This window comes from Paraburkholderia sp. (assembly GCF_004298475.1).
Classification (GTDB): domain Bacteria; phylum Pseudomonadota; class Gammaproteobacteria; order Burkholderiales; family Burkholderiaceae; genus Paraburkholderia; species Paraburkholderia denitrificans.
In genome coordinates this window covers 1-56413 of record NZ_SCRP01000018.1, presented here as the reverse complement: position 1 = coordinate 56413, position 56413 = coordinate 1, and the positions used below count along the sequence as shown (strand labels likewise).

At 64.5% G+C, this 56413-nt stretch carries 51 protein-coding genes and 3 pseudogenes (1 of these 54 cut by a window edge); 38 read left to right on the top strand and 16 right to left on the bottom strand.

Annotation, left to right across the window (positions count from 1 at the left end):
• Positions 1 to 177, bottom strand: partial view of a DUF899 domain-containing protein gene (locus tag EPN59_RS10665; RefSeq protein WP_293033313.1) — the start only. 591 nt of this gene lie to the left of the window's left edge; 177 of the gene's 768 nt are visible here — the first part of the coding sequence; it begins with the start codon at positions 175 to 177; its stop codon lies off the left edge, out of view.
• Positions 178 to 303: 126 nt separating this feature from the next.
• On the opposite strand from EPN59_RS10665, the gene EPN59_RS10660 reads away from it, so the two are divergent.
• Together EPN59_RS10660 and EPN59_RS10655 are read left to right on the top strand one after the other, a co-directional pair.
• A complete protein-coding gene (locus EPN59_RS10660; RefSeq protein WP_293033315.1) occupies positions 304 to 1536 on the top strand; it encodes a helix-turn-helix domain-containing protein in 1233 nt (410 codons plus the stop codon).
• Entirely contained in the window at positions 1533 to 2204 is a 672-nt protein-coding gene (locus EPN59_RS10655) for a glutamine cyclotransferase (protein WP_293033317.1), read from the top strand. Before EPN59_RS10660 ends, EPN59_RS10655 begins: the two co-directional genes overlap by 4 nt.
• 217 nt (positions 2205 to 2421) lie before the next feature.
• On the opposite strand, the gene EPN59_RS10650 is transcribed toward EPN59_RS10655, so the two are convergent.
• Positions 2422 to 2889 carry a universal stress protein gene (locus EPN59_RS10650; RefSeq protein WP_293033319.1) on the bottom strand — a complete coding sequence of 156 codons (468 nt, stop codon included), beginning with the start codon at positions 2887 to 2889 and terminating at the stop codon, positions 2422 to 2424.
• 286 nt (positions 2890 to 3175) lie between these two features.
• Entirely contained in the window at positions 3176 to 4072 is an 897-nt protein-coding gene (locus EPN59_RS10645; protein WP_293033329.1) for a LysR family transcriptional regulator, read from the bottom strand.
• 166 nt (positions 4073 to 4238) lie between these two features.
• Between EPN59_RS10645 and EPN59_RS10640 the strand changes: the two genes are divergently transcribed.
• Positions 4239 to 5252, top strand: a complete 1014-nt coding sequence (locus EPN59_RS10640) for an NAD-dependent epimerase/dehydratase family protein (protein WP_293033321.1) — start codon at positions 4239 to 4241, stop codon at positions 5250 to 5252.
• A gap of 99 nt (positions 5253 to 5351) precedes the next feature.
• On the opposite strand, the gene EPN59_RS10635 is transcribed toward EPN59_RS10640, so the two are convergent.
• Positions 5352 to 6440: a diguanylate cyclase gene (locus tag EPN59_RS10635; protein WP_293046007.1), complete on the bottom strand. Its 1089-nt coding sequence runs from the start codon at positions 6438 to 6440 to the stop codon at positions 5352 to 5354.
• A gap of 292 nt (positions 6441 to 6732) precedes the next feature.
• Between EPN59_RS10635 and dbpA the strand changes: the two genes are divergently transcribed.
• Together dbpA and EPN59_RS10625 are read left to right on the top strand one after the other, a co-directional pair.
• Positions 6733 to 8130 carry an ATP-dependent RNA helicase DbpA gene (gene dbpA, locus EPN59_RS10630; protein WP_293037887.1) on the top strand — a complete coding sequence of 466 codons (1398 nt, stop codon included), beginning with the start codon at positions 6733 to 6735 and terminating at the stop codon, positions 8128 to 8130.
• 213 nt (positions 8131 to 8343) lie between these two features.
• Positions 8344 to 8655: a high-potential iron-sulfur protein gene (locus tag EPN59_RS10625; RefSeq protein WP_293037890.1), complete on the top strand. Its 312-nt coding sequence runs from the start codon at positions 8344 to 8346 to the stop codon at positions 8653 to 8655.
• A gap of 247 nt (positions 8656 to 8902) precedes the next feature.
• Here EPN59_RS10625 and EPN59_RS10620 read toward each other — a convergent pair whose 3' ends face one another.
• Positions 8903 to 9064 carry a hypothetical protein gene (locus EPN59_RS10620; RefSeq protein WP_293046004.1) on the bottom strand — a complete coding sequence of 54 codons (162 nt, stop codon included), beginning with the start codon at positions 9062 to 9064 and terminating at the stop codon, positions 8903 to 8905.
• A gap of 54 nt (positions 9065 to 9118) precedes the next feature.
• Between EPN59_RS10620 and EPN59_RS10615 the strand changes: the two genes are divergently transcribed.
• The 3 genes from EPN59_RS10615 to EPN59_RS10605 are packed head-to-tail and all read left to right on the top strand — an operon-like array spanning position 9119 to position 14447.
• Complete coding sequence (locus EPN59_RS10615; protein WP_293037895.1) at positions 9119 to 9730, top strand: DUF2760 domain-containing protein; 612 nt, start codon at positions 9119 to 9121, stop codon at positions 9728 to 9730.
• Positions 9727 to 11577: an Hsp70 family protein gene (locus tag EPN59_RS10610; protein ID WP_293037898.1), complete on the top strand. Its 1851-nt coding sequence runs from the start codon at positions 9727 to 9729 to the stop codon at positions 11575 to 11577. Before EPN59_RS10615 ends, EPN59_RS10610 begins: the two co-directional genes overlap by 4 nt.
• 5 nt (positions 11578 to 11582) lie before the next feature.
• The gene (locus EPN59_RS10605; RefSeq protein ID WP_293046001.1) at positions 11583 to 14447 is read left to right on the top strand and encodes an Hsp70 family protein; all 2865 of its coding nucleotides are present in this window, start codon (positions 11583 to 11585) and stop codon (positions 14445 to 14447) included.
• Between the two features lie 92 nt (positions 14448 to 14539).
• Here the strand turns inward: EPN59_RS10605 and EPN59_RS10600 are convergent, their stop codons facing one another.
• Positions 14540 to 15250: a GNAT family protein gene (locus tag EPN59_RS10600; RefSeq protein WP_293037904.1), complete on the bottom strand. Its 711-nt coding sequence runs from the start codon at positions 15248 to 15250 to the stop codon at positions 14540 to 14542.
• 279 nt (positions 15251 to 15529) lie between these two features.
• Here EPN59_RS10600 and EPN59_RS10595 point away from each other — a divergent pair, with 279 nt between their 5' ends.
• The 4 genes from EPN59_RS10595 to EPN59_RS10580 all read left to right on the top strand — a co-directional run bounded on the left by EPN59_RS10595 (position 15530) and on the right by EPN59_RS10580 (position 18513).
• A complete protein-coding gene (locus tag EPN59_RS10595) occupies positions 15530 to 15997 on the top strand; it encodes an SET domain-containing protein-lysine N-methyltransferase (protein ID WP_293037907.1) in 468 nt (155 codons plus the stop codon).
• A 174-nt stretch (positions 15998 to 16171) separates the two neighbouring features.
• Positions 16172 to 17308 carry an alanine racemase gene (gene alr / locus EPN59_RS10590; RefSeq protein ID WP_293045998.1) on the top strand — a complete coding sequence of 379 codons (1137 nt, stop codon included), beginning with the start codon at positions 16172 to 16174 and terminating at the stop codon, positions 17306 to 17308.
• Between the two features lie 177 nt (positions 17309 to 17485).
• Positions 17486 to 17800 (top strand): antibiotic biosynthesis monooxygenase, encoded by a 315-nt coding sequence (locus EPN59_RS10585; protein ID WP_293037676.1) that lies wholly within the window; start codon positions 17486 to 17488, stop codon positions 17798 to 17800.
• 455 nt (positions 17801 to 18255) lie between these two features.
• The gene (locus tag EPN59_RS10580) at positions 18256 to 18513 is read left to right on the top strand and encodes a DUF4148 domain-containing protein (RefSeq protein ID WP_293037673.1); all 258 of its coding nucleotides are present in this window, start codon (positions 18256 to 18258) and stop codon (positions 18511 to 18513) included.
• Positions 18514 to 18760: 247 nt separating this feature from the next.
• Here EPN59_RS10580 and EPN59_RS10575 read toward each other — a convergent pair.
• Positions 18761 to 19300, bottom strand: a pseudogene (locus EPN59_RS10575) (dihydroxy-acid dehydratase); the annotation flags it as partial.
• A gap of 184 nt (positions 19301 to 19484) precedes the next feature.
• Between EPN59_RS10575 and EPN59_RS10570 the strand changes: the two are divergent.
• The 4 genes from EPN59_RS10570 to EPN59_RS10555 all read left to right on the top strand — a co-directional run bounded on the left by EPN59_RS10570 (position 19485) and on the right by EPN59_RS10555 (position 23230).
• Complete coding sequence (locus EPN59_RS10570; RefSeq protein ID WP_293037670.1) at positions 19485 to 20594, top strand: sugar ABC transporter substrate-binding protein; 1110 nt, start codon at positions 19485 to 19487, stop codon at positions 20592 to 20594.
• Positions 20594 to 21604 carry an ABC transporter permease gene (locus EPN59_RS10565; protein ID WP_293037682.1) on the top strand — a complete coding sequence of 337 codons (1011 nt, stop codon included), beginning with the start codon at positions 20594 to 20596 and terminating at the stop codon, positions 21602 to 21604. The genes EPN59_RS10570 and EPN59_RS10565 overlap by 1 nt, the downstream gene beginning before the upstream one ends.
• An 83-nt stretch (positions 21605 to 21687) precedes the next feature.
• Positions 21688 to 22440 (top strand): ATP-binding cassette domain-containing protein, encoded by a 753-nt coding sequence (locus tag EPN59_RS10560; protein WP_293037679.1) that lies wholly within the window; start codon positions 21688 to 21690, stop codon positions 22438 to 22440.
• A 46-nt stretch (positions 22441 to 22486) separates the two neighbouring features.
• Positions 22487 to 23230 (top strand): FadR/GntR family transcriptional regulator, encoded by a 744-nt coding sequence (locus EPN59_RS10555; RefSeq protein WP_293037668.1) that lies wholly within the window; start codon positions 22487 to 22489, stop codon positions 23228 to 23230.
• Positions 23231 to 23271: 41 nt separating this feature from the next.
• Here the strand turns inward: EPN59_RS10555 and EPN59_RS10550 are convergent.
• Positions 23272 to 23439 (bottom strand): annotated as a pseudogene (locus EPN59_RS10550) (gfo/Idh/MocA family oxidoreductase); the annotation flags it as partial.
• Between the two features lie 482 nt (positions 23440 to 23921).
• Here EPN59_RS10550 and EPN59_RS10545 point away from each other — a divergent pair.
• Positions 23922 to 24500, top strand: coding sequence for an acetate uptake transporter (locus EPN59_RS10545; protein WP_293037665.1), 579 nt, complete (start codon positions 23922 to 23924; stop codon positions 24498 to 24500).
• Between the two features lie 86 nt (positions 24501 to 24586).
• Positions 24587 to 26527 carry an acetate--CoA ligase gene (gene acs, locus EPN59_RS10540; RefSeq protein WP_293037662.1) on the top strand — a complete coding sequence of 647 codons (1941 nt, stop codon included), beginning with the start codon at positions 24587 to 24589 and terminating at the stop codon, positions 26525 to 26527.
• A 114-nt stretch (positions 26528 to 26641) separates the two neighbouring features.
• Here the strand turns inward: acs and EPN59_RS10535 are convergent, their stop codons facing one another.
• Positions 26642 to 27655 carry a Gfo/Idh/MocA family oxidoreductase gene (locus tag EPN59_RS10535; protein ID WP_293037659.1) on the bottom strand — a complete coding sequence of 338 codons (1014 nt, stop codon included), beginning with the start codon at positions 27653 to 27655 and terminating at the stop codon, positions 26642 to 26644.
• A 157-nt stretch (positions 27656 to 27812) separates the two neighbouring features.
• Between EPN59_RS10535 and EPN59_RS10530 the strand changes: the two genes are divergently transcribed.
• The 3 genes from EPN59_RS10530 to EPN59_RS10520 all read left to right on the top strand — a co-directional run bounded on the left by EPN59_RS10530 (position 27813) and on the right by EPN59_RS10520 (position 29226).
• A complete protein-coding gene (locus EPN59_RS10530; protein WP_293037656.1) occupies positions 27813 to 27977 on the top strand; it encodes a zinc ribbon domain-containing protein in 165 nt (54 codons plus the stop codon).
• A gap of 413 nt (positions 27978 to 28390) precedes the next feature.
• Positions 28391 to 28699: a hypothetical protein gene (locus EPN59_RS10525; RefSeq protein WP_293037653.1), complete on the top strand. Its 309-nt coding sequence runs from the start codon at positions 28391 to 28393 to the stop codon at positions 28697 to 28699.
• A gap of 350 nt (positions 28700 to 29049) precedes the next feature.
• A complete protein-coding gene (locus tag EPN59_RS10520; protein WP_293037650.1) occupies positions 29050 to 29226 on the top strand; it encodes a hypothetical protein in 177 nt (58 codons plus the stop codon).
• An 821-nt stretch (positions 29227 to 30047) separates the two neighbouring features.
• Here the strand turns inward: EPN59_RS10520 and EPN59_RS10515 are convergent.
• The 4 genes from EPN59_RS10515 to EPN59_RS10500 all read right to left on the bottom strand — a co-directional run bounded on the left by EPN59_RS10515 (position 30048) and on the right by EPN59_RS10500 (position 34712).
• Entirely contained in the window at positions 30048 to 30788 is a 741-nt protein-coding gene (locus EPN59_RS10515) for a 3-ketoacyl-ACP reductase (protein WP_293037647.1), read from the bottom strand.
• 956 nt (positions 30789 to 31744) lie between these two features.
• Positions 31745 to 31999 (bottom strand): hypothetical protein, encoded by a 255-nt coding sequence (locus tag EPN59_RS10510; protein ID WP_293037644.1) that lies wholly within the window; start codon positions 31997 to 31999, stop codon positions 31745 to 31747.
• A gap of 139 nt (positions 32000 to 32138) precedes the next feature.
• Positions 32139 to 33998, bottom strand: coding sequence for an AI-2E family transporter (locus EPN59_RS10505; protein WP_293046013.1), 1860 nt, complete (start codon positions 33996 to 33998; stop codon positions 32139 to 32141).
• A gap of 84 nt (positions 33999 to 34082) precedes the next feature.
• Positions 34083 to 34712 (bottom strand): ABC transporter substrate-binding protein, encoded by a 630-nt coding sequence (locus tag EPN59_RS10500; RefSeq protein WP_293036119.1) that lies wholly within the window; start codon positions 34710 to 34712, stop codon positions 34083 to 34085.
• Positions 34713 to 35210: 498 nt separating this feature from the next.
• Between EPN59_RS10500 and EPN59_RS10495 the strand changes: the two genes are divergently transcribed.
• The 11 genes and pseudogenes from EPN59_RS10495 to EPN59_RS10445 all read left to right on the top strand — a co-directional run bounded on the left by EPN59_RS10495 (position 35211) and on the right by EPN59_RS10445 (position 48193).
• Entirely contained in the window at positions 35211 to 35798 is a 588-nt protein-coding gene (locus EPN59_RS10495) for a hypothetical protein (RefSeq protein ID WP_293036116.1), read from the top strand.
• 307 nt (positions 35799 to 36105) lie between these two features.
• Positions 36106 to 36438 (top strand): annotated as a pseudogene (locus EPN59_RS10490) (HPP family protein); the annotation flags it as partial.
• A 171-nt stretch (positions 36439 to 36609) separates the two neighbouring features.
• Positions 36610 to 37023, top strand: coding sequence for a MarR family transcriptional regulator (locus EPN59_RS10485; protein WP_293036113.1), 414 nt, complete (start codon positions 36610 to 36612; stop codon positions 37021 to 37023).
• A gap of 5 nt (positions 37024 to 37028) precedes the next feature.
• Positions 37029 to 38816, top strand: coding sequence for a chloride channel protein (locus EPN59_RS10480; RefSeq protein WP_293036110.1), 1788 nt, complete (start codon positions 37029 to 37031; stop codon positions 38814 to 38816).
• Positions 38817 to 39065: 249 nt separating this feature from the next.
• Complete coding sequence (locus tag EPN59_RS10475) at positions 39066 to 39458, top strand: cation transporting ATPase C-terminal domain-containing protein (RefSeq protein ID WP_293036108.1); 393 nt, start codon at positions 39066 to 39068, stop codon at positions 39456 to 39458.
• Positions 39459 to 39832: 374 nt separating this feature from the next.
• The gene (locus tag EPN59_RS10470; RefSeq protein WP_293036105.1) at positions 39833 to 41035 is read left to right on the top strand and encodes a nitrate/nitrite transporter; all 1203 of its coding nucleotides are present in this window, start codon (positions 39833 to 39835) and stop codon (positions 41033 to 41035) included.
• 21 nt (positions 41036 to 41056) lie between these two features.
• Positions 41057 to 43492: a nitrite reductase large subunit NirB gene (nirB, locus tag EPN59_RS10465; RefSeq protein ID WP_293036102.1), complete on the top strand. Its 2436-nt coding sequence runs from the start codon at positions 41057 to 41059 to the stop codon at positions 43490 to 43492.
• Positions 43493 to 43502: 10 nt separating this feature from the next.
• Entirely contained in the window at positions 43503 to 43829 is a 327-nt protein-coding gene (gene nirD / locus EPN59_RS10460; RefSeq protein WP_363928555.1) for a nitrite reductase small subunit NirD, read from the top strand.
• A 5-nt stretch (positions 43830 to 43834) separates the two neighbouring features.
• A complete protein-coding gene (locus EPN59_RS10455) occupies positions 43835 to 46534 on the top strand; it encodes a nitrate reductase (protein WP_293036099.1) in 2700 nt (899 codons plus the stop codon).
• A 16-nt stretch (positions 46535 to 46550) separates the two neighbouring features.
• The gene (locus tag EPN59_RS10450; RefSeq protein WP_293036097.1) at positions 46551 to 47123 is read left to right on the top strand and encodes an ANTAR domain-containing protein; all 573 of its coding nucleotides are present in this window, start codon (positions 46551 to 46553) and stop codon (positions 47121 to 47123) included.
• 269 nt (positions 47124 to 47392) lie between these two features.
• A complete protein-coding gene (locus EPN59_RS10445; RefSeq protein WP_293036095.1) occupies positions 47393 to 48193 on the top strand; it encodes a peptidoglycan DD-metalloendopeptidase family protein in 801 nt (266 codons plus the stop codon).
• A 101-nt stretch (positions 48194 to 48294) separates the two neighbouring features.
• Here EPN59_RS10445 and EPN59_RS10440 read toward each other — a convergent pair whose 3' ends face one another.
• Positions 48295 to 48576: an antibiotic biosynthesis monooxygenase family protein gene (locus tag EPN59_RS10440; RefSeq protein ID WP_293036093.1), complete on the bottom strand. Its 282-nt coding sequence runs from the start codon at positions 48574 to 48576 to the stop codon at positions 48295 to 48297.
• A gap of 389 nt (positions 48577 to 48965) precedes the next feature.
• Between EPN59_RS10440 and EPN59_RS10435 the strand changes: the two genes are divergently transcribed.
• From EPN59_RS10435 to EPN59_RS10425, 3 genes are all read left to right on the top strand, one after another.
• The gene (locus tag EPN59_RS10435) at positions 48966 to 49343 is read left to right on the top strand and encodes a DUF2946 domain-containing protein (RefSeq protein ID WP_293036089.1); all 378 of its coding nucleotides are present in this window, start codon (positions 48966 to 48968) and stop codon (positions 49341 to 49343) included.
• Between the two features lie 151 nt (positions 49344 to 49494).
• Positions 49495 to 50415 carry a hypothetical protein gene (locus EPN59_RS10430; RefSeq protein ID WP_293036086.1) on the top strand — a complete coding sequence of 307 codons (921 nt, stop codon included), beginning with the start codon at positions 49495 to 49497 and terminating at the stop codon, positions 50413 to 50415.
• 16 nt (positions 50416 to 50431) lie between these two features.
• Positions 50432 to 50797 (top strand): copper resistance protein CopC, encoded by a 366-nt coding sequence (locus tag EPN59_RS10425; protein WP_293036083.1) that lies wholly within the window; start codon positions 50432 to 50434, stop codon positions 50795 to 50797.
• Between the two features lie 306 nt (positions 50798 to 51103).
• Here the strand turns inward: EPN59_RS10425 and EPN59_RS10420 are convergent, their stop codons facing one another.
• Positions 51104 to 51352, bottom strand: a complete 249-nt coding sequence (locus EPN59_RS10420) for a hypothetical protein (protein ID WP_293036079.1) — start codon at positions 51350 to 51352, stop codon at positions 51104 to 51106.
• Positions 51300 to 52193, bottom strand: a complete 894-nt coding sequence (locus EPN59_RS10415; RefSeq protein ID WP_293036077.1) for a hypothetical protein — start codon at positions 52191 to 52193, stop codon at positions 51300 to 51302. Before EPN59_RS10415 ends, EPN59_RS10420 begins: the two co-directional genes overlap by 53 nt.
• A gap of 79 nt (positions 52194 to 52272) precedes the next feature.
• Between EPN59_RS10415 and EPN59_RS10410 the strand changes: the two genes are divergently transcribed.
• The 3 genes from EPN59_RS10410 to rpoD all read left to right on the top strand — a co-directional run bounded on the left by EPN59_RS10410 (position 52273) and on the right by rpoD (position 56229).
• On the top strand, positions 52273 to 52614 hold the full coding sequence (locus EPN59_RS10410; RefSeq protein WP_293036074.1) for an XRE family transcriptional regulator: 342 nt from the start codon (positions 52273 to 52275) through the stop codon (positions 52612 to 52614).
• 292 nt (positions 52615 to 52906) lie between these two features.
• Positions 52907 to 53332: a GFA family protein gene (locus EPN59_RS10405; RefSeq protein ID WP_293036072.1), complete on the top strand. Its 426-nt coding sequence runs from the start codon at positions 52907 to 52909 to the stop codon at positions 53330 to 53332.
• A 920-nt stretch (positions 53333 to 54252) separates the two neighbouring features.
• Complete coding sequence (rpoD, locus tag EPN59_RS10400) at positions 54253 to 56229, top strand: RNA polymerase sigma factor RpoD (RefSeq protein ID WP_293036070.1); 1977 nt, start codon at positions 54253 to 54255, stop codon at positions 56227 to 56229.
• Positions 56230 to 56413: the final 184 nt, after the last annotated feature.

Genomic DNA, 56413 nt, shown 5'->3' with positions numbered 1-56413 from the left:
TGCTTGCCCTTCGTCCGTATCGAAGCGATATGTCTTGTCGATACGCACCCATGGCAGCGCCTGACGTTGCTGTGCAACTTCATCGCTGCGGTGCGTCAGCGCCTTTTCGGCGCTCAACAGTTCAAGGCGCGCCGCCAGCCATTCTTCGCGCGTTCCGGTTTTGTGCATCGTGCCCATGCTTGCCTCCTTGAGAGGGGTATCGTCGAGGATCCGGCTCGCGATACGGTCAAGCGCGCCGGTACTCGTGTGCTAGATTAGTTGCCGGCTTCCGACGCAGGGAGTGACAAGTGTGGCGGGATTCGAATGGATACGCTGATCGCGGCTGCCGCGCGCGCGCTCGCGGCCGGTGATCCGCTCGGCGCGCTGAACCGCGTCGCACTGCGCGACGATGCGCCTGCGCTCGCGCTGCGCGGTATCGCGATGGCGCAGCTCGGCGACTTCGAACGCGCAAGCGCGCTCGTGCGCGCAGCGGCGCGCGCATTCGGTCCCGAAGCGCCCCTGGCCCGCGCGCGATGCGTGGTCGCCGAAGCCGAAATCGCGCTCGCTTCACGCGACCTAAGCTGGCCTCAGCGCGCACTCGACGCCGCGCGCACGACGCTCGAAACCCACGGCGACCGGACGAACGCCGCGCATGCGCGGCAAGTGGAAATCCGGCGTCTCGTTCTGATCGGCCGCCTCGACGACGCCGAGGACCGGATCGCCGCGATCGAACCCTCCGATTTACCCCCCGCACTGCGCGCCGTTCACGAACTGGCCATTGCCGGTATCGCGATGCGCCGCATCCAGACCCAGGTCGCCCGCACCGCGCTCGCGCGCGCCGTGGAGGCCGCTCGCCGCGCGGGCATCCCCGCACTGGCCGCCGAGATCGACACGGCGCGCGCCGTCCTGAACGCGCCCGCAGCGCGACTGCTGGCAGGCGGCGCGCAGCGCCCGATGCGGCTCGACGAAGTCGAAGCGCTGCTGATGTCGAAGACATGTGTCGTCGATGCATGCCGCCATGCCGTGCGCGAAGCCGGCACCGTAGTCGCGCTCACGCGCCGCCCCGTGCTGTTCGTGCTCGCCCGCGCGCTGGCCGAAGCATGGCCCGCCGACGTGCCACGCGACGCGCTCATCGAGCGCGCCTTTCGCGCGAAGCACGCCGACGAATCCCACCGCGCGCGCCTGCGCGTCGAAATGGGCCGCCTGCGCACGGCGCTGTGCCCGCTCGCCGGCATTCGCGCCACCCAGCACGGATTCACGCTCGCGCCGCATACGGCGCACGAAGTCGTGGTGCTCGCGCGCCCGGTCGAAGAGCCGCATGCGGCCGTGCTCGCGCTGCTCGCCGACGGCGAGTCCTGGTCGAGTTCTTCGCTCGCCCTCGCGCTGGGCGCGAGCCAGCGCACCGTCCAGCGCACACTGGATGCGCTCGCCGCCGCGAACAAGGTGCAGTCGTTCGGCCGTGCCCGCGCGCGCCGCTGGGCCACGCCGCCCATGCCCGGATTCGCGACAGCCTTGTTACTCCCCACCGCCATCCCGACCGACCAGGAGCAAACATGAAACCGATGCCCGCCGAAATCGTCCGCGAATATGGCCCCTTCGCGGACAGCGAGAACGTTCACGGCGTCACGTACGACGGCCAGCACGTCTGGTTCGCATCCGGCGACAAGGTGAGCGCCTTCGATCCGGCCAGCGGCGAACCCGTGCGCTCGATCGCAGCGCCCTCGCACGCGGGCACGGCTTTCGACGGCCAGCATCTGTACCAGATCGACGGCGCGAGCATCCAGAAGATCGACCCGGCCAGCGGGCGCATCGTCGCGACGATTCCGTCTCCTGCGGGCGGCGACAATTCCGGGCTCGCCTGGGCGGAAGGCAGCCTGTGGGTGGGGCGTTATCACGAGCGCAAGATCCACCAGATCGATCCGCAGACCGGCGCGATCCTGCGCACGATCGAATCGAATCGTTTCGTCACGGGCGTGACGTGGGTGGACGGCGAACTCTGGCACGGCACGTGGGAGAACCACGAAAGCGAGTTGCGCCACATCGATCCGGGCACGGGCGAAGTGCTCGAACAACTCGAAATGCCCGAGGGAACCGGCGTATCGGGACTCGAATCCGATGGCGGCGAGCGTTTCTACTGCGGCGGCGGCGACAGTGGCAAGGTGCGGGCCGTGCGCCGGCCCGCGCGCCAGGCGGCGGTCGCGGATGTGGATTCCGGGTCGGATTGAGCGCGGGGACGCCTGGGAGAGCGTGGGCGAACCGCAAGACGCGCGCGGGGACCGCAGATGCCCCGGGCGAACCGGACCCCGCGTAGCGTGCGCTCGAAGCCTATTGCATGCGTGCACGCACGCTGCGCGGCAATTCAGTCGCCCGCGTTATCCGGGCGCAATCCGCTCAACGCCAGTTCGCCTGTCCTTCACAGGCTCTGTGCTGTTGATGAAAAGCCTAGTCGGGCTCAGCCTCCGGCTCCGCGCCGCGCACCAGCAGCACGGGACAACTCGCCTGTCGCACGAAACTCTCGGCCACGCTGCCGACCACGGCACGCCGCACGCCGCGGCGGCCATGCGTGCCCAGCACCGCCAGATCCGCACCATAACGCTCGGCGTCGCGCACGAGGCAACCTGCGATATCGTCGGCGAGTTCGTGCAACTCGAGCAGTTCCGTATCGCACGGAACACCCGCCGCCTCGACTTGCGAACGCGCCGCTTCGAGACGCTTCAGGGCGTCTTCGCGAAACCCCGAGATCAGCTCCGCGGGCACATACGTCATGCCGAACCCAAAGGGCGCCACGACATCGATGACAATCGACACGCGGATGCTGCCGCCGGTGAGGCGCGCGACACGCAGCGCCTCTGCCAGCGCATGCTTCGATGTGTCACTGCCGTCCACTGCCACCAGGATCTTCTGATACATCGTTTACCTCCTTTCCGGCCTTGTTGCACATTCCAGAATGGGCGAATCTCGCGCAATCCGGTGATTCGACATGCTCATCATCGAACTACCCGCGCGGGCCGCGTTGACCTGCATCAAACAAGACACACTGCGCCGCGGCGATGCGCGTCGCGACGGCCCCGACACACGAGCCAACGCGCCGCCCACCGGGCTTCGCAGCCTTTCTGCGTCGTTGCGCCGCTGGTGGCGCAAGCGTGGCGATCTCGCAGTCGATCCCGTGCGGGCGCAAGCAACACGTACGCTCTCTCTATGCGCCGGACAGATACGCGTTCAGACCCGAGACAAGCGCGGCGAATGTCACGGCGCAGCGAGCGCTGCCGCGCAAGTCTTCGTGCATGGCGATCCACGTATCCATCGTCAGTGAGAATTCGTCCTGCAGAACCCGCACGAGCCGCTCGTCTCGCGCCGCCAGCGGCGACTGACATGCGCCGATACCGAATCCGGCGCGTATCGCGCCCAGTTGCGCGAGGTCGCTATCGGCCCGAAATGCGAAACGGTCGCGTGTGAACGTCTTTAATTTTTCCTGTGCCGACCGGATAAATTCCGTTTCCTGATCGAATCCGATCACTGCGTGGCGAGACAGATCGCTCATCGACTTCGGCACGCCGTGCAGTGCCAGATAGCGTTCGTGCGCGTGCAAACCCACCTCGATTCCGCCAATGCGTCGCGCCACCAGCGCCTCCTGCACGGGCCGGAACATGCGCACGGCAATATCCGCTTCACGCCGCACCAGATCGTCCGCCCGACTCGACAGCACCAGTTCGATGATCAATTCCGGGTAGGTGTCGTGCAGCGCCGCCAGGATCGGAGGCAGAACCTCGACGCCGATCACCTCGCTCGCGGTCAGCCGCACCGTACCCCGAACCCCCGATCCGTGACTGCTGGCCACCCGGCGCAATGCGGCAGCGGTCGTGGCAAGACCGACAGCGTATGGCCTCAACTCATGAGCCGCGTCGGTCGGCGCGTAGCCGTCGAACGAGCGGGTAAAAAGCTTCAGCTCCAGCGCGGCCTCGAGGCTGTCGATGTGCCGGCCGACTGTAGGCTGCGTCAGGCCCAGCGTGCGCCCGGCCGCCGAAAGCGAACCTGTCTGCAGAACATGCAGAAAGCTCCGGTACCACTCCCAGTTCGGTTCCCTGTCGCTCATGACATCCCTTTCCCGAAGTCCCCATCGTCCCCGCCCGTGCCTGCGCGCACGTTGAGGTTCGAAGTCATACAAAAATGTATAGCCGGTCGAGCAAATTAGCCAATTTTCTCCTGGCCCGCACCCGCGCAGAATGAATCCGTCGCAATGTTCGAACCGGAGAATCCGTATGGCCCGCACTTCCTTTCCTATGACCGACAAGCAAGCGCTGATACTCGGCGCAACAGGCGGCATCGGCGGCGAAGTCGCCCGCCAGCTGCGCGAAGCGGGGTGGCGCGTGCGCGCTTTGCATCGGCGTCCCGCGAATGCGGCCACGACAGGCGACGGCATCGAATGGTGCGAGGGCGACGCCATGGACCGCGAAGCGGTCGTGCGTGCCGCGCGCGGGTGCGCAGTAATCATCCACGCCGTGAACCCGCCCGGCTACCGCCGCTGGGCGGAACTCGTGCTGCCCATGCTCGACAACACGATCGCGGCAGCCGCAGGAGCGGGCGCAACCATCGTGCTGCCCGGCACCGTCTACAACTACGGACCGGACGCGTTTCCGTTACTGCGTGAAGACGCACCGCAGCAGCCCCGCACGCGCAAGGGCGCGATTCGCGTCGAGATGGAGCGGCGCTTGCAGGCCGCCACCGCGCGCGGCGTGCGAACGATCGTTGTGCGCGCAGGCGATTTCTTCGGCGCGCGGGTGACGGGCAATAGCTGGTTCTCGCAGGGACTCGTAGAGGCGGGCAAGCCGGTGCGCAAAGTCAGCATGCCGGGCCGGCCCGGTGTCGGGCATCAGTGGGCGTATTTGCCGGACGTCGCGCGGACGATGGTCGAATTGATCGGGCGGCGTGCAACGCTGCCGCCCTTCGCGCTGTTCCACTTTGGTGGTCATTGGGATGCCGACGGCACACAGATGGCCGCAGCGATTATCCGCGTCGCGGAGCGCCACGGCCTGAAGGCGACGCAGCGCCGCTTCCCGTGGCCGCTCGTGTACGCCGCCGCGCCCTTCGTGACGACGCTGCGCGAGCTGCTCGAAATGCGCTACCTGTGGCGCGAGCCGCTCCGGCTCGATAACGCGCGGCTCGTCGCAACACTCGGCAGCGAGCCGCACACTCCGCTCGACGCGGCTGTCGAAGCGACCCTGGCTGGAATCGGCTGCCTCGGATCGCCCGCGCGCGCCGCCCTCGCGCTTTAGCTGAAATAGCCGCCGGCGCGGCAATCGGCCGGCCAGGCGACCCGCTGCGGCGCACGCAGCCGCCGACACCACAGAGGCCGCAGTGACTGTGTAGCGCGCTCAGTCGGCGTCCGCGGTCATCACCTCGGCAACCACCACGCGATCACGCCCGCCGAGTTTCGCGTCATAGAGACTCGCATCGGCCTTCTGCAGCCACGCGATGTGATCGTGCATGACGAGGTCGCACTGCGCCACGCCAACGCTGATCGTGCACGGACATCCGGCGTCCGCCCGCGACGCCAGCTCGCGCACCGTCGCCACGAGCTGTTCGGCACGCGCGCGCGCCTCGGTCAGCGTCGCGCCCGGCAGCACCACGCCGAACTCTTCGCCGCCGTAACGGCCGATCTGGTCGCACTCGCGAAAGTGCGCGCGCAACGTGGTGGCGAAAGTCTGCAATACGACATCGCCCGCCGGATGGCCGTGCGTGTCGTTCACGCGCTTGAAGTGATCGAGATCGACGAGCAGCAGCGACGACGCATAGCGGCTCGCGCGGCTGCGCGCGAATTCGCCCGCCAGAACGCCCTCCCAGCTGCGGCGATTGAGGAGTCCGGTGAGGCCGTCGGTACGGCTCAGGCGGTCGAGCGCATGGGCCTGCTCGGCAAGCTTGCGGGAAGTGCGATAAGTCGACCAGCCGAGTGCGATGGGATAAACGACGAGAAACGGCAGGCAGGCGAGGATGGTCGGCATGCGCGACACTGGCTCGAACGCGAAGCCGAGTATGAGCAGCCCTGCGGCGAGACCGGCCAGATGCCCGAGGATGCCGCGCGCGAAAAAGCCCGGGCCGCCCGCCGCAATGTTGTCCATGCTGAGCATCGTGAGAATCAGCACGCACGGCAATACGTTAAAACGCATCGCGGCGACCCAGAAGCCGCCGAACACCGCATCGATCATGAGGTTTGCGCGCTCGCCGCGATACGGCACGTTGCAGGCAAGCGCGGCGCGGCGCGCCACGTGCGGCCACAGGAAACCGTGAAAACCCAGCAGCGCCCACAGCACGAAGCCGCGTTCCTGCTGGGCCAGCACCGATGCGACGCAGAAAAAACCCAGCCCAAGACCCGCGATACGCAGGCGATAAACGCGTTCCACAAAACGCGCCCCCTTTCCGGCCATCTGCTTCGCTGCCACGCTCGATACGTCGCCTTCGCGCATGTTTTTTTGTGCCGGAGCCAGGAAGGTGGAGGACGCACCCATTGTGCCATCGGTTCGCGAAGCCGTCTCGCAGCACCAGGAGGCCGCAACGGCCGCCGGTATTTGCGTCGACGTCGCACGTATGCGCCGTCAAAGCCGCGCCCCCCTTCATGCACGCTTCGGCGGGCAGGCGCGCGCTTCCGCTAGAATCGCGGCACGCGCGATCTTCCTTCGCCGCCCGATCCACCTTTCTCCCCGACGCGACACCGGCCGACAAGCCGGGTTGCCTCCAGCCATCTGGCGCGAGACCCGTATGACGAATCCAACCACTGCCACGCCCTTCAGCGCGCTCCCGCTTGCGCCTGCCATGATCGAGAACCTCACGCGCCTCGGCTATGTCGACATGACACCCATCCAGGCCGAAAGCCTGCCTGTCACGCTGGCCGGGCACGATCTGATTGCACAGTCGAAAACCGGCAGCGGCAAAACGGCGGCGTTTTCGCTCGCACTGCTCGCGCGGCTCGACGTGCGCCGTCTCGTTGTGCAGGCCATGATCCTCTGCCCCACGCGCGAGCTGGCCGACCAGGTCACGCAGGAAATCCGCCGCCTCGCGCGCGCCGAGGAAAACATCAAGGTCCTCACGCTGTGCGGCGGCACGCCCATGCGGCCCCAGACGGCGAGCCTCGAACACGGCGCGCACATCGTCGTCGGCACGCCCGGGCGCATCATGGACCACCTGGAGCGCGCAAGCCTCGCGCTCGACGCGCTGAACACCCTCGTGCTCGACGAAGCCGACCGCATGCTCGACATGGGGTTCTTCGACGACATCGCCAAGGTGGTGAGCCAATGTCCGAAAGAGCGTCAAACGCTGCTCTTTTCGGCGACCTTGCCCGAAGGCATTACGAAATTGAGCCAGCGCTTCCTTCGCAATCCCAAGGAGCTCCGGTTCGAAGAACATCACGACGACAGCAAGATTCGCCAGCGCTTCTACGAAGTCGCCGAAGACGAACGCCTGCACGCGGTCGGCATGCTGCTGAATCACTATCGCCCGGTCAGCACGCTCGCCTTCTGCAATACCAAACAGCAGTGCCGCGATCTGCTCGACGTGCTGCGCGCACAGGGCTTTCATGCGCTCGCGCTGCACGGCGAACTCGACCAGCGCGAGCGCGACCAGGTGCTGATCCAGTTTGCCAACCGCAGTTGCTCGGTGCTCGTCGCCACCGACGTCGCCGCGCGCGGCCTCGACATCGCGCAGCTCGAAGCGGTCATCAACGTGGACGTGACGCCCGACCCCGAAACCTACGTGCACCGCATCGGCCGCACGGGCCGCGCCGATCAGGACGGCTGGGCGCTGAGCCTCGCGAGCATGGACGAAATGGGCCGTGTGGGCGGCATCGAAGCGGCCCTCAAGCGCGAAGTCGAATGGCAACCGCTCGCCTCGCTCAAGCCCGCGAGCAACGCACCCTTGCTGCCGCCGATGGAAACACTGCAGATTCTGGGTGGCCGCAAGGAGAAGATCCGCCCCGGCGACGTGCTGGGCGCGCTGACCGGCGAAGCGGGTTTCAAGGGCGAGCAGATCGGCAAAATCAACGTGACCGACTTTTCGACCTATGTGGCCGTCGAGCGCAGCATCGCCCACGACGCTTTACGCAAGCTCAATGCAGGCAAGGTGAAGGGCAAGAAGGTCAAGGCCCGCATGATGGACGAGTGACGTTGCCAGCAGTTGAAACGGCGTGCGGCGAGGTGCAGTGGAGTGCGGCAAGGTGCGGCGGCGTGCAGTTGCGCGCCGGCCAATTCGAAAACATTGCAAAATTTCTTGCGGCAGCCCACGGCAAGTTTTAGGCTCGTCACTGCAACATTCGACCCAAACACCAACTCGCGCGATCCTTTCCCCAAGGCGCGCTCCATTAGAGGGAGTCTTGTGATGCCATGCTCACGTCGTAAGTTCATTGCTATCGCCGCCACGCTCGCTTCGTCGTCGATCCTCACCGAGGAGGCGCGCGCCGACGCCCCGGCGCTCTCCGAGAGCGATCCCCAGGCCCAGGCGATGGGCTACCGGACCCATGCCGCGCAGGTGGATAAGGCAAAGTTCCCCAAGTTTCAGGCCGGCCAGTCGTGCTCGAACTGCCAGTTGTTTCAGGGTAAGGCGGGTGCAGCGAGCGGGCCATGCCCGATCTTCGGCGGCAAGCTCGTCGACAGCACCGGCTGGTGCAATGCGTATGTGAAGAAGGCGTAACGCCGGCAACGGCGTTCGACACAACGCTTTCCCGGAGATCTTCGAAGCAGGCGCGCAGGCTGCGTTCACCGCAGCCTGCGCGCCATTTTGATTCGCACTCCGTTATATATCCGGCGACCCGGAGTCCGCCAGGCGGCTTCGCCCGACTGTGGCAAGACAACGCCTGCGCGTCGGCTGGAATCGACAAAAGCGCGTCATCAACCAGGCGTCAACAACGCGGTCGCCAAATCGTCGCCAGGCGCGCAAATCACATGGAAATGGCCAACGGCGGCACGCGTGCAAAAGTGCCGTCGCCCGGCATCGCGGCCGGATTTTGTCCGGCTTGCGGCGACAACAAGGCAAAATAGCGGTTTTGAGCCCTCAACGGGCCCGGATTTTCCACGCTGGCCGCCGCCTGCATGGCTCGCATCGAGCCCCGGCCGGCCTGCTCGCCGTTCAGGCGAGCCTCCAGGAGCAGTTTTTCATGACCGAATCGAATCTCTCGTTCATCGGCCGGTTTTCCGTCGCCGTCGGCTCGTTTTTCGCCATTCTCGGCGACAGCAACCTCGCCGCCAATGTCCGCCGCCTGCGCGAAGGCGCACCGCTGCCCGAACCTGCCGCAGCGCCCGTTGCTGCGCCAGTTGCCGTGCAATCCACACCCGCCGCCGTGCAACCCGCGCCCGTCCCCGTGCAGCCCGCGCCCGCCATCGAGGCAGCGAGCCCCGATTCGGCCCTTCAACTGCTGGGCCTGCTCCAGCGCAACGCACGCTTCATCGATTTCGTCGAAGAAAACATCGCGGGCTATTCCGATGCCGATATCGGCGCTGCGGCCCGCCTCGTTCACGAAGGTTGCCGCACGACGCTGCGCGAGCACTTCACGATCGAGCCCGTGCGCAACGAAGCCGAAGGCAGCCGCATCACGCTCGCGGAAGGCTTCGACGCCAGCGCGGTCCGCCTCACCGGCAACGTCGTCGGCAAGGCGCCGTTTAACGGCAGCATCGCGCACCGCGGCTGGCGCGTCGCCGACGTCCGCCTGCCGAAGCTCGTCAAGACCCACGACGTGACCGTGATCGCCCCGGCCGAGGTGGAGCTATGAGCGAGCCGCGCTATTCCATCGGTATCGATCTCGGCACGACGCACTGCGCGCTGTCCTACGTCGATCTTGCCGCGAGCGACGGCGACAAGGCCAGCCAGGGCGTGCTGCCGGTCGCGCAGCTCACCGCGCCCGGCACGCTCGAATCGCCGGATCTGCTGCCGTCGTTTCTCTATCTGCCGCATCCGGGCGAACTCACGCCCGGCGACCTGAGCCTGCCGTGGACCGCGAGCCGCGACTATGCCGTGGGCGAACTCGCGCGCAGCCGCGGTGCGGGCACGCCGATCCGCCTCGTGTCGAGCGCGAAGAGCTGGCTCTGCCATCCCGGCGTGGACCGTCGCGCGGCCATCCTGCCGAGCGATGCGCCGCCCGAAGTCGCGCGCGTTTCGCCGCTCGAAAGCTCGGTGCGCTACCTCACGCATTTGCGCGAAGCGTGGGACCACGCGCATCCCGACGCGCCGTTCGGCGACCAGGACATCACCGTCACGATTCCGGCCTCGTTCGATCCCGCCGCGCGTGAACTGACCGCCGAGGCCGCGCAGGCGGCCGGCTATGCGCGCATGACGCTGCTGGAGGAGCCGCAGGCCGCGCTCTATAGCTGGATCCAGAAGAGCGGCGGCGCGTGGCGCAAAGAAGTGAAGGTGGGCGACATCATTCTGGTCGTCGACGTGGGCGGCGGCACAACCGACCTCTCGCTGATCGCCGTCATCGAGCGCGAAGGCAATCTCGAACTGCATCGCGTCGCCGTCGGCGAACACATTCTGCTGGGCGGCGACAACATGGATCTCGCGCTCGCGCACGTCGTCGCGCGCAAGCTCGCAGCGCAGGGCACGCAGGCCGATCCGTGGCAATTGCGTGCGCTGACCTACGCGTGCCGCGCCGCCAAGGAAACGCTGCTGAGCGACCCCGCCGCGAGCGCCGTGCCGCTCGTCGTGCCGAGCCGCGGCTCGAAGCTGATCGGCGGCTCGATCCGCACCGAGCTGACCCGCGACGAACTCACGCAAACCATTCTCGAAGGCTTCTTCCCGCAGGCCGACGCGGCAGCGCGGCCCGTGAGCCGCGCACGCGCCGGCCTCACGCAGCTCGGCCTGCCGTACGCGCAGGACGCAGGCATCACGCGTCACCTCGCGGCCTTCCTCGGCAAGCAGATCGCCGCACTCGCCGAATTCGCCGAACCCGGCGGCGTGTCCGCCGCGCCGGGCGCAAGCTTCCTCCATCCGACCGCCGTGCTGTTCAACGGCGGCGTGTTCAAGTCCGCCCTGCTGACCGAGCGCATTCTCGGCGTGCTCAACGGCTGGCTCGCCGCCGAGGGCGCCGCGCCCGCACGCCTGCTCGGCGGCGCCGACCTCGATCTCGCGGTCGCACGCGGCGCCGCGTACTACGGCTACGTGAAGCGCGGCAAAGGCGTGCGCATTCGCGGCGGCACGGCGCGCGCGTACTACATCGCAATCGAATCGGCCATGCCCGCCGTCCCCGGTCTCGAACCGCCGGTTTCGGCGCTGTGCGTCGCGCCCTTCGGCATGGAAGAAGGCACGGACGCCGCGCTGCCGCCGCAGGAATTCGGCCTCGTGGTCGGCGAGCCCGTGCACTTCCGCTTCTTCGGATCGTCGGTGCGGCGGCAGGATCAGGTCGGCACGATGCTCGACTACTGGTCGCCCGACGAACTGCAGGAACTCGAGGAAATCCAGGCCACGCTGCCGCCCGAAGGCCGCACGCCCGGCGAAGTCGTGCCCGTGAAGCTGCACGCGCGCGTGACCGAAGCGGGCACGCTCGAACTCGAAGCCGTATCGAGCGGCACGGACGAGCGCTGGAAAGTCGAATTCGACGTGCGCGGCGGCGTCAACGCTTGAGTCCGATGAAGTCATACCTCGTCGGCATCGACCTCGGGACGAGCAACACCGTCGTAGCGTACGTCGAGGCAAACAGCAAGGCGAACGGCAAGGCGGACGGCGGGCAGATCCGCGTCTTCGACGTCGATCAGCTCGTGGGGCCGGGCGAAGTGCACGCGCGGCCGCTGTTGCCGTCCGCGCGCTATCACCCCGCGCCGGGTGAACTGGCGGCAGACGATCTGCGCCTGCCGTGGAGCGGCGCCGCCACGACCGATAGCGCCGATGCCACGGAAGCGCCGCAGGCCGTGATCGGCCAGTTCGCGCGCACGCTCGGCGCGCAGGTGCCGGGGCGGCTCGTGAGCAGCGCGAAAAGCTGGCTTTCGCACGCGTCGGTCGACCGTCTCGCGCCGATCCTGCCGTGGGGCGCGCCCGACGACGCGCGCAAGGTCTCGCCCGTCGCCGCCAGCGCCAGCTACCTCGCGCACGTGCGCGCCGCGTGGAACCGGCGTTTCCCGCATGCGCCGCTCGAAGAGCAGGATGTGGTCCTCACCGTGCCCGCCTCGTTCGACGACGGTGCGCGCGCGCTGACGCTCGAAGCCGCGCGGCTCGCCGGGCTGCCCGCGCTGCGCCTGCTCGAAGAACCGCAGGCCGCGTTCTACGACTGGCTGTTCCACCATCGCGCGACGCTCGACGCCGAACTCGCCGGCACGCGCCTCGTGCTCGTCTGCGACGTGGGCGGCGGCACGACCGACCTCACGCTCATCAAGGTGCAGGTGGAGGACGGCAAGCCGCAGTTGACGCGCATCGGCGTGGGCAACCATCTGATGCTCGGCGGCGACAACATGGATCTCGCGCTCGCGCATCTTGTCGAGGCGCATCTTGCCGCCGCGCAGCCGGGCGAGACGCGGCTGTCGGCGGCAAGCCTGTCGCAGCTGGTCGAACGATGCCGCGCCGCGAAGGAACAATTGCTGGACGCAGCAGCGCCCGCCAGCGTTCCGGTCACGCTGCTCGGCGCGGGCGCGCGGCTCGTGGGCGGCGCGCGCACGACGCACCTGCGCCGCGAGGAAGTCGAGCAGGTGGTCGTCGACGGCTTCTTTCCGCAGACCGATGCGCGCGAATTGCCGCGCCGCTCGCGTGCGGCGCTGGTCGAATTCGGCTTGCCCTATGCCGCCGATCCGGCGATCACGCGGCACATCGCGGCGTTTCTGGACCGCTTCGCGGCGCCGTCGCGCGAAGCGTTGGGCGAAGCATCGGGACAAGCGCAGAGCGACGCGTCGGGCGCTGCACAAGCGCAGTCCGTGCCGGTGCCGGATACGCTGCTCCTGAACGGCGGCGTCTTTCGCGCGCAGGCGCTTTCCGCGCGCCTCGCCGACACGCTCGGCAACTGGCGCGGGCAACCGCTGCACATCCTGCAAAACGACCAGCCGGACGTTGCCGTGGCGCGCGGCGCGGTCGCCTATGCGCTGGCCCGCTCGGGCGAGGCCCCGCGCATTGGCGGCGGCTCGCCGCGCAGCTACTTCCTCGTGCTGGACGACGTACGCGAGACGCCGCGCGGCGTCTGCCTGCTGCCGCGCGGCACGCAGGAAGCGCACGAAATCCATCTCGCCGACCGCGTGTTCGCCCTGCGGCTCGGGCACCCCGTGCAGTTCCATCTGGTCTCCACCGTCGCCGATACGGCATGGCAGCCGGGCGAGCTTGCCGATCTGTCGAGCGGCGACTTCGTGCGCCTGCCGCCGCTCGCGACCGTCGTGCAGCGCGCAGGCGCAAATGCGCCGGGCGAGCGCGCAGTCAGGCTCACGACATCGCTTACGGAACTCGGCACGCTGGAAGTGCATTGCATCGCCACCGACGATCCTTCGCAACGATGGCTGCTGGAATTCCAGCTTCGGCGTAGCGAGCACGGCGGCGAGACTGGCGACAAAGCGGAAACGGCGCAGCGTCATCCGCTGCTCGACGAAGCCATCGGACTCATCGACCGGGTATTCGGGCCGCGCTCGGCGAGCGTCGATCCGAAGGAAGTGAAACGGCTGCGCGCGCAACTCGAACAACGCCTCGGGCCGCGCGAGGGCTGGGACAGCGCGCTGCTGCGCGAACTGTTCGGTGCGCTCTGGGAACGCGCGGGCCGGCGCAGGCGTTCTGCCGATCATGAACGGCTCTGGCTGAATCTCGCGGGCTACTGCGTGCGGCCCGGCTTCGGCTATCCGCTCGACGCGTGGCGCGTCGAGCAGCTATGGACGCTCTTCGACGACGGCATTCAGCACGTCAACGATAGCCAGGTGTGGTCGGAGTGGTGGACGCTGTGGCGGCGCGCGGCGGGCGGGCTCGCCGAAACGGCGCAGCAGCAGGCGCTCGAAGCGATGGACTGGCTCGAAGCGGCGGCGCGCGCCAGGCGCCACAAACTGCCGTTCGATCCGGCGAAGCTGAGCCAGGCCGACATGGTCCGCCTGTACGCCTCGCTCGAACACATTGCGGTCGAGCGCAAGATCGAGATTGGCGAGGGCCTGCTCGCGCGGCTTCAGCAGCCGTCCGCGAACCCGCAAAGCTGGTGGGCAGTCGGCCGGATCGGTGCGCGCCAGCCGTTCTACGGCAGCGCCCACGGTGTCGTGCCGCCCGACGTGGCGGCGCGCTGGCTCGACGTCATCCTCGCGGTGAACTGGCGCAAGGTCGAGCCGGCGATGTTCGCCGCCGTGCAGATCGCCAGCATGACCGGCGACCGCTCGCGGGATCTGCCGCAGGCGATGCGCGACGCCGTCGTCCGGCGGCTCGAATCGGCGAACGCGCCGCCTGCGTGGATCGCGATGGTCCGCGAGGTTGTGTCGCTCGACGATGCCGATACGGGGCGCATGTTCGGCGAGTCGCTCCCGGCGGGGCTGAAGCTGATCGGCGGGTAAGAGCGGGTAAGCGCGCATAACGGCGGACGACGGCGGGCGACGGGTGGCGACCAGGGCGCGCGCAGCACGCTGTGCGTCATGTGCGTGGTACGTCACGCGCCCCGGAGCGTGGCGAGCGACACGCGCTGCCGCCCCTGCTCATCGAAGTTTTCCGGCGCCAGCCACGCCGCGAACGCACGCTTGAGCGGCGCCCATTCCGTATCGATGATCGAGAACCACGCCGTGTCGCGCGTGCGCCCCTTGACGATCACGGCCTGGCGGAAAACCCCCTCGAAGCGAAAGCCCAGACGCTCCGCCGCCTTGCGCGAAGGTGCGTTGAGGCTGTCGCATTTCCACTCGTAGCGGCGATAACCGAGCGTATCGAAGGCGTAGGCCATGAGCAGGTACTGCGCCTCGGTGGAAAGCGGCGTCTGCTGAAGCTGCGGCGAGAACGTCACACTGCCGACTTCGATCACGCCGTTGGCCGGGTCCTGCCGCATCAGCGCCAGCGTGCCGACCGCACGGCCCGTCTTGAGATCGATCACCGCATAGTGCTTCGGGTCCGTGCTGCGCGCCGCGCGTTCCGCGTAGCGGCGGTAATCCTCGCTGGTATCGAACGGGCCAGCAGAAAGATAGGTCCAGCTCCGCTGATCCGGCGCGGCGCGAAAGGCGCGATCCAGCTCGTCCGCGTGGCGCGCCGCGTCGAGCGGCTCGAGGCGGCACCAGGCGCCGGTCAGGGTGACATCGGCGGGCCGCTCGCGCGGTGTCCAGCCGGCAACCGGTTCGCCAATGGGTTGCCCGAATTCGTTGAGGCGCTGTGTCAAAGTCTGCTCCGGCGAGGGTGGTGAGTGGCGCGATCGGCTTACGTCTCGTAAGCCGGCCATGCATGAATCAAGCGTAAATCGCGCGTCAAAGCAATGACGCCTAACGCGCGATTTTTTACAGCAATCGTTAGCATCGCTAAGATGCCGCATCGCGTTCGATGAATGGCCGATTGTACGTGCCCAGATTCAATCGTCCAACAAAAGCGGCGTCACGCGACATTCACACCGCGCGAATATTGGACGCCTATACTGCGCGCCATCCAAACGAGCGCGATCATCATGAGACGAGTTTCAGTGCGACACTCCCCCGTGCATGGCCGGGGCGTCTTTGCCCTGTGCGCGCTGCGCGCGGGCGAGCGGATCTTCGAATACCGGGGCAAGGTGACCACCTGGCGCGAGGCGGCGCGCCACTGGCAATCGCGCGCCGACTGCGCGCATACGTTTCTGTTCGGACTGTCCAACGGCCGCGTGATCGATGGCGGACGCGGCGGCAATGGCGCGCGCTGGCTCAATCACGCGTGCGCGGCAAATTGCGAAACGATTGAAATCGGCAATCGCGTATTCATCGACGCGATCTGCGATATCCGTGCGGGCGAGGAACTGTTCATCGATTACGCGCTGGAACTCGAAAGCGACGCGAGCGATGAAACGCGCCTGATGTACGCGTGCCGATGCGGCACACCGGGCTGCCGCGGCACGATGCTGGGCGGCGGCAGTCCGGTGCGCACGGTGCTCGTGCCGCGCTGAGACGATTTCTCGTCCGCACGCATCATGGCAGTTTATTCGTCCAAAAATTCGTTCAAATACATTAAACATAACTACACAAATATCAATATGATTGCACAATCCACTAGCCCAAGCTAAGTGCGCTGCCCGCGAAACGGGCGGCGCAGGCCAAACATCTCCGAATTACGAACCATCATGCCGCGTCCCATCACCGCCCGTATTCATCCCGAAGCCGTCCGCCACAACCTCGGACTCATCAAGCAGATGACGCCGACGTCCCGCGTCTGGACCGTCGTCAAGGCCAACGCCTACGGTCACGGCATCGAGCGCATTTACCCCGCGCTCGCACAGGCGGACGGCATCGCCCTGCTCGATCTCGACGAAGCGGTGCGCGTGCGCGAGCTCGGCTGGACGAAGCCGATCTTGCTGCTCGAAGGCATCTTCGAGCCGGTCGACGTCGAACTCGCCGACAGCCATCGCCTCACCGTCGCCATCCACTGCAACGAGCAGCTGCAACTGCTCGCAGCGGCCAGGCCGCGCCAGCCCATCGACATCATGCTGAAGATGAACTCCGGCATGAACCGACTGGGCTTTCGTCCGCAGGTGTTCCGCGACGCGTGGGAGCGCGCATCGGCGCTGCCGTCGGTCGGCTCGGTCGGGCTCATGAACCACTTCGCCACGGCCGATGACGGCGCCATCGACTGGCAGCTCGATGAATTCGATGCCGCCACCCAGGGCATGCCCGGCGAGCAGTCGCTCTCGAACTCGGCGGGCGTGCTCTGGCATCCCCGCGCGCATCGCGACTGGGTGCGGCCCGGCACGATCCTCTACGGCGCGTCGCCCACGGGCGTCGCGCGCGATGTTGCGGGCTTTGGACTGCACGCGGCGATGACGCTCACGAGCCGCATCATCGGCGTGCAGACCGTCGCACCGCAAGAAACCATCGGTTACGGGCGCACGTTCCGGGCCGACCAGCCGATGCGAATCGGCGTGGTCGCCTGCGGCTACGCCGACGGCTATCCGCGCCATGCGCCGAGCGGCACGCCGATTGCCGTCGATGGCGTGCGCACGCGCATCGTCGGGCGCGTTTCCATGGACATGCTGACCGTCGATCTCACGCCGTGCCCGCAGGCGGCCATTGGCTCGACCGTCGAACTCTGGGGCGATCAGGTGAAGGTGGACGAAGTGGCCGAGGCGTCGGGCACGATCGGCTATGAACTCATGTGCGCGCTTGCACGCCGCGTGCCGGTCGAGGTAAGCGGCGCGACCGGGGCGACCGGCGTGGCCGCCGCAGCCGTTCACGCACCGCAGACGGCGTGCGCGGCGGACTGAGTGCACATGCGGCGTCGCGCTTCGGCGGCGCGCATTGGCGGCGACGGTCGGCAAGATGATCGGCGCGATGGCTTGAGCCAGGCACGGCGCGCCTATAATCGAAGTCCGTTCGGCGCGAGCGCGCGCGGCGCATCGAGCCGACATTGAACCGACATCGAAACAGAAGAGGACCACGGCATGTATATCGCCATGAATCGTTTCAAGGTTGCGCCGGATGAGCAAGCCGCCTTCGAGGACGTGTGGCTCAACCGGGACACGCATCTCAAGGACGTGCCCGGTTTCATCGAATTTCATCTGCTCAAAGGTCCGCAGCGCGACGACTACGTGCTTTATGCGAGCCATACCGTGTGGGCGAACCGCACGGCGTTCGAGGACTGGACCCGCTCGGACGCATTTCGCGCGGCGCATCGTAACGCCGGTAGCACGAGCCGCCCGCTGTATCGCGGTCATCCGGAGTTCGAAGGCTTCGAAGTCGTCCAGACCGTGAAGTGACGCGTCGCGTCTGGGCCGTCTGGGCCGTCTGGGCCGCCTGTGCCGCCTGTGCCTGTGCAACGGCCCATCGCCGCAATCCCTGACGCAAGCCCGGACTCTCCTCGCAGGCCGCACCGGCTACGGCCGGTGTGCGCCTCGCCCTCGCCCAGACGCGCAAGCCGGTCATCCTGGCCGGCTTAATCATCATACGAAAACATCGAAACCCGGCTTCTGTGCCCGTAGCGCCCGCATGGGCGAGCCGCATGGGCCGGAGGTTCCGCCTCACCGGCCGTATTGCTGCGGATCGCGTCAGATTCGATGGTCAGTAGCCCTGTTCAGCCCGGATTGTTTACGCCTGGAGAACAGTGAATTCGTATTTTAGGTATTTACCCTAATCCTACAGACTCCTACACTTGCCTCAGTGCTGCATACACCTTTTCGGCAGCCGAAAAAGACAAATCCTGGAGGTAATAGTCATGAAATCGCTCGTTCAAGCTGTTGTTATCGCCGCTACGCTTGCCGCTCCGGTTGCTGTTTTCGCCCAGTCGAACCAGCCGATGACCCGCGCGCAAGTGCGTGCGGAACTGGTCCAGATCGAAAAGGCCGGCTACAACCCGTCGCGGGCGAACCCGTATGACTATCCGGCCAACATTCAGGCTGCCGAAGCCCGCGTCGCTGCTGAAAACGCTGCAGTCGGCGGCGTGGCGAACGGTTCGTCGCAGCAAGGCCAGTAAGCTATTGAGCTGATGAATCGCCGTTGCGCTTCAAAGCACCCTGACGTGGGTATTCCGGTGGTTTCCGCCCGGCGCCCGCGCCCCGAAATGGCCCGCAGACAGTGCGGGCCATTTTCGTTTTGTTCACCTTCACATCGCCCTTAAAAACGGGCCTGCGCGCAATGCCACGCCGCCGACACTGACTGCGTCCTCCTGATTCGGTTCGCGTCGATACGAGCCGCAGCCCGCTTCAATGGGAATGCCGCGGCACGGCGGGCAGGCCGCCCGCGTAATAAAACTCTTCCATCAGAAACCGGCCCGAGGGCTGCAGATCGACGATGGTCGGCGTGCCGCGCCCAATGCGGGTCCAGTCGTCGAGTTCGAGCGGCACGCCAACGCGCCCCGCAATCGCCTTCAGGTGAATGGCCGCGTTCGTGCGGATCGCGTTCTCGAACGCCTCGCGTGTGAGCAGCTTCGAGAGGCGCAGATCCTCGAGCGCCATCTGCACGATGCGCATGCCCGAAAGTTGCGCGAGCACATAACGGCGCGCATCGACGGCGGGAATCGCCGCGTTGTGGGGCAGCGTCACGCCGAGCGCCTCGGCCATGCAGGCCATGGTCGAAGCGGTGCCCATGGTGTTACAGGTGCCCGCCGAACGCGACATGCCCGCTTCCGCCGACATGAATTCGTGAATCGAAATGCGCCCTGCTTTCACCTGCTCGCTCAACTGCCAGACCACGGTGCCCGAGCCGATGTCGCGCCCTTCGTGCTTGCCGTTGAGCATCGGCCCGCCGCACCTGACAATAGTCCGACTTATTACGGGTATACGTGCATTAGGCCCCGTGAAAACGCTGCATTACCATCTTCGACGTACCGTTCGGCACGGTCTCCACATACTTCAATCCGCTGCGTCCTTCGGGTCGCTGGCGCGCCGCCCGGTGCCGTCGTGAATGTGCATGCACTTTGATCCACGAAAACAACAGGAGGAAGACATGGCGCAAGAACGGGAAGACGGGCAAGACCAGCAGGAGCAGGTAAAAGCAGGCCGACGCGGCCTGTTGCAGGGCGCGGGACTCGGCGCGGCGCTTTCGCTGCTCGGTACCCTAGGCGCGGGATCGGGCGGACTGATTTCGACGGCACAGGCTGCCGAAGCGCCATTCCCCGCGCACAAGAAGTGGAAGGTCGTATTCGTGAACCACGTCACGACGAATCCGTTCTTCGTGCCCACGCAGTACGGCATTCAGGACGCGTGCGGGCTGCTCGGCATGGATTATCAGTGGACCGGATCGGCCACCTCGGACGCGGGCGAAATGGTGCGCGCGGTGAACGCCGCGATTGCCGCGAAGGCCGACGCGATTGCGGTCCCCATCGTCGACCCCACTGCGTTCGACAAGCCGATCCAGGCGGCGCTCGACGCAGGCATTCCGGTATTCGCCTACAACGCCGATGCACCGCGCGGCAAGAGCAACCCGCGTCTCTCGTATATCGGCCAGGACCTGTATCTCTCGGGCTATCAGATGGGCGAGCGCATCGTGAGCCTCATCGACAGCGGCCTTGTCGGCCTCTTCATCGCGACGCCGGGCCAGTTGAACATCCAGCCGCGTCTTGACGGCGCATCCGACGCCATCAAGAAGTCGGGCAAGAAGATCGACATCCAGACCGTCGCAACGGGCGCGACCGTCAACGAGGAACTCTCGAAGATCAAGGCGTTTTACCTCGGCCACCAGGACCTGAAGGGCATGTTCGCGGTCGACGCGGGCAGCACGCAGGGCGTCGCGGAGGTGATGAAGGAACAGAACCTGCCTGCGAAGGGCGTGCACGGCGGCGGCTTCGATCTGCTGCCGACCACCGTCCAGCTCATCCACGAAGGCTTCCTCGACTTCACCATCGACCAGCAGCCGTACGTGCAGGGCTTCTATACGGTGATGCAGGCGTTCGTGACGCTTGCATCGGGTGGTCTCGTGGGACCGGCGAACGTCAACACGGGCCTGAAATTCGTGACGAAGAACACGGTCGAGCCGTACCTCAACACGTCGACGCGCTATGAAGGCAAGAGCACCAAGGCGCAGATCCTGCAAATGAGAGGCCCGATCAAATCGTGATGGGTACTGTGGACGAACCCCGCAAAGTCGAAGTCCCGGCGCGGCCCGCGCGGCCGCGCGGGCTCCTGCTCGCAAACTGGTCAGCGGAGCTGCGCATTCTGCTGGTCGCGGTGCTGCTCGCCGCGTACTTCGAGTTCGCCAATCATGATTTCCTTCTGACGAATGCGAGTCTGGTCAATCTCTCGCAATTCGTCGCGCCGGTCGCGATCATCGCATTCGGCGAAATCATGTTGATGATCGGCGGCGATATCGATCTTTCGTCGGGCATGGTGTTCGCGTTCGCGCCGTTCATGATGGTGTTCGCGAACGATGCGGGCGCACCCATGTGGCTCGCGCTGATCGCAGGACTCGCCGCGGCGGCGCTCGTCGGCTTCGTGAACGGCGCAGTCACCGTGTGGCTGCGTCTGCCCTCGTTCGTGACGACGCTCGGCACGCTCTTTCTGATCAACGGGATCACGCTCACGGTCTCGCGCGGCACGCCGGTCGAAGCGCCCGGGTCGACGACCTTCGCGAACGTCATGGGCGCGTGGGGCTACAGCGAAATACTCTGGACCTTCGGGCTCGCGATCACCATGCATATCCTGCTGCGCCACACGCGCTGGGGGCTGCATACGCAGGCGGCGGGCGCGAATCCACTCGGCGCGAGCGAGGCGGGGATTCACGTGAACCGGCTGCGGCTCGGCAACTTCATCATCGCCGCGATGCTCGCGGGCCTCACCGGCATTCTCGAAGGCTTTCGCATCACGTCCATCGATCCGCAGGCCGGCGGCAACCAGATCACCTTTCTCGCCATCGCCGCCGCCGTGATCGGCGGCACGCCGCTCACGGGCGGCTCGGGCACGATCATCGGCGGTCTGATCGGCGCGGCGGTGCTCGGCATTCTCAACGACGGCTTCACGCTCATCGGCATCAACGCGTTCACGTTCAACATCATTCTCGGCGCCGCCATTCTCGCCGCGATGGTCTTCAATATTCACGTCGGACGCATCCGGCGCAAAGGGAGCCGCTAATGGTCGAGCCGGTCGAGCGGCAACCCGACGCCGCCGCGTCTTCTAACGCATATGCAAACGTGGCGGAAAGCGCTGCGCTTGCGATGCGCGGCGACCAGCTCGTCAAACGCTTCGGCGCGGTGACGGCGCTCGACGGCGTGTCGTTTACGCTCGGCAAAGGCGAGATTCTCGGCATCCTCGGCGATAACGGTGCGGGCAAGTCCACGCTCGTGAAAATCCTGACCGGGTTTCATCAGCAGACGAGCGGCACGCTCTACGTGAATGGCCAGGAAATGCTGCTGCGCTCCGTCGATCACGCGCGCGCGCTCGGCATCGAGTGCGTGTATCAGGATCTCGCGCTCGCGAATTCGCTCAGCATCTATCACAACATGTTCCTGAACCGCGAAATCGTGCGGCGCGGCCCGTTCCGTCTGCTCGATCATGCGCGCATGCGCGAACTCGCCGCGCAGTGTCTCGACGATATCGGCGTGCATGTGCCTTCGGTCGATCTGCCCGTGGAGCGGCTTTCGGGCGGCCAGCGCCAGGCCATCGCAGTCGCGCGCGCCGTCCATTCCGATGCGAAGATCCTGCTGCTCGACGAACCGCTCGCCGCCATGGGCGCGCGCGAGGCCGCACTCATCATCGATCTCGTGTTGCGCCTCAAGGAAAAAGGCGGGCTCTCGATTATTATGATCATGCACAACTATGCGCAGACACTCGACATCGCCGACCGCATCATGCTCATGCAGCGCGGCCGCGTGACGTTCGAGCAGCACAGCGCACAAACGTCGGTGCCGGAACTGATGGACATCGTGCGGCGGGAGTACCGCGCGATGCGCTCCAACGGCGCGCACTGACCACACACGAGGGGGCAACCGGCGAGGCTGTACCAGCCGGGAAAAAATGAATTATCGCAATCTGCAGAATCGCAAAAGCATGCACGGCCGCATCGTGCAGGAACTGGGCATGCAAATCGTCAGTGGCCGGTTCGCGCCGGGCCAGCGCCTGCCGCCCGAGCCCACGCTTTGCGAAGCGTACGGCGTGAGCCGTCCGGTGTTGCGCGAGGCGACGCGCGTGCTCGTGGCCAAAGGCCTCGTCGTGTCCAAGCCGCGCGTGGGCAGCGTGGTGCGGCCGCGCGAAGACTGGCACATGCTCGATCCGGACGTGCTCTACTGGACCGTCAACAGCATTCCAGAAGGCGCGTTTTTCCAGTCGCTCATGACGGTGCGCCAGATCATCGAACCGGCCGCCGCCGCACTCGCCGCCATCTCGGGCAGCGAGGAAGACCTGGCGCGTATCCGCACCGCTTACGCACGTATGGAGCGCGCGCGCACCGCCGCCGAACTGCTCGAACCCGATCTGGAATTTCACCGCGCGATCATGGCGGCCACGCATAACGACATGCTCGCGTATATCGGCAACATGCTCTCGCTCGCGCTTTCGGAATCGATCAAGCTCACGAGCCGGCACCCGAATACGCATGCCCTTTCGCTGCCGCGCCACAAGGCGATTCTCACGGCAATCGAGCATCACGACGCGCTGGCCGCACGTCAGGCGAGCGTCGTGCAGCTCGACAACGCGCGCGCCGACGCCAACACGATCCTCGGCGGCGCGGCGCTCGAACCGGAGCGGCCGGTTGGTGGTTGATCGGTGGTTGAGCGGCGATTGATTGTTGGTTGATCAACCACTTATCGAACACCGAAGGGTTCGGCTTCGACGTGACGGCCGAGCAGGAACGCATCGGCCACGAGACGCAGCGGGCGCACATCGACGTCTTCCCCGCCGTGCGCAATCAGCTAGTGAAAGCGTTCGTAAAGCGCCGGATATTCGCGCTCGGGCACAAGCGCGACGGGCTCTCTTCTCGAATCGCACCACGCGTGCCAAGGCATTCTCGTCATTGACAAGAAGTGAGCCGATTTTCCGCATTAGCGCGGGCCGGTTATCACGCTACGCGCTACAAACCACGCATTTCAATTCCATCAGGATTACGTCATATCTTCGCCTCCCGCTCCGGTAAGCGATAACGCTGCAAATGCGCAATTCAGGTTTGATATTCCCGGCCAATTCACTCGTGAAACGAAATATCACGCCATGATGCGCGACCTATAATAAGCATGAGCCATTCCGCTTTTACGGCGGATATCAGTGCGCGGCCCGAATCAAACTTCAGACGATCGCGTGCCGCCTCCGGCACGCGTTTTGCGCACTGTGCAACGGTGAAGTAAATGCCGTGTCGTCCACGGCATGTGGTCGAGCACATCGGCGACGGGCCGCCCGTCATGCCGCCGCCGATCGCCCGGCAGTTGGCAACTGGAAACAATGACCATGGAGGCAAATCATGGGTGGCAATCTTTCCAACCCGGCGCCCCTCGGACTCGCCGGGTTTGCATTCACAACCTGGATGCTCAGCATGGTCAACGCCGGCTGGTTCAACGCCGACGCGATGGGGCTCGTGCTGGCGCTCGCATTCGCGTTCGGCGGTACGGCGCAAATGATCGCGGGCATACTCGAATTTCCGCGCGGCAATACGCTCGGGACCGTGGCATTCCTCAGTTATGGCGCGTTCTGGTGGTCTTTCGCCCTGTTCGTCGCATTCCTCGGCACGAAGGTGCCGGCAGCGTTCGTCGGCTGGTATCTACTGGTATGGGGCGTTTTCACGTTCTACATGTGGATCGGCTCGATGCACACCAGCACGTCCGTGCAACTCGTGTTCCTCGCACTCTGGATCACCTATCTGCTCCTCGCCGTCGGCGTATGGACCGGGTCCGCGCTCGCAACGCATCTCGGCGGCTATACGGGCCTGATTACCGCCATGCTGGCGTTCTACGCGTCCGCGGCAATGGTGATCAATGAGAGCTTCGGGCGCACGGTGCTGCCCACGCACCCCTACGCAGAACCACACCCACAAGCCGCGTAGCGGGCCAATACCGGGACGGCGGCGTGCCGCTTTGAATGGGCACGCCGCCGCCCGCGTGACAGCGCGACATCCTCAAGGAGGAAACCATGTCTGAACATCAGACCTTTCCTGTGCCCGCAGACCGGGCCACGCGTGCCTGGGCCGATGCGGCCCGTTATGAAGAGATGTACCGCCGTTCGACGGAAGATCCGGAAGGATTTTGGGGCGAGCACGGCAAACGTCTCGACTGGATCCGCCCATACACGCATGTGAAAGACGTTTCCTTTGCGAGCCAGGATCTGCGCATCCGGTGGTTCTACGACGGCACGCTCAACGCCAGCAGCAATTGCCTCGACCGCCATCTCCAGACGCGCGGCGATCAGCCCGCGATTATCTGGGAAGGCGATGATCCTGCCGTCAGCCGCATCCTCAGCTACCGCGAACTGCATACCGAAGTCTGCAAGTTCTCCAATGTGCTGAAATCACTCGACGTCAAGCGCGGCGACCGCGTCACCATCTACATGCCGATGATCCCCGAGACCGCCGTCGCGATGCTCGCGTGCGCACGCATCGGCGCAATTCACTCTGTCGTGTTCGGTGGGTTCTCGCCCGAGGCGCTCGCAAATCGCCTTCAGGATTGTGCTTCCAACATACTCATCACCGCCGACGAGGGCGTGCGAGGCGGCCGCACGATAGCGATGAAAGAAAGCGCCGACGCGGCGATGGAAAAATGCCCCGCAGTCGGAACATGCGTGGTGGTCAAGCGAACGGGAGGCAAGGTCGGCTGGCGCGAAGGCCGCGATCATTGGTATGAGGAACTGATGAGCCAGAGTTCCGCCGACTGCCCGCCTGAAGAAATGAATGCGGAGGATCCGCTCTATATCCTCTACACCTCCGGATCGACCGGCAAACCCAAAGGCGTCGTGCACACCACAGGCGGCTATCTCACGTACGTCACGCTCACGCATCAGTACGTTTTCGACTATCACGACGGCGATGTTTACTGGTGCACGGCGGACGTCGGCTGGGTGACGGGCCACAGCTATATCGTCTATGGTCCGCTCGCCAACGGCGCCACCACGATCATGTTCGAAGGCGTGCCGAATTACCCGGACAGCTCGCGTTTCTGGCAGATCTGCGACAAGCATCGCGTGCAGATCATCTACACCGCGCCCACGGCAATTCGCGCCCTGATGCGCGACGGCGACGGGCCGGTCAAGAAGACGTCGCGCCAATCGCTGCGTCTGCTCGGCACCGTTGGCGAACCGATCAATCCGGCGGCATGGCTTTGGTATTACGAAATCGTCGGTGAAAAGCGGTGTCCCGTGATCGACACCTGGTGGCAAACGGAAACCGGCGGCATTCTTATCACGCCGCTGCCGGGCGCCACGACGCTCAAACCCGGTGCGGCCACCCGGCCGTTCTTCGGCGTGCAGCCCGCTATCGTCGGCGAAAAGGGGGAAATCATCGAAGGCGAAGGGACAGGCAGTCTGTGCATGCTCGATTCGTGGCCTGGACAGATGCGCTACGTGTACGGCGACCCCGATCGCATGCGGATGCAGTATTTCAGCCAGTTCGAAGGCAAATACTACACAGGGGATGGTTGCTATCGCGATGCAGACGGCGACTACTGGATCACCGGGCGGATCGATGATGTCGTGAACGTCTCGGGCCACCGGCTCGGCACCGCCGAAGTGGAAAGCGCGCTGGTCACGCACCCCGACGTCGCGGAAGCGGCTGTGGTCGGCTATCCGCATTCGCTCAAGGGCCAGGGCATTTACGCCTATGTGACTCTCAAGGTCGGCATCGTGCCGACGGAGGCATTGCAGAAAGAGTTAGTAGCGCTCGTACGCCGGGAAATCGGCCCAATCGCGAGCCCCGACTTCATTCAGTGGGCACCGGTTCTGCCAAAAACGCGCTCAGGCAAGATCATGCGCCGCATCCTGCGCAAGATCGCCGATGGCGATTACAGCAATCTGGGCGATGTTTCCACGCTGGCCGATCCGCGTGTCGTGAGCGAGTTGATCGATCATCGGATCGCCCATTAAAACAGCGAAAAGCGGCTAGGCCACGAGGATGGGGTAGTCGCAGCCGCGCAGGCACCGGCGTGCGCGCATTCAGCGGTATCGCACCGAATGCGCGTGCGGGTGCTCGCGGTTACCTCACCTTTCCGGAATGCTCACCCAGCCACCCAATTGCGCCGATTGGAAAACAGCGTCGATCACCCGCATATTCGCGCACGCGTCGTCCAGCGGAATGGCCTGTGGACCACCGCTCAATATCGCTTGTGCAAACACCGCGGCTGCCACGCCGTATTGATCGCATGCCGGCAGTTCCACCCACCGATCGTCGATCGCTCTCGCGCTTGTGCGTTCACTCACGAGAAGGCGCGTCGGCTGGTCGTTGGGCGCGTTGAACGGAATTTCAACTTCGATCCGCCCTGCCGTGCCGTGAAACTGCATGCGCTGGTAGGGGTGAATCTGGGTCGAATAGAAGAAACTCGCCTGTACGCCGTCGAAGTCCATCATCACGGAGCCCAGCCGATCCACCTCGAACGCCGGGTCGCGTTCCATCAAGGCGACTACCCGCCGTGGCTCGCGCCCAATGACGAAACGCGAAGTCGTAATCGGATAACAGCCGATATCCAGCAGGCCACCGCCGCCCAGTTCGCTCTGGTTGCGAATATCGTGCGGGTTGGTATTGCTATAGGTGAAACCGCCGGTTATCGCCCGTAATTCGCCAATGGCCCCTTCGTCGATCAACGCGCGCACCTTGAGCCATTGCGGATGCGTGCGGACCATGAATGCTTCCTGTATGTATCGTCCGCTCCTGTCGCGTGCGGCGACCAGTTGCGCGGCCTGCTCGGCATTCAGCCCAATCGGTTTTTCACACAGTACGTGCTTGCCCGCGTCGACGGATTTGATCGCCCATTCCACGTGAATGTGGTTGGGCAACGGGATATACACGGCATCGATTTCCGGATCGGCCAACAGGGCTTCGTAGCTGTCGTACGCCACCGGCAACCCGTATTTCGCGGCGGCTTCTCGAGCCTTCTGCGGATCTCGCGATGCAATGCCCTTTACCCGGCATTGGGGCGCGCTGTTCATGGGCACGACGACCTTGTCGTTGATCTTTCCCGTACCCAGGATACCCCAGACAATCACATCCTTTGGCATGTCTTCCCTCTTGAAAGCGGTATGTGTCCGGTGGGCACGATGCGTGCACCCTTGCCGACCACAGCGGGCGTTACATTCAACCTGGCGACTTCATTGAGTTCCCGGCACCATGAGCCATACTAATACGCAGATGCATAGTCGATACCGGAGGATTGCCATGCCGACCTACCAATACCGCTGCGAAAAATGTGGTGAAACGTTCGAGAGCGTCGAGCATCTTGCGGAACATCAATCGGCTCACCCGCGCTGCCCCAAATGCGGAAGCGAGAAGGTTCAACACGTGCCTACAACATTCATTCCACAGACATCAAGAAAGAGCTGATTCAGCCCGTTGGGTCTTCGAGCGCCGCGCGCCGAGCGCGACGCGGTCGTTTGACGTGGCAGAGCAGTGGCGCGTGCAGATCCGTTTAATTCGGATCTCACCCCCGTTATCGCGTTGGACCGGATTCGTGCAAGTTTGCCAACGTGCGACCGTAGGCGCGGTCTTCTATCGGCCGTTTTCCAAATCTTGAAATGAACGCGCCATCAAACAATCCGTGCGTGCAGCGTGAACACTATTAGTTATTCTGATATTTCAAGTTCTACTGACAGAAACTGGCGCTCAGGTGCAATCCGGCGCGAATGGTATCGCCGCCGTTCCACGATCCAAGTGGAACATTCCGCGCCGGATCGCGCACGCATCATACACCACGTGCATTCTGGCTAAATCCGGTCAGAGGTGGGGTGAGGATTGGTGTGGACGCGAACGGCAAAGTTCGCCGCCCCGCGTTCTCCATCACTTCTCCATTGCGTGGTGAACGATCTAAAAAAATCGTAACCGGCAACAATTTGCGCAAAGCATTCAGGCATATGACGGCGATTGAAATTGTTCCTGAAGCCCAGTGGATTTCACGGTTCACACGCGCAACCGCGATGCAGTTCCTTATTACCCGCTTTGTCAATCATCACAACGGCGTACACCCTATGGGCGCGCGTACACCACTACACTTGAACTTGAACCGTATCGATATCGGAACATCACGAAAATCAATCAGTGAAGTTTAAATCAGTAAGGGTTATCGAGCATGCAAACGTTTGATAGCCGGCAACAGAAAACACTCGAATAGCGGCACGTCTTGCACGAAGCGCGGTACGGCAGTGTCTCTCAATCCGATTAGCCTGTTGCAGGGAGGCATGCGCCATATGACACGGCTCAAAACAGAAAGAGAAAAACTGTTTTTTCAAACATCCTGATGTCGCCGGACATAATGGCCGATTACTGTAGAGGCACACATCCCTCACTGAACACGTTGAAAATTCTCGTAACAAATCAAGGTGCTCATTGGCGGGTCGCTCGTATCGATGGATTGACGGGAAATATCTTTGACTGTGCACACGAAGACGGAGACAACGGTATGCGAACACCTACCGGACTGATGCACCTCGGCACGCTATTCAAAATTCTTGGCTGTGTCTGGCTGTTGGTGGCAGGCTCGGCGGCGTTCTTTGGGTCCGGCGGCCTGTTATTCGGTACGGCCGCAATTGCATTCTGGGCAGTCGGCTGGGCCATGCAAGGAATCGACAAGCCATAAGCGCACGGCACGCAAGACCGGTAGCGCGCCTGACAACACTGAAACGTCGATCGTGGGCCGCGGTGAAAGTTGCGCGGCGCAACATTGTTCGTGCAACTATCCGGCAGTTTCAATCGCTCCACGCAATCGCCGCCGAATCGCTGCCGAATCGCTATCTGGCGATTCGAAGCTCGACCGGAAAGCACTGCCTCAATCTGATTCAATCCCTCGCAACACATGAATCCTGGCTTCGGCCGCGCGCGTGCACGCAGACACCACGTGCACACGCAGTCAGGACGAATTCATCAGGTCGATTCCGTTCGAGCGATCCAGCCCGTATAAGTCAGCCACACGCCTATCGCGAACGGCGCCGCGAAGATGAGGCGGATCGACAACATCGACGTGACCGCATTGACTGCCGCGACACGAATGGCTACCTCATTGCCGGATACGTCGGCCCCATGATAGGGCGCTTTTCATTCCAGCCGCCGGGCCAGATTGCACGACCGTGCGCGTGATGCGGTGGCGCGGCTTGTCTGCATGAGTATCGAAAAAAACGTGATTCTCCGCGCTCAATTTTGCGTTGCATCTGCCGTTAAAGCAGCCATGGAACGAGACAACGGGGAAATGAAGTGCCCCCGCGCCCTGATCCATACCCTGTCTTATGTCACTGCAGTCCGGTTTTACACGCAAAGCCAACCTTGGGCGCCGGAACCCCTGTTTCCGGCGCGTTTTCTTTTTGCCCGGTGCCTCGCCGCGCGAGCGCATCATGAAAAATGCGGGAGCAGGCTGCCGCCCACTCCCGCACTGAAACAATGCTACGGCACGCACGCGGCGTGCACTTAGCTCATGTGCAAGCCGCCGTTCAACGAGAAGTCGGCACCCGTCGAAAAACCCGACTCATCCGACGCAAGCCACGCGCAGATCGATGCAATTTCGTGCGGCTCGCCGAGCCGACGCACCGGAATGCTCGCAACAATCTTCTCCATCACCTCGGGCTTCACTGCGCGCACCATATCCGTGCCGATATAACCCGGCGAAACCGTGTTGACGGTCACGCCCTTCGTCGCCACTTCCTGCGCGAGGGCCATCGTGAAGCCGTGAATGCCGGCTTTCGCCGTCGAATAGTTGGTTTGACCGAACTGGCCTTTTTGCCCGTTCACCGACGAAATATTGATGATGCGGCCCCAGCCGCGCTCGACCATGCCGTCGATGACCTGCTTGGTGACGTTGAAAAGGCTCGTGAGATTCGTATCGATGACGGCGGTCCAGTCTTCGTGCGTCATCTTGCGAAACACGACGTCGCGCGTGATGCCCGCGTTGTTCACCAGCACGTCGATTTCGCCCACGTCCTTCTTCACCTTCGCGAAAGCCGTAGCCGTCGATTCCCAGTCGGCCACATTACCTTCGGATGCGATGAATTCATAACCCGCGGCTTTCTGGTCTTCGAGCCACTTCACGCGACGCTGCGAATTCGGTCCACAGCCTGCGACCACCGTAAAGCCGTCCTTGTGCAACCGCTGACAAATTGCAGTTCCAATGCCACCCATACCGCCGGTCACATAAGCAACACGCTTCGCCATATGTCCTCCTTTCATTCTAGGGTTATAAGCAAGCTGACAAAAACCATGGAGGATGAACCAGTTTGACGACCGGCCGCGCGCCATACGATGGGCATTAACCCGTACGTGCAAACGCGCGGCATCAAAACGGACGTGAAGCGCGCCGGTGTCTCATGCCGGCGGCGCGCTGGCTACAACCTCTTACTGAAATCCACCGCTGTCGACTATCGCGCCGTGCAAACGCACTGCGTTGCGATAGTTGTGGCCCTTGCGGGCATCACGTGATCAGGGTCGGCAAAAAAACCGTGCGGCAGATCAGAATAGATCCTGCCGCTCTGCAAGAAGTGAGTGCAATCCTGTGCAAACGAGGCGTCTGCGACAATGAAGCGCGCCGCGTACGGGAAATAATGCGTAGATGTGGGGCTTCGGAGCAATAACGGCCGCCGTATAAACGCGCCGATCGCAAAGCCGGGCGCCGCCCAGACGCGCAGCTTTCGAAACGACATAATCCTCAGAAATGCGAATCAAAATACGGGCTCCGTATAAGGAACGCTTCCGCACAAAAGTACCGTCGCTCGACTCACCACGCCCACGTGGGCGTCGTGGACGCTTGAGCTTACCCGGGTGACGTGACGTTTGTACGACAGACGTTGTCATGCACAATGCATGTGTGCGCCATGCGATGTATCGAACAAGCAGTAAAACACATCGTTACCAAACACGTCCATACGGTTTGGCTAAATTTCAGGATAAATTTCTGGTGAATAGAAACAGCGTGAACGATTCGCTTTTTGTATGAAGTAATTCATACGGCTCGCGAATCGTGAATGTCGGCGCGTCGCGCAAAGCGAAAATACAAATGCAAATGGCTGCACTCGTGCAGCCATGCGCGCGCATTCAGCATGTCATCCCACTCTGCCTGCGGTATCGAATGAATGCGCGAGTGAATACGTGCGGAAAATCAGGCGGGAAAGAATTTAGACGGACGCGATGCAGCGGCCGAAGCCGATGGCATCACGCGCCCTCGGCAAAGCGGGATCCAGACCCCCGACCGCTTCCAGCAACTGACGGCCGGTTTTAGTCAGCGAAAGCCTCTGTCGACCTTCGGTGCGCGACTCCAGCGCGAGCAGCCGCCGCTCGAGCAGCGTGTCGAGTTCAGTGCGATTCATATCGATCTGGTCCGGCGAATGGCGGACCAGCATCAGCGTGGCAATTTCGTGCGGACTCAGCAACGTATCGTCTTCCGGTAGCTATCATGCCGCGCCAATGGGCACGGAGCCTCGCATATTCGCGGTTTACCGTGACATCTTCATGAATGTCACAAACACCGCCAAAGTGGCGTTCGGCGTGCCACGTCATCCTGGCGAGGGATCACGTCACGCGTGCACCCGCGCACTCGTCGATCAAATCCCTCAACGTGGCCGCCATCCGCGCATTCGGATCGTCGGACGTGAGGGGCATTTCCTCGCCGCGCGATCCGCACACACCCACAACGATCACCGCTTGCGCCGTCCGCTCGCGCAGCCGTCGCACGAGATTGCGCAAATACGGCGGCGATTCGGGCGCATCGAGCGACACCACGCAGATCACAGCGGTGTGCTGCGCATCCACCATCGCAGCGCGCGTGGCGCGCACCTGCTCATAGCTCGTCGTCGCACAGGCAATACCGCGCCGCACGAGCAGTTGCGCGACGATAGCGGCGACCACTTCGTCGAAAGCGCCGCGTCCCGGCACGCACAGCACCGCGCCCGGGTCGGAAGCGGTTGTCCCTGCAACGGTGGCGGCGCCGTCGCCACTGCTTTCGTCACCCGTAACATGCCGCGAATCGTCGACGGATTCGAGGTCCTCCACGATATCCCGCAGCGCCTGATTGATACGCGCGACCTGTTCGCTGGGCAGCACGCCGCGCAGCGCATCGTTGCGCGCAAAGCGCAGGCCTTCGAACACCACCTGCTCGTAGTAGTCGATGAGCGGCATGCCCGCGAGCAGCCGGTCGGCCTGCAGCAACGCTTCGCGCGGATCGTCGGCAAGCAGCCGCTGATAGCACATCTGCGCGGGCGTGAGTGCGGGCTGGTCGCCAAGCAGGATGGTCAGGAAGTTGAGCCGGTCGACATAGCGCCCAAGCGTGACGATGCACAGCGTGAGCGGCGTCGACAACACAAGCCCGACCGGCCCCCAGAGCCAGGTCCAGAAGATCGCCGCCACGACGACCGCGAGCGGCGAAAGACCCGAGCGGCGTCCGTAGAGCATCGGCTCCGCGAATTGCCCGGCCACCACATCGACGACGATAAAGAGAATCAGCGTCGAAACCGCCATCGTCCACTGCGGCTGAATGGCGGCAGCGAGCACCGTCGCGAGCGCCGCGGCAATCCAGATGCCGATGTACGGCACGAAGCGCAGCAACGCGGCCACCGCGCCGAACAGCAGCGCGCCCGGCACGCCGACGATGGCGAGCCCGATCGAGATGATCGCGCCCACCGCGACATTCACGCCCAGTTGCGCGACGAAGTAGCGCGAGAGGCGCTCGGATGCATCGTTAATGGCCGTCGTGGTGCGATGCAGATCTTCGGAACCGAATACGCTGATGAGCCGGTCGCGAAGATCTTCGCGCTGCAGCAGGATGAAGATCGTCACCACGAGCACGATAAAGCCCGTTTCGAGCGGCGCGATGACCGGCGCGAATGCCCGTCGCGCAAGTTGCATCGGCGTGGGTGCGGGCGGGTGGACCTCGACCGGCATCGGCACGCCAGGCGCATTGCGCGCCGCGTGCCCGTGCGGCGGCGGAGGTGCGGGCGGCGGCGCGGGCGTCACGCGCTGCAGTGCGGTGGCCGCACGGCTCATCAGCAGATCGGCGCGGCCCACGGTCTTTTCCTGCACCGTCTCCACCTTCTGCTCGATCGCCTCCTGATATTGCGGCAGATCGGCTGCAAGCTGAACGATCTGCGCCGTGATCAGCGTGCCAATGCCCGCCAGCGCGAGCACCGTGGCAAGCGCGGCAAGGAAGATCGACAGAAACGAGCCCAGATGCAGGCGGCGCAGCATCGTCACGAGCGGCGCGAGCAGGAAGCTCAGCAGCACGGAAAGCGTGATCGGGATCAGCACAGCGCGCCCGAAGTACAGCCCGCACACGACAACCACGCCGGTAATCACGGCGGCGAGGCTATGCAGCGTCGGCGGGGTCGGCGGAAAGACACGATTGCGCCTGCCCTGCGGCGGCATCGGGAAATTCATGTCGTAGCGCGGGGGTTTCATGAGTCAGTCGGGCGCGCGGCGCACGAAGCACACAAGCCGTGTACGCGCAGCACGTGGCCTGCCTCACGATTTGCCCGAGACGAGTTCCTGGTTGCGCGCGCTGAGAAACTGGATAAGGCCATCGATGCCGCTCTCCTGGATTTTCTCGTTGAACTGTTGCCGGTAGGTCTGGATGAGCCACGCGCCCAGCACGTTCAGATCATAGAGCCGCCAGCCCTGGGGCGTCTTGTACAGACGATAATCGATCTCGACAGGCTTGCTGTTCGTTTGTGCAAGCGTTCGGACGACCACATCAACGTCGCCCGGCGACGAGCGCATCGGCAGGTAGTTGATCTGCTGGTCGGGCTTCAGTTGCGCGAGCGCACCCGAATACAGATGAATGAGCAGCGACTGGAATTCCGACGCAATGCGCTTTTGCTGCTCCGGCGTGGCCGTGCGCCAGTGACGGCCCATCGCGAGCCGCGTGGTGCGATTGAAATCGACGTACGGCAGGATGTCCCGGTCGACGATGTCGCGAATACGCGCGATATCGTCTGGTGCGATGGCTTTCGCCCGCACTTCGTCCAGCACCTGCTGGGTGGCGGTTTTGATGAGCGCCTGCGGGTCCGACTGATCGACGGCGGTCTGCGCGAGCGCGCTCACGCCAGGCGCGAGCCATGTGAACAGCGCGAAAACGAGCAGCAGCTTTTTCATTGTTGCCTCGAAAGGAGAATCGCACGGGCGCGCACAGGCGCACGCACGGGCGAACCCTGACTGAGCGAGCCCGATATCCTCCAGTCTAGAAGTTCGGAACGAACCGGGTCGGCCCGCCGCACGCACTGCGGCGCGCACACGAAGAAGAGCGCGATTGCGTCTTCATGCAAAGCAAGGCCCATACCAAACTGGAAACTGCCCGAAGCGCGTCGCCACGCTCTCGCCCGACGCACGGATAGCAGTCGTGGTATCCGGCATGCTGCCTCGTCTTCGCTGCGTCTTCTTCGAATATGCGCCGGTAAGAACTACAAACACAGAGCGGCAGTTACTGCAGTGCAGCAACGCTCGACCGCAGTCTCATCCCTCACAGCCCTCACATCGCGAACGGGCCGAATCGCGCGGCTCGTGCAAAGCCGTCACATGCAGACACGTTCTCAAGCAGCCGTTCGAACGTGCCGTTAACCGGTTGAGGTATCAACCATCATGATGGAGTCTTGTTTGAACGGTAAAACGCTCGCCCTCGGCGCTCTCGCCGCGACGCTGCTGCTGCTGAGCGGCTGCATGTCCGATTCCCGTGTCGCCGCTCATCCTGCGCGGCCCACCGCAGTCGTCGCTGCACCGCCCCCGCCGCAACCGGTCGTTGTCGCCGCGGAGCCGGTCTACGTGCCGGAGCCTTATGACGCGTATATTTCCGTCGCCCTCGACAGCGACATCGTCTTCACGGGCGGCAATACGTACTACTGGTACGTCGGCCACGACGGCCGACGTCATCGCCGCTTGTACGCCCACGGCGACCGGCGCGGCGAGTTGCTCCACCGGCGCTCGCAACTGCGGCTCGTCATGGCTCACCACGAAGGCCATCTGCCAATGCAGAAGGCGCACGTGACGCCGCCGCGCACGCGGCACGCCGCGCCGGTACGGCAGGCGAAAGTGCATCAAGCGCACCAGCTGCATTCGTCACCCGCGCGGTCCAGATCGCAACAAGCGCGTCAGTCGCCCCAACATCATCATCAGGTACCCGGCAAGCCGACGCCCGCGCCGAACAGCACGGCCGCCGCGAACCAACGCCCGCAGTCGCACACCTGAGCCGTAGCTGAACCACAGATGAGTTTCGCGCGACCGGTCACTCGCACCGGTCGCGCGCAACCTTACCCGCCACCCCAATCGATTATTTAGCCAATACTCACGGCTTTATTATTCGCAGTACTTTTTAATTTCACGTTTTGAATCAGCATGGCTTCGACATTGAAGGAAACGGCATCGGGCATGGCCCCCCTGAAATCAGGGTTTAAACGAATTGACCGTCGCAATATATATCACGTTGCGATATAATGCCGCAGCCTATTTTCCACCGCCGCTGAATTCCGCCGCCTCTCCAGACCCTTTTTTGATCGTGTCAAGTTCGACATCCACTCGCTGGTTCACCGGCTTCACCCCCACGCGTGTTTTCATCCGCTGGCAGGAGCGTATGCGCGCGAGCGCAGGCGCACTGTCCGGCGTCGCGTTGACGGGAAGCCTCGCGCACTGGCTGTCCGGATCGGCCTCGATCTCGCCGTACCTGATCGCGCCGATGGGCGCCTCCGCAGTGCTGCTCTTCGCCGTGCCGGCGAGCCCGCTCGCGCAGCCGTGGTCGATCATCGGCGGCAACCTGATTGCGGCGACGGTCGGCGTAACCAGCGCACTGCTGCTGCACGATCCCATCACCGCTGCCGCGGTCGCCATCGCGCGCCGGTTCGCGCCGCACACCGGCACCCGCGAAGCGGTGTGCACGTTGATGAGCGCGCCCGTGCGCACGCTCACCGCCTGAAACCCCACAATCGAATCTATTGCCCTCGTACGGGCCTATATATCATATTATGATGTATTTACCGATTCCCCAGTTTTCCAGGACCGTCCGATGAAGCAGAGTACCCGCGCACTCGACAAGCGCGATTTCGAGCAGCTATCGCAGTTCCGCTATCAGATGCGGCGCTTCGAGCGCTTTTCCGAACAGGCCGCGCACGCCGATGGCATCACGCCGTTGCAGTATCTGCTGCTTCTGCACGTCAAGGGCTACCCTGGGCGCGACTGGGCCACGGTCGGCGAGCTGGCCGAGCGCCTGCAGGCACACCATCACGGCGTCGTGGCGCTCGTGACGCGCTGCGAGGCACACGGCCTCGTCGAGCGCCGGGTGAGCGAGCAGGATCGCCGCCAGGTGGAAGTCCATCTGCGCGCCGAAGGCGAGAAGCAACTGGCGCGCCTCGCCGAACTGCACCGCACCGAGCTGAACTCGCTCGACGGGACCTTCACGATTCCGCAAATCGATCTTTGACCACCATGCATGACGATTCACACAAGCGCGACTTTTCCGCCAATAACCGCCTGCCCGGCGTCGCCGCGCTAGCGGCCGTCATTGGCCTGCTCGCCACGCTCGCCGCCTTTGTGCTGCTGAGCCTGATTCACCTGTTCACGAACCTGTTCTTCTTCGGCCGCTTTTCGTTCGCCGATCATTCGCCCGCGCTCAACACGCTCGGGCCCTGGGTGATCCTGATCCCGACCGTGGGCGGCCTGCTCGTCGGCCTGATTGCGCGCTTCGGCTCCGATCGCATCCGCGGTCACGGCATACCCGAAGCCATCGAAGCGATCCTGTTCGGCAAAAGCCGCATGTCGCCGAAAGTGGCGGTGCTCAAGCCGCTTTCGTCCGGCATCGCAATCGGCAGCGGCGGACCGTTCGGCGCCGAAGGCCCGATCATCATGACGGGAGGCGCGCTCGGCTCGCTGCTTGCGCAGTGCGTCCGGCTCACCTCCGCCGAACGCAAGACGCTGCTCGTCGCAGGCGCGGCAGCAGGCATGACCGCCGTGTTCGGCACGCCCGTCGCCGCCGTGCTGCTCGCCGTCGAATTGCTGCTGTTCGAATGGCGGCCCCGCAGCTTCCTGCCGGTCGCGCTCGCGTGCGCCGTCGCGGGTTTCGCCCGCGCCGCTTTCTTCGGCGTCGAGCCGCTGTTCGCCCTCCAGACGCCGCCGCCGCATGCGCTCGCGCTCGGTTCGTGCATCATCGCGGGCCTGTTGTCCGGCGCGCTGGCTTCGGGATTGTCGGTCTCGCTCTACAAGATCGAAGATCTGTTCGGACGCCTGCCGCTTCACTGGAGCTGGTGGCCCGCGCTCGGCGGCCTCGTGGTCGGCATCGGCGGTTTCTTCGAGCCGCGCGCGCTCGGCGTCGGCTACGACGTCATCGGCGACCTGCTGCACCAGCATATTTTCTGGGAGGCCGCCATCGGCATTCTCGTCGTGAAAGCCATCATCTGGGTCGTCGCGCTCGGCTCCGGCACCTCGGGCGGCGTGCTCGCCCCGCTGCTGATGCTCGGCGCGGGACTCGGCGCCGTGCTCGGCCACGTGCTGCCCGGCGGCGATCCCGCGCTGTGGCCGCTCGTGTGCATGTCGGCCACGCTCGGCGCGACGCTCGGCGCGCCCCTCACGGCCATCGTGTTCGCGTTCGGTCTCACGCACGACAGCAACGCGCTGCTGCCGCTGCTCGCAGCCACGCTGATCGCGCACAGCTTCGCCACCGTCGTCATGAAGCGCTCGATCATGACCGAGAAAATCGCGCGCCGCGGCTATCACATCTACCGTGAGTACGGCGTCGATCCGCTCGAACGTCACTATGTGAACGAGGTGATGTCGCACAACGTCGAAACGATCGACGCGAATACCACCGTTCGCCATGCCCTCACGGCCTTCTTCGGCGCAACGCAGACGCGCCGTGCCTGGCCCGTCGTGCGAGACGGCGCAGTGCTCGGCGTGGTGGATCGCGCGATGCTCGACGGGCTGCAGGGCGACGCCGCCAGCAAGACGCTCGGCGACCTTCTTGCGCCCCGCGTGCCCGACGTGGCGCTGCCCGAGGAAACCTGCCGGCAGATCGCGACGCGGCTCGCAATTCACGACCTCGAGCGGCTGCCCGTGGTCGCCGACCGCACGTCGATGCAGCTCATCGGCATTGTTTCGCGCAGCGATCTGGTCAAGCTCTCGCTCGCGCACTTCGAGGAAGAGCAAAAGAAAGAGCGGTTTCGCCGGATTCGCATGAGCAACAGCAAGCGACGCTTCCCTCCGGTGCGCAAGGCAGGTTGAGCGCACTCGAGCGTATCCTCCCGCCCCACCCCGCCACATCCTGCTAGCCGACGCTTTCGACTCACAGGCGTGTTCGCAGCTCAATGTGCTGCGAACACGCCTGCTGGGCTGGGGCAGCGGAGCGGGACAGTTAGTTGCGAAAGCCGCCAGCAAAAACTGCTGCGATTGCGATAACCGATTCGATGCTGCCGCTCGCGGCTCCCGAAAGCGCCGCACCTGCACGACGGCAAACCCGCGCCGCAGGACCCTGTGCTCGATCTGATGGGACGCGTCCCGGTGCTTTGCAACGATGCGGAACTGCGCGTGCCGGACGAGGTTGCCCGCACCGCTGCGGTCAACGCGCTCACGTTCGGCCAGATCTTCTACCTGCTCAATACCCGCTATCGGGTCGAATCGTCGCTATCGATCAAGGCGCATATGGGCAATCGCTATTTGCTGATCGGCATTGGTTCGGTGATCGTTCTTCAATTGCTCTTCACCTATGCGCCGCCCCTTCAGGAACTGTTCGGCACAGCGGCCTTGCCTGCCAGTGTGTGGCCGTGGCTGCTTCTGGCGGACGTGGCGTTCTTCCTCGTCGTCGAAGCGGAGAAATGGGTCATCCGCAGATGGCGCGCGATGAAAGGCGTCAGCGCCACGGCGTGATCGACGCGAGCGCCCCGTGCGCCCCGCCGCTTTCGCGTGCGGCCGCTGCGCCAGTTGAGTGCGGCACGATTTGCTTCGCACTGCTGCGGTGCACCAGCCGGGCTCCGTCCGTTTCCCGCAAAACGCCATCCAGCAACGCTTTGCGCGCTTGCTGCAAGCTGGCACGGTGCTTGCAGAACAACGCTCGGCTCCTGCAATGGTGCGAGAGCCGATAGCAGAGCCGATTAACCTCGCGCGCCGCTCCATATCGTGGCTGCTGTATTGCGCAACATCGCCGCGCAACACAGCGGTCACCGAACTTTGTCGAGCAATGGCGTTCGACGTTCATCGCATCCGGTCCACCCCTACCGGTACGATCCAACGACGGAGCCAACATGGATCGCAGTTTCTGGCGCAATGGCCACACCCCGACGCTGTTCTCGGCGTTCCTCTACTTCGACCTGAGCTTCATGGTCTGGTATCTGCTCGGACCGCTGCAGATCCAGATCGCCCACACGCTCGCGCTCACCACGCAGCAACGCAGTTTCATGGTCGCCACGCCGATTCTCGCGGGCGCGATCCTGCGCGTGTTCATGGGCATGCTCGCGGACCGCATCGGTGCGAAGCGCGCAGGACTTATCGGCCAGTTGTGTGTCCTCGCAAGCCTGCTGGTCGCGTGGCGCGTCGGTCTGCACACGCTGGCGCAAGCGCTCTTCTTCGGCATCACGCTCGGCGTGGCGGGCGCTTCGTTCGCCGTCGCATTGCCGCTCGCCTCGCGCTGGTATCCGCCCGAGCACCAGGGCACCGCAATGGGCATTGCAGGCGCAGGTAACTCAGGAACCGTGTTCGCCGCGCTCTTCGCACCCGCGCTCGCTGTCGCGTTCGGCTGGCAAAACGTGTTCGGCATGGCCTGCATTCCGCTCGTCGCGGCGCTCGCCGTGTATACGGTCTGCGCGCAGGACGCGCCCGGCCTGGTCCAGCGCAAGCACCTGTCCGACTACGCGCGCATGCTGCGCAACCGCGATACGTGGTGGTTCATGTTCTTCTACTCGCTCACGTTCGGCGGCTTTTCGGGTTTCGCAAGCGCGCTGCCCGGTTTCTTCCACGATCAGTTCGCATTCGACGCGAAGCTCGCCGGATGGGCCACCGCCGCGTGCGTGTTCGCCGGTTCCGCGATGCGGCCGGTCGGCGGATTGCTCGCCGACCGCATCGGCGGCACGCGCTCGCTGCTCAACGTGTTCGGCGCCGTGACCTTGCTCATCGGCGTGGCGGCGTTTCACCCGGGCGGCCCGGTCGTCACCGTACTGCTCTTCGTCGCCGCGATGCTCTGCCTCGGCGCGGGCAACGGCGCGGTGTTCCAGCTCGTGCCGCAGCGCTTCGGCAAGGAGATCGGCGTGATGACCGGACTCGTCGGCATGGCGGGCGGCGTGGGCGGTTTCGCGCTCGCCGCGAGCCTCGGCGCAATCAAGCAGGCCACCGGCGATTACGCCTGGGGCCTCGCATTATTCGCATGCCTCACCTTCGCGGGCTGGGCCGGCATGCGCAACGTGAAGCACCGCTGGCGCAATGCGTGGTCGATGGCCGCGGCCCGCGTCTGAATTCACTGCGAGGACCATCACATGAATACCCAACCGAAGCTCGTCGTCATCGGCAACGGCATGGCCGGCATCCGCACGCTCGAAGAGCTGCTGGCACTCGCGCCGAACCACTACGACATCACCGTGTTCGGTGCGGAACCGCATCCGAACTACAACCGCATCCTGCTTTCGCCGGTCCTCGCCGGTGAGCAGAACTTCGACGACATCGTGCTCAATCCGCTCGACTGGTATGCGCAAAACGGCATTCGCCTGCATATCGGCAAGCGCGTGGAGCGCATCGACCGCGTGCGGCGCATCGTCGTGGCCGAGGACGGCACCGAAGCGCCCTACGACCGCCTGCTGATCGCCACCGGATCGACGCCGTTCATTCCCCCCATGCCGGGCAACACGCTCAACGGCGTGATCGCGTATCGCGACATCCACGACACCAACACGATGATCGACGCCGCTGCCGTCAAGCGGCACGCCGTGGTGATCGGCGGCGGGCTGCTCGGGCTCGAAGCGGCCAACGGGCTCAAGCTGCGCGGCATGGACGTGAGCGTCGTGCATCTCGCCGATACGCTGCTCGAACGGCAACTGGACGCCACCGCGGGCAAGCTGCTGCAGCGTTCGCTGGAAGCGCGCGGGCTGCAGTTCCTGCTCAACAAGGCGACGGTGGAAATCACGGGCAACGAGGCAGGCGAAGTGACCGGCGTGCGCTTTGCCGACGGCGATGCGCTGCAGGCCGACCTCGTCGTGATGGCCGTGGGCATCCGGCCCAACACGGCGCTGGCCGAATCGGCGGGCCTTCATTGCTCGCGCGGCATCGTCGTCGACGACGCGATGCAGACCTACGATCCGCGCATCTACGCCGTGGGCGAATGCGTGAATCATCGCGGCGTGGCGTACGGTCTCGTCGCGCCGCTCTTCGAACAGGCGAAGGTGTGCGCGAATCACCTCGCGCTGATGGGCATCGGCAGCTACAAGGGTTCGGTGCTCTCGACCAAGCTCAAGGTGACCGGCATCGATCTCTTTTCCGCGGGCGATTTTCTCGGCGGCGACGGCACGGAGGAAATCGTGCTCTCGGATCCGGCGGGCGGCGTGTACAAGAAGCTCGTCATCAAGGACGACAAACTCGTCGGCGCGTGCCTCTATGGCGATACCGCCGACGGCGCATGGTACTTCCGCCTCCTGCGCGAGCAGCGCAAGCTGGGCGATCTGCGCGAGCACCTCGTGTTCGGCGAAACCGGCATCGGCGACGCCGGCGTGCAGGGCCAAAGCCGCGCCGCCGCCATGAGCGACAGCGACGAAGTGTGCGGCTGCAACGGCGTGTGCAAGGGCACCATCGTCAAGGCGATCACCGAAAAGGGCCTCTTCACGCTCGACGACGTGAAGAAGCACACGAAGGCGGCGAGTTCGTGCGGCTCGTGCGCGGGGCTGGTCGAGCAGATCCTCATGAACACGCTCGGCTCCAACTTCCAGGAAGCGCCCAAGACCAAGGCGATCTGCGGCTGCACCGCGCACAATCACGCCGAAGTGCGCAAGGCGATCCGCGAGCACCATCTGCTCACGCACCGCGAGGTCTACGATTTCCTCGAATGGCACACGCCGAACGGCTGCGCGAGCTGCCGTCCCGCCATCAACTATTACCTGCTGTCGACGTGGCCGCGCGAAGCCGTGGACGACCCGCAAAGCCGCTTCGTCAACGAACGCCTGCACGCGAACATCCAGAAGGACAACACGTTCTCCGTGATACCGCAGATGAAGGGCGGCGTGACGAACCCGTCCGAGCTGCGCCGCATCGCCGACGTGGCCGACAAGTACCACATTCCGATGGTCAAGGTCACGGGCGGCCAGCGTATCGATCTGCTCGGCGTGAAGCAGGAGGATCTGCCGGACATCTGGCGCGATCTCGGCATGAAGTCGGGACACGCTTACGGCAAATCGATCCGCACCGTGAAAACCTGCGTGGGCAGCGAGTTCTGCCGCTTCGGCACGCAAAACAGCACGCAGATGGGCATCGACCTCGAAACGATGCTCGCCAACATGTGGTCGCCGCACAAGGTCAAGCTCGCCGTCTCCGGTTGCCCGCGCAACTGTGCCGAGTCGGGCATCAAGGACGTGGGCGTGATCGCCGTCGACAGCGGCTGGGAACTCTATGTGGGCGGCAACGGCGGCATCAAGACCGAAGTGGCGCAGTTCCTCTGCAAGGTGAAGACCGCCGACGAAGTGAAGGAATACACCGGCGCGTTCCTGCAGCTCTATCGCGAGGAAGCGTACTACCTCGACCGCACCGTGCATTACATCGCGCGCGTGGGGCTCGACTACGTGAAGCAAAAAGTCGTGGAGGACGCAAGCAATCGCCGCACGCTCTACGAGCGTCTGCTGTATTCCCTCGAAGGCCTGCCGGACCCGTGGGAGACGCGCGTCGCCGGTACGCAACGCAGTCAGTACATTCCGATCAAGGTCGTCGCCTGAGGACACGCACATGGAAATGAAAACCACGCCCATCTGGACCCGCGTTTGCGAAGTCGCAGACATTCCGCGCCTCGGCAGCCGCGTGCTCGAACGCGACAGCGGCAACATCGCGCTCTTTCGCACCGCGCTCGACGACGTGTTCGCCCTGCTCGACCGATGCCCGCACAAGGGCGGTGCGCTCTCGCTCGGCATCGTGCACGGCGAGAGCGTCACCTGCCCGCTGCACGCGTGGAATATCGATCTCGCGAGCGGCGCGGCGCGCGCGCCCGATGTGGGCTGCGCGCATCGTTTCGCGGTGCGCGTCGAAGACGGCGCCGTGTTCGTCTGCCTGGACTGACGACCATGAAGACCGTGACGCGCTCCACCTGCTGCTACTGCGGCGTCGGCTGCGGCGTGCTGATCGAATCGGTCGACGGCCGCATTGCCGGCGTGCGCGGCGACCCCGATCATCCCGCGAACCGCGGCCAGCTCTGCAGCAAGGGCATGGCCCTCGCCGACACCGCGCGCAGCACGACGGGCCGCGCGCTTGCGCCCGAGTTGCGCATGCGGCGCGGCGAGCCGCGCACGGCAGTCGAGTGGCCGGTGGCGCTCGATGCCGTCGCAGAGCGCTTTGCGAGCATCGTCGAACAGCACGGCCCCGACGCCGTGGCGTTTTACGTCTCCGGTCAGATGCTTACCGAGGATTACTACGTGTTCAACAAACTCGCGAAGGGTTTGATTGGCACGAACAATATCGACAGCAATTCGCGCCTGTGCATGTCGAGCGCCGTGACGGGCTACAAGATGGCCTTCGGCGCCGACGGCCCGCCCACCTGCTACGACGACCTGGAGCACGCACGCACGGTGCTGTTCGCGGGCAGCAACGCGGCGTGGGCGCATCCCGTGCTGTTTCGCCGTCTCGAAGCGGCGAAGGCCGCCGATCCGTCGATCCGCTGGATCGTGATCGACCCGCGCCGCACCGACACCGCCGCGATGGCCGATCTGCACCTCGCCATCGAACCGGGAACCGATGTCGCGCTCTTCAACGGCATGCTGCATCACCTGATCTGGGAAGGGTTCGTTGATCGCGCATACATCGACCGGCACACCGAAGGTTTCCAGGCGCTCAAGGCGGCGGTGAGGACTTTCACGCCCGCCATCGCCGCCGAACTGTGCGGCATCGCCGAAGCAGACCTGATTCAGGCAGCCGAATGGTTCGGCGCGAGCGACGCGGCACTGTCGCTCTACAGCATGGGACTGAACCAGTCGAGCCACGGCACCGACAAGAATCTCGCGCTCATCAACCTGCATCTGGCGACGCGGCAGATCGGCAAGCCCGGCGCGGGACCGTTTTCGCTGACCGGTCAGCCCAACGCCATGGGCGGGCGCGAAGTGGGCGGCATGGCGACGATGCTCGCAGCGCATCGCGATATCGGCAACGCAGCGGACCGTGAGGAAGTTGCACGGCTGTGGGGCATCGAAGCCGAAGCGCTCTCTGCGCGCCCCGGATTGCCCGCCGTCGACATGTTCGATGCGCTGCGCGCGGGCACCATCAAGGCCGTCTGGATCGTCTGCACGAACCCGGCACATTCGCTGCCCGACAGCGCACGCGTGCGCGAAGCGCTCGACAAGGCCGAGTTCGTCGTCGTGCAGGAAGCCTTCATGCAAACCGATACCGTGCCCTACGCGGACGTGTTGCTGCCCGCCGCCAGCTGGGGCGAGAAAAGCGGCACGGTGACGAACTCAGAGCGCCGGATCTCGCGCGTGCATGCAGCCGTCGATGCGCCGGGCGCGGCAAAGCCCGACTGGTGGATTGCCGTGCAAGTCGCGCAACGACTGGAGCAGCGGCTCGACCGCACGCCTCACACGTCGCGCTTTGCATTCGATGCGCCGGAGCCGGTCTTCGACGAACACCGGCGGCTCACCGAAGGCCGCGATCTCGACATCGGCGGCCTGAGCTATGCGCTGCTCGATGCACGCGGTCCGCAACAGTGGCCCTTCCCCGCAGGCAGCGCGCACGGTCAGGCGCGCCGCTACACCGATGGCCGCTTCGCCACCGAAGATGGCCGCGCCCGCTTTCACGCGCCGCACTATCAGCCGCCCGCCGACGCCGTCAACGCACGCTTCCCGTTTCGTCTCACGAGCGGACGCCTGCGCGACCAGTGGCATGGCATGTCGCGCACGGGCCGCAGCGGCCGGCTCTTCGCGCACGCGAGCGAGCCGGCGCTCGACATGCACCCCGGCGACGCCGCGCGGCGCGGCCTGCGCGAGGGCGATCTCGTGCGCGTCGTCAGCCGGCGCGGCGAACTCGTGCTGCCCGTGCACGCGAACGAGGACGTGCGCTCGGGCACGCTGTTCGTGCCGATGCACTGGAACGCGCAGTTCATGTCGGGCAGCGGCGTCAACGAGGTCAGCGATCCCGCCGCCGATCCGCATTCGTCGCAGCCCGAACTGAAGCATGCGGCGGTGCGTGTGGAAGCCGTCGCGTTGCCCTGGCGCGTCGTAGCCGCGCGGCGCGGCGACGCGCTGGCGCTGCAGGCAGCCGTTCAGCCGCTGCTTGGCGCATGCCGCTATGCAGCGCTCGCCATCGAAGACGATCTCCTGGTCGTGCGCGCCGCCGACACCGCCGCGCCCGCTCAGTGGCTCGAGCGCCTTTACGCCGCGCTCGGCCTGCTGCCCGACGACGACACGCTCGAATACCGCGACACACGGCGCGGCCTTGACAAGCGCGCACGCTGGCGCGACAACGTCATCGAAGGTTTCGTGCTGGCCGGAGACACCACCCAGGCCGACACGCTCCTCGCCGCCGTGCGGGCACGCGAACCGTGGCGCGGTTCGCGCCTCGGCGCATTTTCGGCGCACCTGGCCGGAAAGACCGCCAGCGCGCCGCGTGAGCGCATCGTCTGCAGTTGCATGCAGGTCGGCGCAACGCAGATCCGGGAGGCGCTTGCGCGCGGCGCATCCGTGCCGGGCCTGCAAGCGTCGCTCGGTTGCGGCACGGTTTGCGGATCGTGCATGCCCGAATTGCGGCGCATGTACGAAGCGGCCGCCATCGCAGGATAGAAATTCGCCACCTTACATGCGCGTCTTGCTCGTCACCGACACCGGCAAACCTATCGGCGATCTGCGCGAGGCGCTCGCGCAGCTCGGCTACGACATGCTGCCCGATCCGGCCACGCCGCAGGAGCTGCATCGCGTGGTCGAGCACGCTCGCCCGGACGTCGTCATCATCGACACCGAATCGCCCTCGTGCGACACGCTCGAACAGCTCGCGGTGATGAACGCCACGGCGCCGCGTCCCGTGCTGATGTTCAGCAACGACGCGAATCCGCAGCTGATCCGGGCCGCCGTGCACGCGGGCGTGACGGCCTATCTCGTGGAAGGGCTCGCGAGCGGGCGGATCGCGCCGATCCTCGAAGTCGCGCTCGCGCGATTCGCGCAGGAAGCGCAGTTGCGCGAACGACTCGCGCAAGCCGAGAACGAACTCGCCGAACGCAAGCTGATCGACCGCGCCAAGCGGCTGCTGATGGAGCGCCAGAAGATATCCGAGCCCGCCGCCTACGCCGCGTTGCGCAAGCGCGCGATGAACCAGAGCGTAAAGCTCGCCGAGGCCGCACGGCAGATCGTCGAGGCGGCCAAACCGGACGAATGAAGCACGCGTGATTCCGCCGCCGCAGAGGGAGACGGCACTCGCACAGGAGCGGCGGCGATCCGCACGCCTATGTGGATCGATTCGCGATCAAGGGCGCGCACGCCTGAGACGTTGCGCACGTCGCAAACGTTGCAAACGTTGCGTACGGGAGGATTTCGGGCGCTTCGGCGGTCAACCGTCGACGCTTGCGGATCGTTGACTGTCGAGTGCGCTGGCGTGCCCGACGGCATGCCGCGCCGTCACGCAATCAAAAAGGCAGATATAGAACGATGCGAGCAAATCTCCCTGGTCACGGTTTGACCACGGCGCAGCGCGGCGTCTGCGCCATGGCGCTCTGCGTGCTGTCGGCCTGCGCCACGCGGCTTGACCCTGCACCTATCACGGACCTGAGCGCCCACGCGAACGCACCCGCGCCCGCGCCGGTCAACGCCGCCCCCGTCGCACCCCCGCCTGTTGCAATCGAGCCTGCGCGGCCCGGCTACTATCGCGTCCAGCCCGGCGACACGCTCTTGCGTATCGCACGCTCGAACGGGCGAAGCGATCACGATCTCGTCGCCTGGAACAACCTCGCCGACGCGAACCATATCGAAGTGAACCAGTTGCTCCGCGTTGCCCCGCCGGCGTCGGCCAACGCAGCTCCGGCAGACGAACCCGCTCCGGCACCGGCACCGGCACCCGCCTCCGCCTCCGTCCCCGACAACGGCGTGATCGCGCTGAGCTGGCCCGTGCACGGCCCGCTGCTCCGACGCTTCGACGACACGCGCAACAAGGGCATCGACATCGGCGGCAATCCCGGCGAACCGGTGCGCGCAGCCGCCAGCGGCCGGGTGGTGTACGCAGGCAATGGCCTGCGCGGCTACGGCAATCTGGTCATCGTGAAGAGCGATGCGGCCTTTCTCACAGCCTACGCGCACAACCGCGACCTGAAAGTGAAGGAAGGCGATTCGGTGACGAAGGGCGAAGAGATCGCCGAGATGGGCAAGACGGATGCGGATCGCGTCATGCTGCATTTCGAAGTGCGGCACGACGGCAAGCCCGTCGATCCGCTGCGGTATTTGCCGCCGCGGTAAACGCGAGCGCCGCACTCGCGGCGCGCTGCTGCCTGAGCGCGTGCCCGCATGGGGCACGCGCGAATCGCGTGCCCCGGCTCGCTCGCCCCGCCTGTCGCGTGTTACTTGACGACGACTTGCGTGTGCCCCACCACCGGCGGCTTCTCGAAGTACGGGCCAACAAGCTCGCGCCACACCTGGAAGTCGGCGGACTCGCGAAAGTGCACCATATGATCTTCGACGGTGTCCCACTGCACGACGAGCACGTACTGGTTCGGCTCCTCGATGGAGCGCTGCAACTCGACGTGACGGCAACCGCGCGCGCGGTTGAACAAGGGGATCGCCTGCTTCACCCCTGCTTCGAATTCGGCGTTTTTGCCTGCCTGCACGGTGATGTGTGCCATTTCGTAAACCACGAGATTTCCCTCCTGAATGAGACGTGTGGTGCACAAAGCGCTCGCCGCGCCGCTAAAAGCACGCGGTGCGGCAGCCGGGCGCAACGTTAGCACGGCGCGTTGAAAGCCGCGCAACGCGCGACATTCCCCAACGCCTGCACCGATATCGATCGCACCAGCGTCAGCACGAATTCGTGCGTTTCTGTTCCGCCACATCGTATTGCGGCATAGCCGCACACGTCCGATTGCGCAAACCGCACATGGCATAATCGATCAATTCGTTAGCGTGCTTTTCCGCGCCACATAGAGGCCGCATAGGCCACGCAGCACTGAACGCATCGCACGGCATCTGCCGTGCACCTCAACCGCGCTTTCAACGCGCCTGCACCACGCGAAGCATGTCACGCATTCGTCTACGGAAACTCGGCAGCCTGCTCGGATTGCTTGCGATCCTGATGAGCGTGCTCGCGCCGGCCATTTCGCAGACGCTGGTCGAACATCATCGCGCGGGCGAAATGCATGGGTCGTTCTGCGCGATGGGAGACGAAGCCGCTGCCGACTCGCACGGCTCGCCGCATCATTCGCAAGCGCAGCACGGCGACGCCTGCCCGTATTGCACGCTGTTCGCCAACGTGCCTGTTCTACCGGGCACGGTCGTGGAGTTCCCGGTTACGTTCGCCGTCACGCGCACGAACGTAGACTACGCGGACCACGAAGTCCTCACCCTCACTATCTACACGGCAGCGCAGCCGCGCGCGCCGCCCGCCTTCTCCTGATCTGATCCGCTTCGCCTCGTCCCGTGTCGTATCGCCTCGCACGGGCACAGGCAAGCAACCACAACAACGCCGCCGCACGCACCGTCGCGGCGCGCCGTCACGCCTGCGCGTGACGGGAATAACACACGTCAAGATTCAGGAGAATGACCTTATGCGTACGCTTTTCGCACGCTACGTCGCGCCTGCGCGCGCCGCCTTGCTCGTTTCGGGCGCCCTCGCCTGCATGGCCGCTTCCCCCGCTGCGCACGCGCACGCGGTGGTCGGCGACCGCGTCTTTCCCGCCACGATGGCGGTCGACGATCCCGGCGTCGGCGACGAATTCAACATGCAGTTCGGCCACATCAAGACGCCGGACAGCAACGGCGACGATATGAACGTGAACACCGTGTCCTACGAGTGGGACAAGCTGATCACGAAGAACCTCGCGGTCAGCATCGCCGGCAACTACGCGAGCCAGAACTCCCCCGACGGCTCGGCGAAGGGCTGGGACAATCTCACGCTCGGCGCGAAGTACGTCGCCTACGCGAATGCGCGGCATGAGTTCATGGCGTCAGTCGGGCTCCTCGCAACCGTTGGTGGCACGGGCTCGAAGGCGATCGCGACTTCGTATTCGACGTTCACCCCGACCGTCTACGTCGGCAAGGGCTTCGGAGACTTGCCGAACTCTCTCGCCTATCTGCGACCGTTCGCGATCACCGGCACGATCGGCCCGAACATCACGACGGCATCGTCCGACAACGGGCCGAATTCGCTCGGCTGGGGCGTGACGGTGCAGTACAGCATTCCCTACCTGCAGAACCAGGTGAAGGATCTGGGCCTGCCGCAGCCATTTGCGAATCTGGTTCCGGTGGTCGAGTTCCCGATGAGCACCTGCACCGCGGGCGACTGTGCGGGCCATACGACGGGTACGATCAACCCCGGCCTGATCTGGCTTAACCGCTATGGCCAATTCGGCATCGAAGCGCAGATTCCGGTGAACCGCGCAACGGGCACTCATGTGGGCGTGCTGGTCCAGGCACATCTGTACTTCGACGACATGTTCCCGAATTCGCTCGGCAAACCCCTCTTTTAAGCGCAGGACACAACAAATGAAACTGCAAACCACCGCACGCGCTGCCGCTGCAGCACTCCTGATCGCCGCCTGCCAGCTTGCCCATGCGCACGCCTATCCGACTCACGAGGCGCCCGCTGCGGGCGCAACCGTCACGACGACGCAAAAGGACGTGGCGATCGACTTCGACGACGCACTCGAACCCGTATTCAGTTCGATCACCGTGACCGACGCGCAAGGCAAGGCCGTCACGAGCGGCAAGGCCGTGGTCGATGCGTCGAGCAGGAAGCACATGTCCGTGGGCTTGAATCCGCTTACGCCGGGCGTCTATAACGTTGCATGGGCGGCCGTCGCGGCGGATGGGCACCGCACGCAAGGACACTTCACATTCACAGTGAAGTAACGCGGCGAGGGCCGCCGCGCCATCAAAGGTGTTCTGCGTAGACCGATCGCCCGATCGGCATGCAGGTGAGCGCGCGGCCCGTCGGCTCGACATGGCGCTGCGCGCGTGTTTCGGGCGCTGGCGCTTCGATCACGCACCAACCGTAGGGCACAAGAAACGCGGACGCGTCCTCGGGATCGAGACCGAACCGCCAGATCCCATCCTTCATCACAAAACGGCGATAGCAAGACGCTGTTCGAGCGCCGCCATCGCCATGGGGGCCACGCTGGTCCGGGCGGCTTCGCGTGTCATTGCGGCCCGCTTTAATCAGATGTCCATATGACCCGGCTGATGACTGCGCCCCTGCACGCGGATCGCCGAATCGAACAGCGCCTCGGCCCGTGCGAGTTCGTCGAGCGCGCGCTCCAGACGGGACTGTGCGGCCCCGCGGGTCATCACCGATGCTTTTGCGACTTGCTCACCGCGAACGGCACGAAAGGCCAGATCGACGTTGCGGCTCGCCTCAACGAAGCGCCGCGCGGCCTCGGCTTCTTGTGAACGTGTGATGATCGCCATGGAAAAGTTCCATCGTTAATTGCGTCCAGTCCGCGATGCGCGCAACGCTGCGGCTGTGCGGACGTGCGCCGCCGCGCCGGACCGGCGCCACGGTATCCGCGGGCGGCATATCGAAGAGATCGCGCGTCACGCCGCGCGCCTGCTGCGCGGCCGACTGGCTGCGCAGACGTTGCGTGAGCGCGGCATACGCCTCGAAGTCGCCATCGCGCACGGCCTCGTGTATCGCGGCAAGCTCGCGTGCCTTCACGAGTGTGGGCTGTGTGAGTCGCACGGCATACGGTGCTTCGAGTTCGACCGCCAGTGCAATCGGATAGCTCTTACCGGCCAGCTCGCCGACAGGCTCCACGCGGTCCACCACGACGGTGGCCTGCGAAGCGCTCGGCACCTTGCCCGTGCTCACGCTGCGCAGGCGCTCGGGATGCGCCTTCAGGCTGCTGCCGATGCTGAGTTCCGTGGGCGACGCGCACACCAGCGCGTAATGCTGCTCGCGCGCGCGGCCTGAAGGATAAGTTGCGCGGCTCGCGACAAACACATGCGGCGGCAACTGCCGCACCTGTCCGTTCACATCGACCCAGGCGTTCCACACCAGCGCATCTTCGCGCTTGCGCTCCGGCGCGCGCGCACGGCTGGCCGCGGGCGAAAACAGCGCGAGCAGCGAGCCGGTGCGCAGCGCCGCGATCTGTGCGCTATTGCCAAGCGACTGACTGATGCCCCACAGGAAACGCCCGCCGCCCAGACGCCGCTCCCACTCCTTGCGAACAATGAGCGTAGCGAGATCTTCGCCGGATTCCGCCCCGATTCGGGACCAGCAAAACGCGGGCGGTAGGTGTTTCAGTGCCATCGACTTCCTCGGAATGCTTCTATCTGTTCATTTCGACAGATAATTCAATAAACGTTACTGTATAGATATAATGCATGACATGGAAGCCCCGGACACACATTTTCCCGTGCATGAGCTATTGATGCAGCTGACGGCGGATACCCGCTCATCCAGCGAAATAGCGCGGCTTTCCGGCGTCAGCCAGCCCACCGTATCGAGACTTCGGCTCTCGAACGGCCGACGGCTGCGCCGGAGCGCGTCATTCAATAAGCTATGCAGTTTCTACGGCGTGAAGTCACCGTCCGCCGCAAGGCACGCCGTTGCCTATAACGAATTGCTGCGCAACGCGATCGTCGAGGCGTGGGACGGCTCAGAAGAGCATGGCCGCGCGTTGCTCGTCGTGATCGAGGGGCTGAAGGAGATGAGCGGACGCCCGCGATGAGCGTCGTGCGCCCGAAGATGGGCGCGGTGGGCACGCGTTGAACAGACAGGTCGCCTGCTGCGCAGTGGCGCACCACGCAAAGGTAACGCACTATGGGAGCAATACACGCTGCGCGACACCTGGCTGGTACGTAAATCCTGCAGGAAGCGCGTATTGCGGCCGATAAAACCCTGCGCAGCGCGCCGCGAAACGGCCAGCAGGAGCGCAATCTCCCAAATCCCGTTACCTTAGGCACTCGCGACTCACGTCACGTGAGCGCACGGTCGAGTGCCAATCCTGTCCGGGAGCAACGATGACAACCGCCCCATCCGGAAACGTTGCAACGCGGCTGCGCGGACGATGCCTGTGCGGCGCGGTTCATTACGCCGTGGACGACGCGTTCGTCTATGCGCTCAATTGCCACTGCTCGAAATGCCGGCGAGCCACGGGGTCTGCATTCAAGCCCTTTGGCGGTATCGAGCGCCAGAAACTGGCCGTCACGCAAGGCGCAGAACACGTGCTGACGTTTGGCGATGCGCATGCCTGCCACGACGTCCACTGCGCGCAATGCGGGTCGCTGCTCTTCTCCGTCGTGCGTGAAAGCGCCTGGGTTCACGTGACGCTGGGCACGCTGGTCGACAGCCCGGCGATCCGTCCGGGCGCGCACATTTTTGTCGGCTCGAAGGCGCCCTGGTACGAGATCACCGATTCCTTGCCGCAGTTCGACGAACTGCCGTAACCCTCGCTTATCCTTCTTGCCGCTGCGGTGATCGACTGTTCTCACGCGCACCGCGTGCACGCCACCGGAATTTGTTCTAGCGCAACGCAACGTTACGCAGACGAATGAGCGAATCCGGCTCAAGCCGGCCAGTTCCACGCGGGCCGAAGCGCCGTTCCGGGTTGACGTGAGCTGCGCGAATATCGGCTGCGATACTGCGCCCGATGCCATCCGGCTGGACAGTTATCGCTCTATCGCAATGCCCTAAGGGGTTTCCGAGGGACCGATCGCGCAGGCGCGCGGCGCACGCTTCGTATGACGCATTCGATCAGCCAGCACTCGCCGGTATCGCAAGCGCCGTATTCGACGCATCACAGATGACAAACACGCTGCGCTTGACTGCATGGCGCTCCAGGAACCGGCGGTCAACCAGTCCGCGGACAAACGCGTTCATCATATGTTCGCCATTCGCTATCGAGCGACGAAAGGCAACCTTATGCGGGAAGGTTTCGACGGCAGGTCACCATGCCGCGCCGGATTCCCGGAATAAGCCGCAGCGCAAATTGGTTCGACGATTCAGACTCGCCACTCCAATTAATTGCGCCATTCGAGTCGGAAATCGCTCGTGGTGCGACGCCATCAAGCAGGCGTTGTAATTTGACCCTGTCACGGCACGCAACTGTGCATTACTGACGACGATTCAGGTTGCCTCGCATGGCGTAACGCACTACCATACGCGATCTTTCTGCATTGCACGAATATTCAGGCTGCCATTCGTACGCGCTTAACGCGCGCGCGTCTGGCACGCGCGTTTGGCGCTCCCTCGGCGGAACGGCATTCGCCCCCGCCCATTTCCCCTGCAAGTTCGTCATCGCCAGAACTTCACAACGCTGGCGCGTGACTCTTTTGCCCTTGTCAGGCCCCGCTTCAAGGAGAACGTATTGACAAGCCATGACCGGGACGACGTGCTGACCGCGTCTGCCCGCCCTGCTCGCCGTGGATCGAAAGACAAGACCGGCGATACGACTCAACTGGACGCCGGCTCGCAACTCGAAAAGCGTCAGCATCAAATGCGGGCGCTGATCAAGCTCGGCCGCGAACGCGGCTACCTCACGCACGCCGACATCAACGACCATCTGCCCGATAACTTCGCGCAGACGGCCGCGCTCGAAACGATCGTTGCCACGTTCAACGACATGGGCGTGCAGGTCTACGAGCAGGCGCCGGACGCCGACACGCTGCTGCTGAACGAAGAAACCCGCGCCGATGCGCAAATCGACGACGAAGCAGACGAGGAAGTCGAAGTCGCGCTCTCGACCGTCGATTCGGAATTCGGCCGCACGACCGACCCGGTGCGCATGTACATGCGCGAAATGGGCTCGAGCGAACTGCTGACGCGCGCTGGCGAAATCGAAGTCGCTAAGCGAATCGAAGATGGCCTCCAGGAGATGATCCAGGCGATTGCGGCGTGCCCGTCGATCGTCGCGACGATTCTGGCTGACGCCGATCGCGTCGCCGCCGAAGAGCTGCGCATCGACGAACTGGTCGATGGCATCGGCAGCGACGAGCCGCCGCAGGAGGCCGCGATGGCCGACGCCGACGACAGCGACGAGATCGAGGCGCAAGCCGACGACGCCGACGAAAGCGACAGCGACGATGAAGACGAAAGTGAAGCCGATGCGAGCAAGGCGAACGAAGCGCAACTCGAACTGCTGAAGGCGAACAGCCTCGCGATTTTCGCGCGCGTGCGTGCACTCTTCGAGCAGATGGCCTGCACGACCGATTCGGACGCGCGTGCCTCGGCTGCCGAAATGGCGATCTGTGAAGAGATCCAGCGCGAACTCGCGCCGATCCGCTTCACGGCCCGCACGATCGATCGCCTGTGCACGCTGCTCCAGGCGCAGGTCGCGCAGATCCGCGCAATCGAGCGCAATGTGCTGACGATCGTCGTCGACCGCTGCGGCATGCCGCGCGAGGCATTCGTCGAACAGTTCCCAGGCAACGAAACCGATTTCGACTGGGCTGTCCGCACGGCTGCGAAGTCGAGCAAGTACGGCGCCGCGATGACGCGCAGCCTGCCGGCCATTCAAGCCGAACAGGCGAAGCTCGCCGAAATCGAAGCGAGTGCATCGCTCTCGCTGCAGCAGATCAAGGCGATCAATCGCCGTATGACGGTTGCCGAATCGAAGATGCGTCAGGCAAAGGGCGAGATGGTGAAAGCCAATCTGCGCCTTGTGATCTCGATTGCGAAGAAATACGTGAATCGCGGGATGCAGTTCCTCGACTTGATCCAGGAAGGCAACATCGGCCTCATGAAGGCCGTGGACAAGTTCGAATATCGCCGTGGCTGGAAGTTCTCGACGTACGCGACGTGGTGGGTGCGCCAGGCCGTGACACGTGCGCTCGCCGACCAGGCGCGCACGATCCGCGTGCCGGTTCACATGATCGAAACGATCAACAAACTGAACCGCATTTCGCGCGAGATCCTGCAGCAAACGGGCCTGGAAGCGCATCCGGCGGATCTCGCCGCGCGCATGGGCATGACCGAAGAGAAGGTGCGCGGCATCCTCAAGATCGCAAAGCAGCCGGTTTCGCTGGAAAGCCCGGTGGGCGACGACGGCGACGCGACACTCGGCGACATGATCGAGGACGCAGCGTCGAGCTCGCCGGCCGATGCGGCGATTCACGCGAACATGCGTGCCGCCATCGACGAGGCGCTCAAGGCGCTGTCGCCGCGCGAAGCGAAGGTGCTGCGTATGCGTTACGGCATCGATACGACGTCGGATCACACGCTCGAAGAAGTGGGCAAGCAGTTCGACGTGACGCGCGAGCGTATTCGTCAGATCGAAAGCAAAGCGATGCGCAAGCTGATGCACCCGAGCCGGGCCGACAAGCTTCGGCCTTTCCTCGATCGTTGAGTTGCACGAAGCTTCAGGCCGCTGGTTTTTGCTGCGGTCTGAAGCTTGAATACGCAAAAGCCGTCCTGTGAACTGCACCCCAAAAGTTGGACGCCGATCCAGCCTTTGGGGTGTTTTTCATGACGAAGTACGATGAGCGGTTCAAACAGAAGCTGGTCGACAGGCACCTGCGTGATGGGGTTGG

What these genes read in the sequence shown, in the direction of transcription:
- EPN59_RS10485 (WP_293036113.1), top strand. Translation starts at nt 36,610, where the DNA reads ATGAAGCAGAGTACCCGCGCACTCGACAAGCGCGATTTCGAGCAGCTA.
- EPN59_RS10610 (WP_293037898.1), top strand. Translation starts at nt 9,727, where the DNA reads ATGAGCGAGCCGCGCTATTCCATCGGTATCGATCTCGGCACGACGCAC.
- EPN59_RS10505 (WP_293046013.1), bottom strand. Translation starts at nt 33,998, where the DNA reads ATGAATTTCCCGATGCCGCCGCAGGGCAGGCGCAATCGTGTCTTTCCG.
- EPN59_RS10615 (WP_293037895.1), top strand. Translation starts at nt 9,119, where the DNA reads ATGACCGAATCGAATCTCTCGTTCATCGGCCGGTTTTCCGTCGCCGTC.
- EPN59_RS10500 (WP_293036119.1), bottom strand. Translation starts at nt 34,712, where the DNA reads ATGAAAAAGCTGCTGCTCGTTTTCGCGCTGTTCACATGGCTCGCGCCT.
- EPN59_RS10530 (WP_293037656.1), top strand. Translation starts at nt 27,813, where the DNA reads ATGCCGACCTACCAATACCGCTGCGAAAAATGTGGTGAAACGTTCGAG.
- EPN59_RS10555 (WP_293037668.1), top strand. Translation starts at nt 22,487, where the DNA reads ATGAATTATCGCAATCTGCAGAATCGCAAAAGCATGCACGGCCGCATC.
- EPN59_RS10410 (WP_293036074.1), top strand. Translation starts at nt 52,273, where the DNA reads ATGGAAGCCCCGGACACACATTTTCCCGTGCATGAGCTATTGATGCAG.
- dbpA (WP_293037887.1), top strand. Translation starts at nt 6,733, where the DNA reads ATGACGAATCCAACCACTGCCACGCCCTTCAGCGCGCTCCCGCTTGCG.
- EPN59_RS10480 (WP_293036110.1), top strand. Translation starts at nt 37,029, where the DNA reads ATGCATGACGATTCACACAAGCGCGACTTTTCCGCCAATAACCGCCTG.
- EPN59_RS10450 (WP_293036097.1), top strand. Translation starts at nt 46,551, where the DNA reads ATGCGCGTCTTGCTCGTCACCGACACCGGCAAACCTATCGGCGATCTG.
- nirB (WP_293036102.1), top strand. Translation starts at nt 41,057, where the DNA reads ATGAATACCCAACCGAAGCTCGTCGTCATCGGCAACGGCATGGCCGGC.
- EPN59_RS10620 (WP_293046004.1), bottom strand. Translation starts at nt 9,064, where the DNA reads ATGCGAGCCATGCAGGCGGCGGCCAGCGTGGAAAATCCGGGCCCGTTG.
- EPN59_RS10635 (WP_293046007.1), bottom strand. Translation starts at nt 6,440, where the DNA reads ATGCGCGAAGGCGACGTATCGAGCGTGGCAGCGAAGCAGATGGCCGGA.
- EPN59_RS10415 (WP_293036077.1), bottom strand. Translation starts at nt 52,193, where the DNA reads ATGGCACTGAAACACCTACCGCCCGCGTTTTGCTGGTCCCGAATCGGG.
- EPN59_RS10470 (WP_293036105.1), top strand. Translation starts at nt 39,833, where the DNA reads ATGGATCGCAGTTTCTGGCGCAATGGCCACACCCCGACGCTGTTCTCG.
- EPN59_RS10535 (WP_293037659.1), bottom strand. Translation starts at nt 27,655, where the DNA reads ATGCCAAAGGATGTGATTGTCTGGGGTATCCTGGGTACGGGAAAGATC.
- EPN59_RS10445 (WP_293036095.1), top strand. Translation starts at nt 47,393, where the DNA reads ATGCGAGCAAATCTCCCTGGTCACGGTTTGACCACGGCGCAGCGCGGC.
- EPN59_RS10585 (WP_293037676.1), top strand. Translation starts at nt 17,486, where the DNA reads ATGTATATCGCCATGAATCGTTTCAAGGTTGCGCCGGATGAGCAAGCC.
- EPN59_RS10440 (WP_293036093.1), bottom strand. Translation starts at nt 48,576, where the DNA reads ATGGCACACATCACCGTGCAGGCAGGCAAAAACGCCGAATTCGAAGCA.
- EPN59_RS10520 (WP_293037650.1), top strand. Translation starts at nt 29,050, where the DNA reads ATGCGAACACCTACCGGACTGATGCACCTCGGCACGCTATTCAAAATT.
- EPN59_RS10560 (WP_293037679.1), top strand. Translation starts at nt 21,688, where the DNA reads ATGCGCGGCGACCAGCTCGTCAAACGCTTCGGCGCGGTGACGGCGCTC.
- EPN59_RS10645 (WP_293033329.1), bottom strand. Translation starts at nt 4,072, where the DNA reads ATGAGCGACAGGGAACCGAACTGGGAGTGGTACCGGAGCTTTCTGCAT.
- alr (WP_293045998.1), top strand. Translation starts at nt 16,172, where the DNA reads ATGCCGCGTCCCATCACCGCCCGTATTCATCCCGAAGCCGTCCGCCAC.
- EPN59_RS10605 (WP_293046001.1), top strand. Translation starts at nt 11,583, where the DNA reads ATGAAGTCATACCTCGTCGGCATCGACCTCGGGACGAGCAACACCGTC.
- EPN59_RS10580 (WP_293037673.1), top strand. Translation starts at nt 18,256, where the DNA reads ATGAAATCGCTCGTTCAAGCTGTTGTTATCGCCGCTACGCTTGCCGCT.
- EPN59_RS10565 (WP_293037682.1), top strand. Translation starts at nt 20,594, where the DNA reads ATGGGTACTGTGGACGAACCCCGCAAAGTCGAAGTCCCGGCGCGGCCC.
- EPN59_RS10595 (WP_293037907.1), top strand. Translation starts at nt 15,530, where the DNA reads ATGAGACGAGTTTCAGTGCGACACTCCCCCGTGCATGGCCGGGGCGTC.
- EPN59_RS10625 (WP_293037890.1), top strand. Translation starts at nt 8,344, where the DNA reads ATGCCATGCTCACGTCGTAAGTTCATTGCTATCGCCGCCACGCTCGCT.
- EPN59_RS10405 (WP_293036072.1), top strand. Translation starts at nt 52,907, where the DNA reads ATGACAACCGCCCCATCCGGAAACGTTGCAACGCGGCTGCGCGGACGA.
- EPN59_RS10655 (WP_293033317.1), top strand. Translation starts at nt 1,533, where the DNA reads ATGAAACCGATGCCCGCCGAAATCGTCCGCGAATATGGCCCCTTCGCG.
- nirD (WP_363928555.1), top strand. Translation starts at nt 43,503, where the DNA reads ATGGAAATGAAAACCACGCCCATCTGGACCCGCGTTTGCGAAGTCGCA.
- EPN59_RS10640 (WP_293033321.1), top strand. Translation starts at nt 4,239, where the DNA reads ATGGCCCGCACTTCCTTTCCTATGACCGACAAGCAAGCGCTGATACTC.
- EPN59_RS10455 (WP_293036099.1), top strand. Translation starts at nt 43,835, where the DNA reads ATGAAGACCGTGACGCGCTCCACCTGCTGCTACTGCGGCGTCGGCTGC.
- EPN59_RS10435 (WP_293036089.1), top strand. Translation starts at nt 48,966, where the DNA reads ATGTCACGCATTCGTCTACGGAAACTCGGCAGCCTGCTCGGATTGCTT.
- EPN59_RS10430 (WP_293036086.1), top strand. Translation starts at nt 49,495, where the DNA reads ATGCGTACGCTTTTCGCACGCTACGTCGCGCCTGCGCGCGCCGCCTTG.
- acs (WP_293037662.1), top strand. Translation starts at nt 24,587, where the DNA reads ATGTCTGAACATCAGACCTTTCCTGTGCCCGCAGACCGGGCCACGCGT.
- EPN59_RS10570 (WP_293037670.1), top strand. Translation starts at nt 19,485, where the DNA reads ATGGCGCAAGAACGGGAAGACGGGCAAGACCAGCAGGAGCAGGTAAAA.
- EPN59_RS10515 (WP_293037647.1), bottom strand. Translation starts at nt 30,788, where the DNA reads ATGGCGAAGCGTGTTGCTTATGTGACCGGCGGTATGGGTGGCATTGGA.
- EPN59_RS10545 (WP_293037665.1), top strand. Translation starts at nt 23,922, where the DNA reads ATGGGTGGCAATCTTTCCAACCCGGCGCCCCTCGGACTCGCCGGGTTT.
- EPN59_RS10650 (WP_293033319.1), bottom strand. Translation starts at nt 2,889, where the DNA reads ATGTATCAGAAGATCCTGGTGGCAGTGGACGGCAGTGACACATCGAAG.
- EPN59_RS10420 (WP_293036079.1), bottom strand. Translation starts at nt 51,352, where the DNA reads ATGGCGATCATCACACGTTCACAAGAAGCCGAGGCCGCGCGGCGCTTC.
- EPN59_RS10660 (WP_293033315.1), top strand. Translation starts at nt 304, where the DNA reads ATGGATACGCTGATCGCGGCTGCCGCGCGCGCGCTCGCGGCCGGTGAT.
- EPN59_RS10425 (WP_293036083.1), top strand. Translation starts at nt 50,432, where the DNA reads ATGAAACTGCAAACCACCGCACGCGCTGCCGCTGCAGCACTCCTGATC.